Genomic DNA, 55531 nt, shown 5'->3' with positions numbered 1-55531 from the left:
AATATTTGATAAGACTTTCTTGAGCAATTGAGAATTTTTTATTATATTCAATAGTATTCCGGCATAGCTCAGTTGGTAGTAGCGCATGACTGTTAATCATGATGTCGTAGGTTCGAGTCCTACTGCCGGAGTAATATTATCTAGTACTTCTCGCGAAGTACTTTTTTTGTGCAAAATTTATGCTTTTCTATAGTGTATGCCGGCTTACTTTTTAACTCTTTTATGTTAACATTAATATATAAATAGAAAACACAGAGGAATCAATGAAAAAATTATTATTAATAGATGGAAGTTCCATTGCTTTTAGAGCTTTTTTTGCTTTATATACTCAAATTGATAAATTTAAAGCTCCTAATGGACTGCATAATAATGCTATATACGGTTTTCATACTATGCTTTCAAACGTAATTGCTGCTGAAAATCCTTCTCATATCTTAATTGCTTTTGATGCTGGAAAAACGACTTTTAGAACAAAGATGTATCCTGAATATAAAGGTGGTCGTGCAAAAACTCCTGATGAGTTTAGAGAGCAGTTTCCATTCATTAGAGAGATGATTGATGCATTAGGTATTAAACATTATGAGTTAGACGATTATGAAGCTGACGATATAATTGGTACTCTTGCTCATCAAGCAGATCTTTCTGATTTTGATGCAATCACTGTTGTAAGTGGTGATCGAGATTTAACTCAATTAACTACTCAAAAGATTACTGTAGAAATTACTATAAAAGGTGTTGGTGAGCTTGAAACTTATACACCTGATTACATGATGGAAAAACTTGGCTTAACAACTGATCAATTTATTGACTTAAAAGCATTGATGGGTGATAAATCTGATAATATTCCAGGTGTAACTAAAATTGGTGAGAAGACAGGTATAAAACTTCTTCTAGAGTATGGAAGTCTTGAAGGTATTTATGACAATATTGATAGCATGAAAAAGTCTAAAATGAAAGAAAATCTTATCAATGACAAGGATCAAGCTTTCCTATCGAAAGAACTTGCTACGATTGATAAACATTCTCCTATTACAATTACTCTTGATGATACTGTTTATAATGGTCCAGATTTTGATAAACTTATTAAATTTTATGATACTATGGGATTCAAAAAATTTAAGGATGAGCTATCTGGTGATAATATTCCACAAGTTGAAAAGTCAGAAATTGCTTATACATTGATATCAAACCAAGATGAATTGAATGATTTGGATTTTTCAAGTGATCAGTTCTTATACTTAGAAATTTTAGGCGAAAGCTATCACAAGTCTGATATTATCGGTTTTGCTTGGGGTAATAAAGATAACTTTTATGTGTCTAAGAATCTTTTACTTCTTTCAGATGAAAGATTCAAAATTCCACAAAATACTTATGATTTTAAGAAAAATAAGGTTCTTTTCCATCGTCAAGGTGTAGATTATCCGTTAGTTGAATTTGATAGCATGCTTGCTAAGTATCTTATTAGTACGACTGAGGACAATAAGATTGCAACAATAGCTGACTTCTACGAACTGGAGCCGATTGCTAGTGATGACGAAGTATATGGTAAGGGGGCTAAGATTGCTGTACCAGAAGATGACGAGTTATTTGACCATCTAGCTCGTAAAGTGAGAGTTCTTGCTGAATCAAAAGGACTTATGGAAGAAGATTTGAATAACTATTCTCAAAAAGAACTGCTATCTGATATGGAAATGCCTTTATCTGACGTCTTGGCGAAAATGGAAATTCGCGGTATAAAAGTAAACCGTGATACCCTTAATCAAATTGGCCAAGAAAATGAAAAGTCGATTGAAAAGTTAACTTCAGAAATCTATGAGATGGCTGGTGAAGAGTTTAATATTAATTCTCCTAAGCAACTCGGTGTAATTCTTTTTGAAAAAATGGGACTTCCTGTCATTAAGAAAACGAAAACTGGCTACTCTACTGCTGTTGATGTGTTAGAAATTCTTGCGCCACAAGCTCCAATTGTAGATAAGATTTTAAAATATAGACAGCTTACTAAGATTCAATCTACCTATGTACAAGGATTAAGTAATGAGATTGCTCCAGATGATAAAATTCATACAAGATATGTTCAGGACTTAACTCAAACTGGTCGTTTAAGTAGTGTTGAACCTAATCTTCAAAATATTCCAGTTCGTCTTGAAGAAGGTAGAAAAATACGTAAAGCTTTTGTTCCAGAATGGGATGATAGCGTACTTTTATCAAGTGATTATTCTCAAATTGAGTTACGTGTTTTGGCACATATTTCTGGCGATGAACACTTGATTGCTGCTTTTGAGAATGGTGATGATATTCATACTTCAACGGCTCAACGTGTGTTTGATATTGAAAACCCTGATGATGTAACTGCTAATGATAGAAGAAATGCTAAGGCAGTAAACTTTGGTGTGGTCTATGGTATTTCCGATTTTGGATTATCAAATAATTTAGGTATTTCAAGAGCTGAAGCTAAGAAGTATATTGATACTTATTTTGAACGCTATCCGGGTATTAAAAATTATATGGAAGAAATAGTACGATTTGCTAAGGATAAAGGTTATGTTGAAACTCTTTATCACAGACGTCGTAAACTTCCTGATATCAATGCCCGTAATTTTAATGTTCGCCAATTTGCTGAGAGGACAGCTATCAATTCGCCAATTCAAGGAAGTGCGGCAGATATTTTAAAAGTTGCCATGATTAATTTAGATAAGAAATTAACTGAAGGAAACTTCAAATCTAAGATGCTACTTCAGGTACATGATGAAATTGTTTTAGAAGTTCCCAATTCAGAACTAGAAGAAGTTGGGAAATTAGTTAAAGATACAATGGAAAGTGCTATTGAATTGAAAGTTCCACTAATTGCAGATGAAAATAGTGGTAAAACATGGTATGAAGCTAAGTAATATGCTTAGCTTTTTTCTCTTATAGTCACTTAAAAATAGATTAATACATCGTTGCGATTTATACTAATTAAGCTTGCTTATTAAAGTATAATCGACATCGGAGCAAGGCGTAGTGACTCATCTCAATGAACGCTAGTTATATCATCAATTCGTCGCCACTAGAACTAATTGCTTCAGTAATTTAAGTTCTATGGACATCGTAGCGAAGCGAAGGGTCTTGTCTTGCGACTTACACTAATAAGTTTGCTTATTTAAGTGTAATCAACAGCGTAGTAAAACGAAGGTATTTCTATTTTAATCAACTATAGAACTTTGTGAGTTTAAACGCTTACAAAATGTGATAAAATATACTTATACAAAGGAGGACGAATAATGAATTATGAATTTAAAAACCCATCAGATGAAGTGATTTATTCTTATCTAGAAAAAGCTAAAAATATTGCGGTAGTAGGGCTTAGTGATGACGAAACTAAGACAAGTAATAGGGTAGCTAAGGTGCTACAAGATTTTGGTTACAAAATTATTCCTGTTAATCCTAGTCTTGCTGGACAAGAAGTTCTTGGTGAAAAAGCATATGCGAGTATCAAGGATATTCCAGTTCATATTGATATAGTAGATGTATTTCGTAGAAGTGAATTTTTACCACAAGTTGCTGAGGAATTTATTGAAACAGATGCTGATGTTTTCTGGGCTCAACTTGGATTACAAAATGAAGAGGCAGAAGAAATTTTACGCTCTAATGGTAAAAATGAAATTGTAATGAACAGATGTATAAAGATAGAATTAGCAAATTCAGGACTTGTACGTAAATAATAAACAAATCTTTTGGCAAATTCTTTTTCACTTGCTAGAATGGATACAACGTAATATTAATAAGTGAAGGAGAGAAGACTGCTTGCAGTCTTTTAACAATTATATGTATCAAGTAGTAAAATTAGTTGGAGATACCGAACCCTGGTGGTTTTTTGAGGATTGGAAAAAAGATATCATAACTTTAGAAGAATTTGATAACTTTTATGAAGCTTTAAAAATATATAAGAAGAATATAGAGCAGGCGGTTGACTCTTATGAAATGTATCAAAGTAGATCAGATTTTCTAGCAACATTTTGGAATACTCAAGAACAAATTTGGTGTGAAGAATGTGGTGAAGATTTACAACAGTACCATTCTTTAACCTTGCTAGAGGACTGGCATCCAGTAACTAGTTATGAGAAAAGAAATCCATACTCTAAAACAAGTGGTTGTACACCATTCAAGATGTGTTCTAGAAAATTAAAAAATGAATAACAAAAAAATCGTTTCTTTTAAATAAAGAAGCGATTTTTGTTATATTTTAGTCTATTTTTCGTATTAAAATCTACAAAGGAGAAACACATGGTACTGGAAAAAGCAAAAATAATAATTCAATTAGCTATAGAAAGAAGCGTTCATGATATATATTTCTTACCTAAAGAAAATTCCTATGAGATTAGATATAGATCATCCAAAGAAAACATACTGCATGAAAAACTTTCTATTGAAGAATCAATAACATTAATTTCACACTTTAAGTTTATCTCAGGTATGAATGTAGGCGAAAAGAGACGGTCACAACTAGGATCCTGTAATTATAGTATTGGTTCAATAAAGAGAAGATTACGTCTTTCAACTGTTGGTGATGTTTTTGGACTAGAAAGTTTGGTAATTCGTATTCTTTATAGTGAGGAAGATGATTCCCAGTTTTGGTTTAATGGGCAAGAAGAAGTTGCGAAGATTATAAATGGACGTGGTCTTTATCTCTTCTCAGGTCCTGTAGGGAGTGGTAAGACGACTCTAATGTACCTTTTGGCTAGGTTGAAATTTGAAGGTAAGCAAGTTATCACCATTGAAGACCCAGTTGAAATTATTCAAAAAAATTTTTTACAACTCCAATTGAATAGAACGATAGGGAATGACTATGATAGTTTGATAAAACTATCTCTCAGACATATGCCTGATTTGGTTATTGTTGGAGAAATTAGAGATGAACAAACAGCTCGAGCGGTAATACGTGCTAGTTTGACTGGCTATACAGTTTTTTCAACAATTCATGCAAAGAGTGTTAAAGGTGCCTATGAAAGACTTTTAGAACTAGGAATAAGTAAATCAGAAATTGAAAATTCCGTATCAGCAGTTATTTATCAACGTCTTTTAGTTGGTAAAGGCCTAATTGACTTTTCTATAGGTAATGTACAAAATCACAGAGGGGAGAAATGGAATGAACAACTTGAAAAATTATTTGCAGATGGACATATCTCTCATGATGAGAAAGAATCCGAAAAAATTATCACTTAAAAAACAAGTGAAGCTTATTCAACTCATGAATAATTTATTCTCAAGTGGATTCACATTAACCGAAATTGTTAATTTCCTGTCAAAAAGCGGACTAGTGGAACAAGGATTTACACAAGTAATGTATAAAGACTTGACGGAAGGAAAAAATTTGTCAGAAATATTGGATCATTTAGGTTTTTCTAAAAATGTTGTAACTCAGGTGTCCCTTGCTGATTATCATGGAAATATTGAGCAATCATTAAATTTGATAGAAATAAATTTGAGAAAGATACTTGATGTTAGAAAGAAAATAATTCAAGTTGCTACATATCCAGTAATTCTTATTTTTTTCTTAATAGCTATTATGGTGGGACTTAACAAGTATTTATTTGAACAAAATGACTCTGAGAATTATGCAAGTTTTTTCGTAAGGAATTTACCACAAATATTTTTTATTGGATCTGTATTTATTAGTATTTTAATAATATGCATATTGATATATTTCAAGAGAAAAAAATCAATTAATAACTATCAACTAATAATGAATGTCCCTTTTATTTCTTCAGTTGTGCAAACATATTTGACCGCATATTATGCGCGTGAATGGGGAAATTTAATTGGACAAGGAATTGAAATGAACTGTATTGTAAGTTTAATGCAGGGGCAAAAAAATAAACTTTTTTCTGAACTTGGATTTGAATTTTCAGAGCAAATGAAGAAAGGTCAGGAGTTTAGCAAACAAGTTGAATCATATTCTTTTTTTAAGAGAGAATTAGCACTTATAATCGAATATGGAGAGATGAAATCGAAACTTGGTAAGGAGCTAGAAATTTATTCAGATGAGTGCTGGAATGAATTTTTTATAAAAATAGATAGGTATCTTCAACTTATACAACCTGCAATTTTTCTTTTTGTAGCACTTATGATAATTATGATTTATGCGGCTATGTTGCTGCCAATTTACCAAAATATGGAGGGATTTATATGAGAAAAATCTTACGAAAACGTCTACCAGCCTTTACTTTAATTGAAATGTTAATAGTACTTCTTATAATCAGTGTTTTGATTTTATTATTTGTACCAAATTTATCGAAACAAAAAGAAAAAATAAATGAAACCGGTCAAGGAGCAGTAGTAAAAGTTGTGGAGAGCCAAGCGGAGCTATTTGAGCTAAATAATGGAAAATCAGCTAGTTTAAAGGAACTACTAGCGGATAATAGTATCACACAGGAACAGTATAAGACTTATAAGGAATACTATGAAAAAAATTCAAATAAGACAGCTAAGATTCCGAATTAGTGCCTTTACATTATTAGAAAGTGTGATGAGTTTATTCGTAATATCCTTTATTTTTATGATGTTTACAATATCATTTACAAATACAATAAATATTATAAAGGGAGAGCTATTTATTTTGAGATTCGAGCGTATTTATAGAGATACCCAATTTCAAAGTATGGTAAGAAAACAGTCCAATAATTTAGAGATTGTAAATAAAAAACTTTTGTATCTTGGAAAGGAAGTTGAAATTCCTAATCAAGTAGAATTTCTTAATTCATACAAGATACGCTTTTCTGAAGATGGGGGAAATTCAAGTTTACAAAAAATTGAAATTTATCTTCCATACACGGAAAAGAAGATGAATTATCAGTTGTATGTAGGGAGTGGTAAGTATAGAAAAAGTATTAGTTAAGGGATATATATTATTAGAAAGTTTATTTGCATTATTAATTTTATCTATGCTTACTACGATTATTCTATTCGAAGTGGATAGAAGCCGTAGACAGCATACGGAATTATTGCGTCAAGCAGAAGTCTTAAATGTGGCGAAAATGGCTTACGACTCTGAAATAAATGATTTACAGATAAATGGCGTATCTGTAAAGATTGTAAAAAGCGAAACTACAATAAAAATTTATGACAATCAAAAGGAGGTATTAAAGCTTGAATTTAAATAGAATCAAAGCTTTTACTTTGATTGAGTGTTTAGTCGCTCTTTTTGTAATATCTGGAAGTTTAATGGTTGTACAAGGTTTAACAAAACTGTTAAGTGAAGATGTGAGGTATATAAATACAGATAAAACACTTGATTGGCAACTTTTTTGTGGCATGCTTAGAAGAGAATTAGATGGAAGTGAATTAATAAAAGTTGAAAATAATTACTTATATGTGAAGAAAAATAATGACCTTAGATTTGGTCAATCAGTGGGAAGCCCAGATTTTCGTAAGACACATTCAAGTGGTAGAGGATACCAACCAATGCTTTTCGATATAAAGTCAGCAGAAATTAAAGAACTCGATAAATTAGTTAAATTTAAAATTACTTTTGATAATGAACAAAGCTTTGATATGCTCTATAAATTTCAAGAAGGGATTGAGTAATGAAAGTTAGAGCAGGTATATTAATACATGTTTTATTTTTGGCAATAATTTTTACATTCATTTTAGAATTTTATATCACGGTGACTATAGATGATAGAAAAAATATCGAATCTCAAACAAATCAAATTAAGGCAGAAATGATTACTGATTTAGCTAAAAATAAAATTAAAACAACTGGGGAGAAAAAAGGGCAGTTAGAATTCGATAGTGGAATTTGCTATTTTGAAACTGAAGATGAGCACTATAATTTTAAGATTCAATTTAATAAAGAAAAAGCTCAGTCTTATTCTTTTAAGGTCGCAAAATAAATTTGATTTTGCTATACTTTAGATTATGGAAATAACAGAAAAAGCACCCGCGAAAATTAATTTAGGGTTAGATATAATTGGGAAAAGACATGATGGCTTTCATGAACTTGATATGATTATGGCAAGTGTAGATCTAGCTGATCGTATAACTATTAAGGAGCTTGATAACGATAAGATAGTTATCAAGTCAAATAGTATATCAGTTCCGCAAAATAGTAAAAATCATGCTTATAAAGCTGCTCAAGTAATTAAACGCGAATTTAATATTAAAAAAGGAGTAGAAATTTTTATTCATAAGATTACACCTGTTGCAGCTGGTTTAGCAGGGGGATCAAGCGATGCTGCTGCTACACTTCGTGCTTTGAATACTTTATGGAATCTACAACTTTCCAAAGAAGAGCTTGCTGAGCTAGGTGAAGAAGTGGGGAGCGATGTCCCATACTGTGTTTATGGTGGAGTGGCGCGTGTTGGTGGACGTGGTGAAATCGTACAGCCATTACCTAACAATTTAAGCTATTGGGTAGTGCTAGTTAAGCCAGAATTTGGAGTGTCAACACCTGCAGTGTTTAAAAAAGTTAAGCTAGATTCAATTAAACATGCGAATATTGATATTTTAGAAGAAGCTGTCATCAACCAAAACATGGATATAATAAATAAGAACCTATCGAATTCATTGGAGCCTATAACAATAAATATGCACCCAGAAATATTAAAGATAAAGGAAGTTCTTTCTGAAGCTGGTGCCGATGGTGTTTTAATGAGTGGAAGTGGACCTACAGTATTTGCAATTTTTGATAAGAAAAGTAGAGCTGAAAGAGCAGTAAATAGTATAAAGGGATTTTGTAAAGAAGTATATTTGGTAAGAAATTTATGATTACACTTGTAAACGATAAATATATTTGTTATAATTCAAACATACATTAATAAAGAAAGTATAGGATATAACAAACATATGAAAAAAATAGTAAGTGTTTTTGCAATTTTAATCGTTGCAGTAGGTTTAGTAGCCTGTAGTAAACCAAAAACAAGTGATAAGATTCAAATAAGCACAACTTTTTATCCCATGTATGAATTTACTAAAGAAGTAGCAGGAGATCATGCTGACGTGTCTTACCTAGTACCTGCGGGTCAAGAAGTTCATGATTATGAACCAAGTGCGCGTGATATGGCAAAAATCACTGACAGTGACGTCTTAGTTTATAATAATGATAATTTAGAAAAATGGTTCAGCGATGCTAAAAAGAACATCAAAGATAAAACATTAATTATTGAAGCAAGTAAAGATATAAAAATGTTAGATTTTGATCAAGAAGCCGGACATGATCATGGGGAAGATTCCGATAGTGATCACAGTCATGAAGAAGGCTCAGTTGATCCTCATACATGGCTTTCATTGAAGAATGCGCAGATTGAAGTTCAAACTATTGCTGATGCTCTTTCAAAAAAATATCCAGATTTTAAAGATGATTTTCAAGAAAATACCCAAGCATATCTAGAGAAACTTGATAATTTGGAGAAAGAATATGCAACTAGTTTAGATTCTGCTAGTAACAAGAAATTTGTGACCCAACATGCTGCATTTGGATATTTAGCTAACGATTATGGATTGACACAAATTGCAATTGCAGGTCTTACTCCTGATGCTGAACCATCAAGTGCTACTCTTGCAAAACTCAAAAAAATAATGCAAGAAAACAATCTTAATATTGTTTACTTTGAAGAAAATGCTGATGATAAGATTGCTAAAACTTTAGCTAATGAGGTTGGTGCAGAAACCCTTGTTCTTAATACTGTTGAAGGTATAACAAAGGATGAGCAGAAAAATGGAGCAACTTACATTTCAATAATGGAAGCAAATCTAGAGAATTTAAAGAAGAGCGTAAAGTAAATGCGATATATTGATGTAAAAGATTTGTCTTTTTACTATGATGATGAGCCAGTATTAGAAAATATAAGTTATTATGTTGATGACAAAGAGTTTGTAACATTGACAGGAGAAAATGGGGCTGCTAAGTCTACTTTATTAAAAGCAACCCTTGGAATATTACATCCTCAAAAAGGAACTGTAGAAATATCAAAACTTAATAATAAAGGAAAGAGATTAAGAATTTCATACCTACCACAACAAGTAGCAAGTTTTAATGCGGGATTTCCTAGTACAGTTTATGAATTTGTATCTAGTGGGCGTTTCCCAAGAAATGGGTGGTTTAAGAAACTAACTACCCATGACTATGAACATGTTGAAAAATCTTTGAAGTCAGTGGGAATGTGGGGATTTAAAGATAAGAAAATTGGGGAACTATCTGGAGGACAAAAGCAAAGAATAGTCATTGCTAGAATGTTTGCTTCTGATCCTGATTTATTTATTCTTGATGAGCCTACAACTGGGATGGATGACGTAAGTAGACGTGATTTTTATGAGTTAATGCACCATAGTGTCCATCATCATGGAAAATCAGTTTTAATGATCACACATGATGCTGAGGATGTTAAAGAATTTGCTGATAGAAATATTCATTTAGTACGAAATCAAGATTCACCTTGGCGTTGTTTTAGCGTCCATAATGAAAGTCATGACGATTGGAGGAGTGAATGATGGAGATACTTCAATATGACTTTATGGTACGTGCCCTTCTAGCAATTGTTGCAATGTCACTTTTTGCCCCATTACTTGGTGTATTTCTGATTTTAAGAAGACAAAGTTTAATGAGTGATACACTAAGTCATGTTTCATTGGCTGGTGTTGCTTTTGGACTATTACTTGGCATCTCTCCAACTATTGCAACTCTAATAGTTGTAGTTTTAGCTGCAATATTACTCGAATATCTAAGAACCGTTTATAGTGATTTTCTCGAAGTAGCAACAGCTATATTGATGAGTTTGGGGTTATCAGTTGCTCTGATTGTTACAAGTAAATCAGGTGGTGCAAATTCGGTAAATATAGATCAATACCTTTTTGGTTCAATTGTTACAATTTCAAATACTCAAGTTATATTACTTTTTGTTATGGCTGCAGTTATTTTGGTTTTATTTCTACTTTTTATTAGACCAATGTACGTTTTAACTTTTGATGAAGATGTAGCCTTTGTTGATGGACTACCAGTGAGATTCATGTCAGTTGCATTTAATATAGTTACAGGTATTGCAATTGCCTTGATGATTCCAGTTGCTGGTGCCTTACTTGTGAGTGCTATCATGGTAATGCCAGCTAGTATTGCGCTTCGTTTAGCTAGATCATTTAAGACAGTTATGTTAATTAGTGTAGTTCTTGGATTTATTGGTATGGTTAGTGGATTACTTATATCCTACTACGCATCAACACCAGCCAGCGCAAGTATTACAATAGTATTTGTCTTTATGTTTATATTGATGTTTGTCTATAAGAGACTAACAATTAAAAATAAATAAACTAAAAATCCTCAGTTAACTTCTTGAAAAAGTTGTTCTGAGGATTTTTAGTTAAGTAAATTTTAAGAAAAAATTTGTAAAGTATCATCAAATGTCTTACTAGGAGCAAAAACTTGTATTTTTTGCTCAGTGAGAGGGTGGTTAAAAGAAAGTTCTTTTGCATGGAGCATAAGTCTATTAGCTTTTAACTTACCATATACTTTATCACCAATAAGGGGATGTGACTCGTAAGCAAGATGAACACGAATTTGATGTGTCCTTCCTGTCTCCAGTTTACACTCTACAAGAGAAACTTGAGAAAAGTTTTTAATAATTTTCACATTAGTTATTGCTTTTTTACCAGATGAACTTACAATCTGTTTCTTTTTATCATGACGGTCTCGTCCTATAGGCTTATTGACAGTGAAGATTGTTTTGTTAAAATTACCTTGAGAAAGTGCTTGGTAAGTACGATGTATTTGTCGTTTTTCAAGCATTTGGCTGAGAATCGGTAGAATAAACTGGTTTTTAGCAAAAAGGATTGCTCCACTTGTTTCTTGATCTAGACGATGGACAACATAAGCAGGATGATTAAGATATGCTGAAACGTGGTTCAAAAGAGCAATTTCGTTTGGATTATTAGGATGAGTTTTCATACCTTCCGGTTTATTAACGATTATGATATGTTCATCTTCGAAAAGGATGTCTACAAATTCTTTTTGACCATATGTTATTTTTGTTTGCGGAAAATCCTCAAGGTCAAATTTTATTGTGACAACATCTCCTTCCATAACCTTGTCGTTCCAATTGACATTTTGGTTATTTACAAGTATATTTTTTTTAGTCCTTAGAAAATGACGTTGTTTACGAGGAACAAGCCATTTTTCTTCTAGCAAGTTATTTATTGTTATATTTTGAAATTTTTGTGGTATTGTAATCTTATATTCCATAATAAATATTTTATCATAATATTGCATTAATTATTAATAAATAAAAAACAAGTGGAGGTTAAACACTTGAGCGAAAAATATAGTCGAACAAATAGAAATGAAAAATCAAAGAAAGGAAGAAGTAAATTTTCTCCATTTGCTGATGAAAAAGAAATAGATAAAGGAAATCAACAAACTACTAAAGAAGATACAGTTGAAGTTTTATCTGATAAACCAATAAAAAAAACAGTTGATAATGATAAGGAAAAAAAATCAAAACACCCCAAGTGGAATAAGTTTAGAAATTGGTGGAAACGTCATAACTTAACTAAAGCATTATTATTATTAGTTTTAACATTTATTTTGGTTATTGGAGGCTATCTTTTTTATCTTGCAAAAACAGCAAATGTTTCAGACTTACAAGAGTCTTTGAGGACCACTACCACAATTATGGATAAAGATGGTGATGCAGCAGGTACAATGTACGGTCAGAAAGGGACGTATGTTGATATCGACAAAATATCGCCTAACGTCATTAATGCTGTTGTTGCAACAGAGGATAGGACATTTTATGAAAATAGGGGTGTTAATATTAAGCGTACCTTACTTGCCGTAGCTACTTTTGGTAGATTTGGAGGTGGTTCTACAATAACGCAACAATTAGCAAAGAATGCATATCTGTCTCAAAATAGAACAATTGATAGGAAGGCCAAAGAGATATTTTTGGCTATGGAGATAACTAAGAAATACAAAAAAGATGACATCATGGCTATGTACCTTAATAATTCATATTTTGGTAATGGAATTTGGGGCATCGAAGATGCATCACATAAATATTTTGGGAAGAATGCAAGTGATTTAACAATTGATGAAGCTGCTACATTAGCTGGTATATTAAAATGGCCTGAAGTTTATAATCCTTTATATAAAGATGGTACTTATGCAACAAATAGGCGTAATACTGTTTTACAAAATATGGTTAATGCTGGATTACTAGGACAGGCTGATGCTGATCAATATTCTTCAATTGATATTCAAAGTGTATTAGCTGATAATTATGTTGGAAAAGATGATGATTATAAGTATCCTTCATATTTTGATGCGGTTATTCAAGAAGCAATAAGTAAATATGGACTAACAGAAAATGAAATATTAAATAATGGATATAAAATATATACAGGATTAGATCAAAATTATCAATATGGTCTTCAACAAACTTATGCAACTTCAGGGTTATTCCCGGTTGCTGCTGATGGAACTGTTGCTCAGAGTGCCAGTGTTGCCTTGGATCCTAGTAGTGGAGCAGTTGCTGCCTTAGTTGGGAAGGTTCCTACCTCAGCTGATAATTCTTTTCGAGGTTTTAACTTTGCAACACAATCCCAAAGGAGTCCAGGGTCAACAATTAAACCATTAGTTGTTTATAGTCCAGCTGTTGAGGCGGGATGGTCAATTAACGAGATGCTTGATGACCAACCACATGATTATAATGGTTATAAACCTGAAAACTATTCAAAAACTTATCAAGGTCAGGTTCCAATGTATCAAGCACTTGCAGATAGTTTGAATCTTCCTGCTATCTATACAGTCGATAAGCTTGGTGTTAAGACGGCTGTAGCTAAAGGAAAATCTTTTGGTCTTAATTTATCAGAGAAAAATGAAGAGTTACAGGTGGCTCTTGGTGGAGGAGTTGTAACAAATCCATGGCAAATGGCACAAGCTTATGGTACATTTGCTAATAATGGAATTATGAATGAAGCACATTTAATTACTAAAATTGAAAATTCAAGTGGACAAGTAATTAAGACATATCAACAAAATCAAAAACGAGTAATTGACAAAAACACAAATGATAAGATGACAAGTATGATGCTTGGAACATATACTAATGGTACAGGTATATATGCTGCTCCTAGTGGTTATACATTAGCTGGGAAAACGGGTACAACTGAGACTCCTGATAATACAGGTAATACTAATGACCAATGGGTTATTGGCTATACACCGGATATAGTTATGGCATTGTGGTTAGGATTTGAAAAAACAGATGAAACACATTTCCTACAAGGATCTAGTACCGATCAAGCATCCACAATATTTAGAACAGCAGCAAGCTATATTCTTCCTTATACCAAAGGTACACAATTCTCAGTAGAAAATGCTTATGCAATGAATGGGCAGGATCCTATAATAAATCAAACAGAGAAACCTAACACAGAGGCTCAGGATAATATACTTAAAGATGCTCAGGAAAAGGCTAAAGATATTTCTGGCAAAGTTAAGGATAAAGTTAAAGAATCTGGCATAGGAGATAAATTAAAAGATTTCTGGGATGATTTACGTTCAAGATTTTAGTAATTGTCAATTATGTTATAATATGATAAAATAAACTTTCGATAGGAGTAAACATGTTAAAAAAAGCATCTCTTGCGTGCACAGTATGTGGATCACGCAATTATTCAATAAATGTAAGTAGTAATGCTAAAGAAAAACGTTTAGTTGTAAACAAATTCTGTAAGCATTGTAAAAAACACACAGAACATAAAGAAACGAGGTAAGAGCTACTAGCTCATAAGAAAGTATGAATTTTATCAAAAGTGTCTTCGATTTAATGAAAAAAGTTACTTGGCCAACTAAAAAAGAAGCAGCAATTGATTTCGCGGGAGTTATCGAATATTCTGCTTTCTTCTTAGTTATCATTTATGTATTTGATACTTTAATCAAAACAGGTATCACATCGATCTTAAGTTTATTTGCAAAATAGTATAGCTAATTTAAACTTTTATGATATAATAAAAAAAACAAAGCCTTTAGGGGCTTTTTTAAGTTGAAAATTTGTTTTCTTGATGGTTAGACGAATAGAAAACTAGTGTAATTGACTAATTAAAAGGAGAAAAAATGGATAATTTAACAAGTTTCGATCAAGGTTGGTTTGTAATTCAAACTTATTCAGGATATGAAAATAAGGTAAAAGAAACTTTACTTGAGCGTGCACAAACTTATAATATGACTGATAATATTCTTCGAATTGAAATTCCAACAGAAACAGTAACTCAAGAAGTTAATGGAAAAGTTAAAGAAACTGAAGAAAATATGTTTCCAGGTTATGTTTTAGTTGAGATGAATATGACTGATGAAGCATGGTTTGTTGTCCGTAATACACCTAACGTTACTGGTTTCGTAGGAAGCCATGGTAATCGTAGTAAACCAACACCTTTGTTTGAAGAAGAAATTCGACATATTCTTAATGGTATGGGCAAAACATTACGTACTCAAGAACTTGACCTTAATATTGGTGATCCAGTTAAAATTATTGACGGAGCATTTGCTAACATGGTCGGAAATGTTGTTGAAGTTGTTGATAATCGTAAGCTTAAAGTTTCAATCGAAATGTTTGGTCGTGAAACTATTGTTGACCTTGACATAGATCAAATTGATGAAATTGGTGAATAATCTAAAATTAGAGAGCTTGCTCTCTCTTTTTTTTGAAGAAAAAATTTTTGTATTATAGTCACTTAAAAATAGATTAATACATCGTGGCGATTTATATTAATAAGCTTGCTTATTTAAGTGTAATCGACAGCGTAGTAAAACGAAGATATTTCTATTTTAATCAATTATATTTTTCTAAAATATTTTCTGTAAATTTTGAAAATATTCAACTTAAGGATTATTTTTGTTATAATAGTAAAAACAAATTCAAGGAGAATCAGATGTCAATAATATATCAAAGTACAAGAGATAAGAACAATAAAGTAACATCAAGTCAAGCAATACTTCAAGGTCTTGCAGTTGATGGGGGTCTATATGTTCCTACAGTTATTCCGAATATTGACTTAGATTTTGATTTCTTAAAAAATGCAAGTTATCAAGAGGTAGCAAAAGTTATTTTGTCGGCTTTTCTCGATGATTTTACAGAAGAAGAACTTTCTTATTGTATTGATAATGCTTATGACAAAAAATTTGATGATTCTTTAATTGCTCCTTTAGTAAAGGTAGGAGAACACTACAATTTAGAATTATTCCATGGAAACACAATAGCTTTTAAGGATATGGCCTTATCGATCTTACCTTATTTACTTACAACTTCTGCTAAAAAAGAAGGGGTTGAAAATGAAATTGTAATCCTTACTGCTACAAGTGGAGATACTGGGAAGGCTGCAATGGCTGGTTTCGCAGATGTTCCTAATACTCAAATTATTGTTTTTTATCCAAAAGATGGCGTAAGTGAGATTCAAAAACAGCAGATGGTTACTCAAACGGGTGATAACACACATGTTGTTGCTATAGATGGTAATTTTGATGATGCTCAGACTCAAGTTAAGAAGATGTTCAATGATACCGACCTTAGGGAGAAGATGCTAGCTAACAATAAGCAGTTTTCAAGTGCTAACTCAATGAATATCGGTCGACTAGTACCACAAATCGTTTATTATGTTTATGCTTATGCCCAGCTCCTGAAAAATGGTGCAATAACGGAAGGTCAGAAAGTTAATTTTAGCGTTCCAACAGGTAATTTTGGAAATATTTTAGCGGCCTACTATGCTAAACAGATCGGTTTACCAATTAATAAATTAATCTGTGCTTCAAATGAAAACAATGTTCTAACAGACTTTTTTAATACAGGAGCCTATGATAAAAACCGTGATTTCTTTGTTACATCAAGCCCGTCAATGGATATTTTAGTTTCTAGTAATCTGGAAAGATTAGTTTTCCATGCAACAGATAATAATGATGTTGAAACACGTGACTTGATGGATAAACTAGTTCAAAGTGGCAAGTATGAAATATCTGATGAGATGAATAATAACTTGGAAGATTTTATTGCAGGTTTTGCCAGTCAAAAACAAACAAGCGATGAAATAGCTACTATCTCTAATAAATTCTCTTATGTGGAAGACCCGCATACTGCAGTGGCAAATGCAGTTTATGATGTTTATAAGGAAGGGTCAGATGATAAGACAATCACAGTTATTGTTTCAACTGCGAGTCCATATAAATTTCCACGTGTAGTAGTTGAAGCCTTAACTGGTAAAACAAGTGAGCTAGATGACTTTGCTTTAGTAGATGAACTTGAGAAATTATCAGGAGTTAAACAACCCGCAGCAGTTAAAGATTTGAAGACAGCACCTATTCTTCATAAAACAGTAGTTGATGTCGATCAAATGCAAGACGAAGTTGAAAAATATTTGAAATTAAAATAAAGAATCGAGGGAGTTAGTTTTCCCTCGATTTTTTGGCATTTTTATTAATGTATGATTCAAATAATACATCTATAAGAAAGATAAATAGTACTATCATATGGAGATTTAAACTATTATTTGTATCAATAAGAGTTGTGAACCAGAGCATTATTATACTCACGTTAGCAACAAAATATTTTTTAGAGATAGTTTGTAGTGCTAACTTGTAGTTTCTCTCATCAGTCAACTCAATCCTTTTTTTGTGGAGGACATTTTCATCTTTCATCTCGCTATATTCGTTATAAAGCATGTAGAGGTGGTAGCTAATAAAAATAAGTGAAAGTGTAGTTGCGAGAACGGGGCTATTTTTAAAGACAATACTTCATAAAAGAAAAACAATAAAAGTAACCATAAGAGTTAAGGTTAAAATCTTCAAAGGAAAAATCTTTTTTCGATAAAGCTTTTCGAATTTATCATCTGTTGAATAGTCATCCAAATCAAATAAATACCATAATAAATTACTTGCATCCCAAAACATATAAGGCCCCTTTCTGATAAAAAGCAAACTTTCTTCTATATAAATGATTAGCTATTAATTTTAAAAATCTTTTTCTTCTGTAAAAGGTAAAGAAATATAAATACCGTTGATAAGGGATAAAATAATTACTGACATCAATAGTAGATCTATATTATTTGTTAATATACCTAAGCCTGTGATAATTATAAGTCCCAAATAATTAATAACTTCTAATTTAGTGAATGCAATTCTCACAATTTGTAAATTTCTCTCGTCTAAAAGTTCAATTCGAGCTTTCTTTAAATTTCGAGAATTACTGTAGTATTTAATATCACGTGCTGTACCCTTAACGGCGAATATGATACAAATGCTGCAGACTAAAATACTGATTAAAATAGAATGAAATAATAAATTTACAGATACTGTTAAAATGATTGTAAGAACCATATATTCAATAATATTTATAAATAAAATTTTTTTGAAAAATAATTCTTTAACATCTGAATCACTTTTAAGTTTGTTAAGATCAAATAAATACCAAATCATAAATTTTCCTCCTCCAGGTCAAAAATGAAAATGTCTTCTATGGTTTTATCAAAGTATTGAGCAATTTTATGTGCTAATACTAATGATGCTTTATATTTTCCAGATTCAAGTGAAATAATTGTTTGTCTAGATACCTCTAAGATATCAGCCAGAGCTGTTTGTGATATACATTCAGCTTCTCTCAGTTCTCTAAGTCTAGTTTTCATCTGCAATGTCTTTCTATTAAGTATACTTTACACTTGAAGTATAAAATATAAAAACTTCATTGTCAAGCTAGCTTTACATATCAAAGAAATAAAAAATATTTTTCAATTTATAGGGAAAAAGACTTGCAAAGACAAAAACATTTTGTTAGTATAGTCAAGTACTGCGTAAAGCGCAGACTATGGCATTGAAGCAAGAGGTTGCGACACACCCGGGAGCATTGCCAAGCCCGAAATGTTGGTTTTCTTGTGGAGCTAGCCTATTCAAGACAATAGACGAGAGGAGAAAAAATGGCAAACAAAAAAATTCGCATTCGTTTGAAAGCTTACGAACATCGTATCCTTGATCAAGCGGCTGAAAAGATCGTAGAAACTACAAAACGTACAGGTGCTAAAGTAAGTGGACCAATTCCATTACCAACTGACCGTAGCCTATACACAATCATCCGTGCGACTCATAAATACAAAGATAGCCGTGAACAATTCGAAATGCGCACACACAAACGCTTAATCGATATCATCGAACCAACTCAAAAAACAGTTGATGCATTGATGAAACTTGATTTACCAAGCGGTGTAAACATCGAAATTAAATTATAAGAAAGGGAACTCTAATGACAAAAGGAATCTTAGGGAAAAAAGTGGGAATGACCCAAATCTTCACTGAGTCTGGAGAATTAATTCCAGTAACTGTCATCGAAGCAACTCCAAACGTTGTTCTTCAAGTTAAAACTGTTGAAACTGACGGTTATGAAGCAACACAAGTTGGTTTTGATGATAAACGTGAAGTTTTGAGTAACAAACCTGCCAAAGGTCATGTTGCTAAAGCAAATACGGCTCCTAAGCGCTTCATTCGTGAATTTAAAGGTATTGAAGGCTTAGAAGTTGGTTCAGAAATTACTGTCGATACATTCGCAGCTGGAGATATCGTTGATGTCACAGGTACGACTAAAGGTAAAGGTTTCCAAGGGGTTATTAAACGCCACGGACAATCACGCGGGCCAATGGCTCACGGTTCTCGTTACCACCGTCGTCCAGGGTCAATGGGTCCTGTAGCGCCTAACCGCGTGTTCAAAAATAAACACTTGGCAGGTCGTATGGGTGGTAACCGTGTAACAATTCAAAATCTTGAAGTTGCACAAGTAGTTCCAGAAAAGAATGTTATTCTTATTAAAGGTAATGTTCCTGGATCTAAAAAATCGCTCATCACAATCAAAACTGCAGTAAAATCTGCGAAATAATAGAGAAGGGAGAAACTTACCAAAATGGCTAACGTAGCATTATTTAAACAAGATGGTAGCAAAGCTGGCGAAGTTACTCTGAATGACGCAGTATTTGGTATTGAACCAAATGAAACTGTAGTTTTCGATGTAATCCTAAGCCAACGTGCTAGCAAACGCCAAGGTACACATGCTGTTAAAAATCGTTCAGCAGTATCTGGTGGTGGTCGTAAACCATGGCGTCAAAAGGGTACTGGACGCGCTCGTCAAGGGTCAATCCGTAGCCCACAATGGCGTGGTGGTGGAGTAGTCTTCGGACCAAACCCACGTAGCTATGCATACAAACTTCCACAAAAAGTTCGTCAATTAGCACTTAAATCTGTTTACTCAGAAAAAGTTGCTGAAGACAAACTTGTTGCTGTTGATGCATTAAACTTTGACGCACCAAAAACTAGCGAATTTACAAAAGTTCTTTCAGCACTAGCAATCGACAAGAAAGTTCTTGTTATTGTAGAAAACGAAGGAAATGAATTTGCTGAACTATCTGCTCGTAACATTTCAAACGTACAAGTAACAACTGCTAACTCAGCAAGTGTACTTGATATCGTTAACAATGATAAATTATTGGTTACTCAAGCAGCTCTATCTCAAATCGAGGAGGTCCTTGCATAATGAACCTTTATGATGTAATCAAAAAACCAATCATCACTGAAGCATCTATGCTTGCAATGGATGAAAAGAAATATACTTTTGAAGTTGACTCACGTGCTCACAAATTAGTTATCAAACAAGCTGTTGAAGCTGCCTTTGATGGAGTAAAAGTTGCTTCTGTAAACACAATTAACGTTAAACCAAAAGCAAAACGTGTTGGACGTTATTCTGGATATACAAACAAGTATAAAAAAGCAATCATCACACTAACAGAAGATTCTAAGAACATCGAAATCTTCGGTGAATAATTAAAGGAGGAAAAACGTGGGAATTAAAGTTTATAAACCTACCACTAATGGTCGTCGTAATATGACTGGTAGCGACTTTGCAGAAATCACTACAAGTACTCCTGAAAAGAGCTTGTTAGTTTCTCTAAAAAGCAAAGCAGGTCGTAACAACAACGGTCGTATCACTGTTCGTCACCAAGGTGGTGGACACAAACGTAAATACCGTTTAGTTGACTTCAAACGTACTAAAGATGGCGTTGTTGCTAAAGTATCACAAATCGAATATGATCCAAACCGTTCAGCTAATATTGCATTAATTACATACTCTGACGGTATCAAATCTTACATTCTTGCACCTAAAGGTCTAGAAGTTGGAATGACAGTTGTTTCAGGTCCTGATGCAGATATTAAAGTTGGTAATACATTACCACTTGCTAATATCCCAGTTGGTACATTGATTCACAACATCGAACTTAAACCTGGTAAAGGTGGACAACTTATCCGTTCTGCTGGAACAAGTGCTCAAGTACTTGGTAATGAAGGTAAATACGTATTAGTTCGTCTTAACTCTGGTGAAGTTCGTATGATTCTTTCAACTTGCCGTGCAACTATTGGTGTAGTTGGGAATGAGCAACACAGCCTTATCAACATTGGTAAAGCTGGACGTAACCGTTGGAAGGGTATCCGCCCAACTGTACGTGGATCTGTAATGAACCCGAACGATCACCCACACGGTGGTGGTGAAGGTAAACAACCAGTTGGTCGTAAAGCTCCAGTATCACCTTGGGGACAACCAGCAATCGGACTTAAAACACGTAGCAAAAAAGCTAAATCTAATAAGCTTATTGTTCGTCGTCGCGGTCAAAAATAAATCTTCAAAGTTGAAATTTTACAAGGAGTTGATTGCTTAGCAATCAACTATCTTGTTGAAATATATCAATCCGCCAACCCTGCCATAGTAGCAGTCGTGGTTAATATTTAAAGGAGAAATTAAATAAAATGGGACGCAGTCTTAAAAAAGGACCTTTCGTCGATGAGCATTTAATGAAAAAAGTTGAAGCTCAAGCAAATGACGAAAAGAAAAAAGTAATTAAAACTTGGTCACGTCGTTCAACGATTTTCCCAAGTTTCATCGGATACACTATCGCTGTTTATGATGGACGTAAACATGTACCAGTTTACATTCAAGAAGACATGGTAGGTCACAAGCTTGGTGAATTTGCACCAACTCGTACTTACAAAGGTCACGCAGCAGACGATAAGAAAACAAGACGTTAATAGGAGGAGAATGAAATGGCAGAAAATACTTCAGCTAAAGCTACTGCACGTACAGTACGCGTTTCGCCTCGTAAATCACGTTTGGTTATCGATTTGATCCGTGGAAAAAACATTGCAGAAGCAATTACAATTTTAAAATTTACACCAAATAAAGCAGCAGGAATTATTGAAAAAGTATTGAACTCAGCAGTTGCAAACGCTGAAAACAATCTTGGTCTTGAAAAAGCTGATTTGTATGTAAGCGAAGCATTCGTAAACGAAGGACCAACGATGAAACGTTTCCGTCCACGTGCGAAAGGTAGTGCTTCACCAATCAACAAACGTACAAGCCACATTACAGTGGTTGTAAAAGAAAAATAAGGAGGTAAAATCGTGGGTCAAAAAGTAAATCCAATCGGTATGCGTATCGGAGTTATCCGCGACTGGGATGCCAAGTGGTATGCTGAAAAAGAATACGCGGATTACCTTCATGAAGATCTTGCAATCCGTAATCTTATTCAAACTCGTTTAGCAGATGCTTCAGTATCAACTATTGAAACTGAACGTGCTGTGAATAAAGTAATCGTTACTATTCACACTGCTAAACCAGGTATGGTAATCGGTAAAAGTGGAGCAAACGTTGATGCACTTCGTGCAGATTTAAATGCTCTTACTGGAAAACAAGTTCATATCAACATTGTTGAAATCAAGAAACCTGATCTTGATGCTCATCTAGTTGGTGAAGGAATTGCACGTCAATTAGAAGCACGTGTAGCATTCCGTCGTGCACAAAAACAAGCTATCCAACGTACAATGCGTGCTGGAGCTCGAGGAATTAAAACTCAAGTATCTGGTCGTTTGAACGGTGCTGATATCGCTCGTGCTGAAGGTTATTCAGAAGGAACTGTTCCTTTACATACACTTCGCTCAGATATCGACTATGCTTGGGAAGAAGCTGATACAACTTACGGTAAACTAGGTGTTAAAGTCTGGATTGACCGTGGAGAAATTCTTCCAACAAGAAAATCAGTGAAAGGAGATAAATAGTTCATGTTAGTACCTAAACGTGTAAAACACCGTCGTGAGTTCCGTGGGAAAATGCGCGGTGAAGCTAAAGGTGGTAAAGAAGTATCATTCGGTGAATACGGTCTTCAAGCGACAACAAGTCATTGGATTACTAACCGCCAAATCGAAGCTGCCCGTATCGCAATGACTCGTTACATGAAGCGTGGTGGGAAAGTTTGGATTAAAATCTTCCCTCACAAATCATACACAAGTAAAGCCATTGGGGTTCGTATGGGTAAAGGTAAAGGGGCTCCAGAAGGCTGGGTTGCACCAGTTAAACGCGGTAAAGTAATGTTCGAAATCGCAGGAGTTTCTGAAGAGGTTGCTCGTGAAGCTCTACGCCTTGCTTCTCATAAATTGCCAGTAAAAACTAAGATTGTAAAACGTACGGAGGATTCAAATGAAGCTTAATGAAGTAAAAACACTTTTGACTGAACTTCGTGGACTTTCTGCAGATGAGCTTGCAACTCGTGAGCAAGAACTTAAGAAAGAATTATTCGAACTACGTTTTCAAGCTGCAGCTGGTCAACTTGAAAATACAGCGAAAATTGACGAAGTTAAAAAATCAATCGCACGTGTAAAAACTGTTGCACGTGAATCAAAATAATAGATAGGGGAGGAAGATCATGTCTGAACGTAACCAACGTAAAGTTTATCAAGGTCGTGTGGTATCTGACAAAATGGATAAAACAATAACTGTTGTTGTCGAAACTAAACGTAACCACCCTGTCTATGGTAAACGTATTAACTATTCTAAAAAATACAAAGCTCATGACGAAAACAATCAAGCGAAAACAGGCGACATCGTTCGCATTATGGAAACTCGTCCATTGTCAAAAGACAAACGTTTCCGCTTAGTTGAAATCGTTGAAGAAGCTGTAATTATCTAAATCTGAAAGGAGAACAAAACAGTGATTCAAGCAGAAACTCGTTTGAAAGTTGCTGATAACAGCGGTGCTCGTGAAATCCTTACTATCAAGGTTCTTGGTGGTTCAGGACGTAAAACAGCAAACATCGGTGATGTTATCGTTGCAACTGTAAAAGCTGCAACTCCTGGAGGAGTTGTGAAAAAAGGTGAAGTTGTTAAAGCAGTAATCGTACGTACTAAAACAGGCGCTCGTCGTGCTGATGGTTCATACATTAAATTTGATGAAAATGCTGCTGTTATCATCCGTGATGACAAAACACCTCGTGGAACTCGTATCTTTGGCCCAGTTGCCCGCGAATTGCGTGAAGGAAACTTCATGAAGATCGTTTCACTTGCACCAGAAGTTCTATAATAATAGAATAATCGCATAGTCCCCTCCTCTAATTTGAGTGAGGGTGTCCATTGGACGTAAGAAAATAAAGGAGAAACCTAATAATGTTTGTAAAAACAGGCGATAATGTTAAGGTCATTGCTGGTAAAGACAAAGGCAAGACAGGTAAAGTTATCAAAGCTTTACCAAAAGTAAATAAAGTTGTTGTTGAAGGTGTTGCTATTATGAAAAAACATCAAAAACCAAACAACGAAAATCCAAACGGTGCTATTCTTGAATTAGAAGCACCAATCAACGCATCAAATGTTCAAGTACTTGATAAAAATGGTGTTGCTGGTCGTGTTGGATACAAAGTTGAAGGCGACAAAAAAGTTCGTTACAACAAAAAATCTGGCGAAATCCTAGATTAATCACGTAAGAGAGGAGGAAAAAAATGGCTAATCGTTTAAAAGAAAAATATAGTGCTGAAGTAATTCCAGCTTTAACTGAAAAATTTAACTATACATCTGTTATGGCAGTGCCTAAAGTTGAGAAAATCGTTCTTAACATGGGTGTTGGTGATGCAGTAAATAACTCTAAGAACCTTGATAAAGCAGTTGAAGAACTTGCTATTATTTCAGGACAAAAACCACTTATCACAAAAGCTAAGAAATCAATCGCTGGTTTCCGTTTACGTGAAGGTATGCCAATCGGTGCGAAAGTAACTCTTCGTGGCGAACGCATGTATGAATTCTTAGATAAATTAGTAACTGTCTCTCTTCCACGTGTACGTGACTTCCACGGTGTGTCAAATAAATCATTTGATGGACGTGGTAACTACACACTAGGGGTGAAAGAACAACTAATTTTCCCAGAAATCAATTTTGACAATGTAGATAAAGTTCGTGGACTAGACGTAGTAATTGTTACTACTGCTAACACTGACGAAGAAGGACGCGAATTGCTTGCCCAAATGGGTATGCCGTTTGCTAAATAATATAGGAGGCAAAAGACGTGGCAAAAAAATCAATGATTGCTAAAAACAAACGTCCAGCAAAATTCTCAACACAAGAATATACACGTTGTGAACGTTGTGGACGTCCACATTCAGTTTACCGCAAATTTAAATTGTGCCGTATTTGCTTCCGTGAACTTGCTTATAAAGGGCAACTTCCGGGCGTTAAAAAAGCTTCATGGTAAATTGAAGCGGCATACGCCACTTCAATTTAACTATTGCTTATAAGCAAGATTAATTTGCAAGTGGGATAATGACGTTTTAGACAATAAAACAACCCAAACTACAAATAATGAGGAGAAAACCACAATGGTAATGACAGATCCAATCGCAGACTTTCTAACACGCATTCGTAATGCTAACATGGTTAAGCATGATGTTGTTGAAGTTCCTGCATCAAAAATTAAACGTGAAATTGCTTCGATTTTACTTGAAGAAGGATTCATCAAAGATTTTGAATCTATTGAAGATGACAAACAAGGAATCATCCGTGTTTATCTTAAATACGCTCAAGATGGTGAACGCAAAGGTCAACGCGTAATCACAGGACTTAAACGTATTTCTAAACCAGGTTTACGTGTATACGTTAAATCTGCAGATGTGCCAAAAGTTCTTAACGGACTTGGTATCGCAATCGTTTCTACTTCTGAAGGTGTTGTAACTGATAAAGTTGCTCGCGCTAAAAACATTGGTGGAGAAGTATTAGCATACGTTTGGTAGAATAAAGGTGGTTGTAGTTTAAAACTACTCTCGCCCCCGTGAAAACCCATTATTTCAATGGGAAAATTTAACAGGAGGAAAATATGAGCCGTATTGGTAATAAAGTAGTAGTACTACCTGCTGGCGTTACTGTTGACGCTAAAGATGGTCTTATTACTGTTAAAGGTCCTAAAGGAGAACTTACTCGTGAGTTCCCTACAGCGATCGAAATGAAAATTGAAGGACAAGAAGTAACATTTGTACGTCCTAACGATTCAAAAGAAATGAAAACTATTCATGGTACTACTCGTGCCAACTTTAATAACATGGTTATTGGGGTATCTGAAGGTTTCAAAAAAGAACTTGAGATGCGTGGGGTTGGTTACCGTGCACAATTACAAGGAAATAAACTTGTATTGAGCGTTGGTAAATCTCATCCTGACGAAGTTGTTGCTCCAGAAGGAATTACTTTTGAAGTTCCAACTCCAACTACAATTAACGTAACTGGAAGCAACAAAGAAGTTGTTGGTGAAGTTGCGGCTTACATTCGTAGCAAACGTTCACCAGAACCTTATAAAGGTAAAGGGATTCGTTATGTTGGAGAATTCGTTCGTCTTAAAGAAGGTAAAACTGGTAAATAATTTTAGTAAAATAGTTATTAGATTTTTCAGCAATTTATATTCTATTGAGTCTATAAACTGCTGAGCATCTTACTATTTTTATTAAATTGTTAACAAGTAAGATAGGCAAAAACTTATCATATTAAAGAAATAGAAGAGGTAGAATTGTGATTTCTAAACCAGACAAAAATAAAACGCGTCAAAAACGCCATCGTCGTGTACGCGGTAAAATCTCTGGTACTGCAGAGCGCCCACGTTTGAACGTATTCCGTTCTAATACAAACATCTACGCGCAAGTAATTGATGACGTAGCAGGTGTAACGCTCGCAAGTGCCTCATCACTAAATGAGACTGGAACTAAATCAGAACAAGCTCAAAAAGTTGGTGAATTAGTAGCAAAAGCAGCAACTGCCAAAGGTATTACTGAAGTTGTCTTCGACCGTGGTGGTTACCTATATCATGGACGTGTGCAAATCCTTGCAGAATCTGCACGTGAAAATGGACTTAAATTCTAAAGAAAGGGGTAATCATAATAATGGCTAGAGATACAGAAGTAAATGAATTCGAAGAACGCGTTGTTGGAATTAACCGCGTAACTAAAGTTGTTAAAGGTGGACGTCGTCTTCGCTTTGCTGCATTAGTAGTTGTTGGTGACCGTAATGGTCGTGTTGGATTTGGTACTGGTAAAGCTCAAGAAGTTCCAGAAGCAATCCGTAAAGCAGTTGAAGCAGCTAAGAAAAATCTTATCGAAGTTCCAATGGTTGGCACTACAGTACCTCATGAAGTTATTGGTCAATTTGGTGGAGGACGTATCCTTATCAAACCAGCCGTAGAAGGATCTGGAGTAGCAGCTGGTGGAGCTGTTCGTGCCGTACTTGAGCTTGCTGGAGTTGCTGACGTTACAAGCAAATCATTAGGTTCAAATACTCCAATTAACGTTGTTCGTGCAACTGTTGATGGACTAAAACAACTTAAACGCGCTGAAGAAGTTGCTGCATTACGTGGCAAATCTGTAGAAGATTTGGCATAAGGAGGATAAAATGGCTCAATTAAAAATTACTTTAACTAAGTCTCCAATCGGTCGTCTTCCTGTTCAACGCAAAACAGTGACTGCATTAGGACTTAACAAGTTACAATCTAGTGTTGTTAAAAATGACACACCTGCTATCCGTGGAATGGTTAACTCAATTTCACATTTAGTAACTGTAGAAGAAATTTAATTAATTCTACAAAATATATAATATAAGCGAGCTAGACTTTCGCCGACTCCGGCGGAAGTTTTGGCGCATAGTAAAGAATTAGGAGAAAATATATAATGAAACTTCATGAATTAGCACCATCGGCTGGTAGCCGTAAAGTTCGTAACCGCGTAGGTCGTGGTACTTCATCTGGTAATGGTAAAACATCTGGACGTGGACAAAAAGGTCAAAAAGCTCGTAGTGGTGGTGGCGTTCGTCTAGGTTTTGAAGGTGGGCAAACTCCATTATTCCGTCGTATGCCAAAACGTGGATTCTCAAACGTAAACCGTAAAGATTATGCTGTTGTGAATCTAGAAACTTTAAATCGTTTTGAAGACGGAGCAGAAGTAAATGCTGATACTTTAGTTGCTGCAAAAATTGTTAAGGATGTTAAATCTGGAATTAAAGTTCTTGCAAATGGAGAACTTACAGCAAAAAATCTTAAAGTAACTGCTACAAAAGCTTCAGCAAGTGCAGTAGCTGCAATCGAAAACAACGGTGGAACTGTTACACTACCAAAAGCTGACTAGTAAGGAGGCGTTATGTTTTTCAAGACATTGAAAGACGCTTTCAAGGTAAAGGATATTAGAAATAGAATTCTATTTACCATTTTTATACTTTTCGTTTTTCGTTTAGGAACGCATATCACTGTTCCTGGTATAAATGTTAACAGCTTAAACCAATTAGCTGATTTACCATTTATTAATATGATTAACTTAGTGAGTGGTAATGCGATGCAGAATTTCTCTGTCTTTGCAATGGGTGTGTCGCCGTATATCACTGCGTCAATCATTGTGCAACTTCTTCAAATGGATATACTTCCAGTTTTTGTTGAATGGAGTAAGCAAGGTGAGGTTGGACGTCGAAAACTTAATCAAACTACTCGTTATATAACTTTAGTTTTAGCAATGGCTCAGTCAATTGCTATTACTGCAGGATTTAATGCTATGAGCTCTACTGGTATTGTTAATACACCAAACGTTAATACATATCTTATGATTGGTATGATTCTGACAACAGGATCTATGATCGTAGTGTGGCTAGGTGAACAAATTACTGATAAGGGATTTGGGAATGGTGTATCAATGATAATCTTTGCAGGTATCATATCATCAATTCCACAAGCAGTTAAAACAGTATATGATGAAAAATTTGTTAATATTCGTCCTGAGCAATTGCCTAGTTCAATTGTATTTGTAATTGTATTATTAATAGCAATGGCTATAATTATCGCTTTTACTACATACTTTACGCAAGCAATTTTAAAGATTCCAATTCAATATACTAAGCTAGTTCAAGGTGCACCAACAAGTTCATACTTGCCGCTTCGCCTTAATCCTGCTGGTGTAATCCCTGTAATCTTTGCAAGCTCAATTACTGCTCTTCCAGCCACTCTTTTACAACTTTTAAAAGCGACTAAAGGAAATGTTGGTTGGATTGAGAACTTACAACATGCATTAGACTATAATACTTGGACAGGTATGTTGGTATATGCGATATTGATTGTTCTCTTTACATTCTTTTATTCATTTGTACAGGTTAATCCTGAAAAAATGGCGGAGAATTTACAGAAACAAGGATCATATATTCCAAGTGTGCGTCCTGGTAAAGGAACTGAAAAATATATTTCTTCAATTCTTATAAGACTTGCTACTGTAGGTTCAATTTTCTTAGGTCTTATTTCAGTTATTCCAATTGTTGCAACAAATCTTTGGTCTCTACCAAAAATGGTTGCACTTGGAGGGACAAGCCTATTAATTGTAATTACAACAAGTATTGAAGGTATTAAACAACTTGAAGGTTATCTTCTTAAAAGAAAATACACTGGATTTTTGGATAATCCTATTGAAGAATAATTCAACATTGAGGCGATTCTCTTCGCCTCTCTTGTTTTGAATTATAAATTGAGATATAATCGTTATGTTTGAATTTATAACTTAAAACATTTAATAATATTTAAGGAGAAAAAAATGAATCTTTTGATCATGGGTTTACCTGGTGCAGGTAAAGGGACTCAAGCAGAAACTATTGTTGAAACTTATGGTGTAAAACATATTTCAACTGGTGATATGTTTAGAGCTGCTATGAAGAATGAAACACCTATGGGGCAACTTGCTAAACAATATATTGATCAAGGACAACTTGTTCCTGATGATGTTACAAACGGTATTGTAAAAGAAAGACTTGCTGAAAGTGATATTAAAGAATCTGGTTTCTTATTAGATGGATATCCACGTACAATTGAACAAGCATATGCTTTAGATGAAATGCTAAAGGAACTAGGAATTGAACTTGATGCTGTTATTGACATTGAAGTAAATCCTGATATTCTTGTTGATCGTTTAAGTGGTCGTTATATTTGCCGCACATGTGGGGCAACTTATCACAAAATTTTTAACCCAACAAAAGTTGAAGGAACTTGTGATAAATGTGGTGGACATGATTTCTATCAAAGAGAAGATGATAAGCCAGAAACAGTTAAGAATCGTTTAGATATTAATATCGAGCAAGGACAACCAATCCTAGAACATTATTCAAATCTTGGACTAGTCAAAGAAGTAGACGGAGAACAAGATATTGAAAAAGTATCTGAGGACATTATTAATATTCTTTCATAATGGATAGTCTAAAGGGCTTGCAGAATCAAATATTATATGTTAAAATAATCTAGTCCGACTTTTAGATATTATTATCGTAGCGGGAAATTTAAAGGAGGTGCTTTTGCGTGGCAAAAGATGATGTAATTGAAATCGAAGGTAAAGTAATAGATACTATGCCGAATGCGATGTTTACAGTTGAGCTTGAAAACGGTCATCAAGTTTTAGCGACTATTTCAGGTAAAATGCGTAAAAATTATATTCGTATTTTGACTGGTGACCGTGTTACCGTTGAACTTAGTCCTTACGACTTATCTCGTGGGCGTATTACATACCGCTTTAAATAAGCCCAAAGGGGGTTTACCCCTATAAAATAATAGGAGGTATTATAATGAAAGTAAGACCATCAGTAAAACCAATTTGCGAATACTGTAAAGTTATTCGTCGTAATGGTCGTGTTATGGTAATTTGCTCTGTAAATCCAAAACACAAACAACGTCAAGGTTAGAAAGGAGAAAAAACTAAATGGCTCGTATCGCTGGAGTTGATATTCCCAATGACAAACAAGTAGTGATTTCACTTACTTATGTATACGGAATCGGTCTACCAACATCTAAGAAAGTTCTTGCTGCTGCTGGAGTTCCTGAAGATGTTCGTGTTAAAGACTTAACAACTGATCAAGAAGATGCAATTCGTCGTGAAGTAGATGCACTTAAAGTCGAAGGAGACCTTCGTCGTGAAGTAAATCTAAACATTAAACGTTTGATGGAAATCGGTTCATACCGTGGGATTCGTCACCGTCGTGGATTGCCTGTTCGTGGTCAAAATACTAAGAACAACGCTCGTACGCGTAAAGGACCTGCGAAATCTATCGCTGGTAAGAAAAAATAATAATTAGTTAGAAAGGAGATAAACATTGGCTAAACCTACACGTAAACGTCGTGTGAAAAAGAATATTGAATCTGGGATTGCTCACATTCATGCTACTTTTAACAACACAATCGTTATGATTACAGATGTTCATGGTAACGCTATTGCTTGGTCATCAGCTGGTGCTTTAGGATTTAAAGGTTCAAGAAAATCTACACCGTTTGCTGCTCAAATGGCAAGTGAAGCTGCTGCGAAATCTGCTCAAGAACATGGTTTGAAAACTGTTGCTGTTACTGTAAAAGGACCTGGATCAGGACGCGAATCAGCTATCCGTGCATTGCAAGCTGCTGGTCTACAAGTTACTGCTATCAGTGATGTGACTCCAGTACCTCACAATGGTGCACGTCCTCCAAAACGTCGTCGTGTATAATTTTCGTAAGTGCTGAATTACACACTTTTATAATTTAGGAGATATACACATGATTGAGTTTGAAAAACCAAAAATTACAAAATTTGATGAAGAAAAAACATACGGCAAATTTGTCGTAGAACCTCTTGAACGTGGTTATGGTACAACTCTTGGTAATTCATTACGTCGTATCTTGTTGTCTTCTCTTCCAGGTGCAGCTGTAACTGGTATTCAAATTGATGGAGTACTCCATGAATTTGCTACTATTCCAGGTGTGCGTGAAGACGTGACTCAAGTTATCTTGAATATCAAAGGTCTTGCGATTAAATCATACGTTGAGGGTGAAAAAAATATTGAATTAGATATTACTGGACCTGCTGTTGTTACTGCTGGTGACATCTTGACAGATAGTGATATTGAAATTACAAACAAAGATCATTACCTATTTACCATTGCTGAAGGACATAGTCTGAAAGCTAAAATGACTGTAAATACAGGTCGTGGTTATGTACCTGCTGATGAAAATAAAGTGGATGATGCACCAATTGGTTTACTAGCTGTTGACTCAATTTACACACCAGTAAATAAAGTTAACTATCAAGTTGAACCTGCTCGAGTTGGTGGACAAGACGGTTTTGATAAACTTACACTTGAAATTGTAACAAATGGTACAATTGATCCAGAAGAGGCGTTAAGTCTTTCTGCTAAAATTTTAACTGATCATTTAAGTCTTTTTGTAAATCTTTCTGAAGTTGCACAAAGTGCTGACATCATGGTTGAAAAAGACGAAGTTTCTCCAGAGAAGACTTTGGACAAACCTATTGAAGAACTTGATTTATCAGTTCGTTCTTATAACTGTTTGAAACGTGCAGGTATCAATACTGTTCAGGATTTAACAGACAAGACAGAAGCTGAAATGATGAAAGTTCGCAACTTAGGTCGTAAGTCAATGGAAGAAGTTAAATTCAAAATTGCTGATCTTGGTTTAAAATTTAAAAACGAAAAATAAAATTTAAGAAGGGAGAAATAATGAGTTACCGTAAACTTGGACGTAAAAGCGCACAACGTAAAGCAATGCTACGTGATTTGACAACAGATCTAATTATGAATGAATACATTGTTACTACTGAAGCTCGCGCAAAAGAAATCCGTAAATCAGTTGAAAAAATGATTACTCTTGGTAAACGTGGAGATTTACATGCACGTCGTCAAGCAGCTGCATTTGTTCGTAATGAAGTATCTTTAAAAGACTTTAACGAAGAAACAGAAACATTCCCAACTGCATTACAAAAATTATTTGATGATATCGCACCTCGCTACGAAGGACGTAACGGTGGATACACACGTATTCTTAAAACTGAACCACGTCGTGGAGATGGCGCACCAATGGCTATCATTGAATTAGTATAAAAAATAAATAGAAGTGCTTTCTTCATCACTTTTTGTTGAGTGTTATGATGGTGGTATAGGTGAAGAGAATATATCTTTTCTAACGAAAGTTGGCCTGTACTTAGTCTAGCTCTGGCTTTCCGGGGTAGGTTACCTACTCCGGAGCACTCATCATAAAGTGTTATTTTTTATTTTAAAAGCAATATTTATACGCACGCAATGTGCTTTTTTTTTGCATTTTTTTATTAAATTTAGTCATTAATATTTTTTATTAGCTCTTTCATTTTTTTTATTACAATTTTCAGAAAAAATATTGTATAGTAAAGGAACTAGAATTTTAGAGGGGCACTTCATCATGAAAACAATAGCTAAAGAGCTTTTAGAAAAAGCATATTTTGAAAAACTAAAGGAAACTCCAATCCTTTATACGGGAGTTGAATTAGAATTTCCAATAATTAATTTAGATGGAAGTGCGACAAATCATCAGTTACTTATTAACTTACTAGATAAATTTACCGATGAGGAAGGTTTTACAATTACTCATACAGACTTTGATGGTAATACTATTGAAATTATTTCAGAGGATAATGAGGATACAATCCTTTTTGAATGTGGATATAATACATTAGAGATTGCATTTGCACGTACTCAAGATATAAATGAAATTGCGAAACGATTTAAGAAGTATTTTTCTGTGATTCAACCATATTTGCTTGAGAATAATCATAGTCTTACAGGTTTAGGTGTTAATCCTTTTTGGAATAAAAATGATAATACACCTATAAATTCTTCTCGTTATCGCATGCTTCGAGAATATCTTTTGATGGCAAAGAATATGGATAGTGAATTTAGATTACATAGTCATTATGAGTATCCAACTTATATACAAGGTAGTCAGGTTCAATTTGATGTTTCAAAAGAACAATTGACTCAAACTATTAATTTGTTTAATAAAATAGAGCCAGCTAAGGCATGGCTATTTGCAAACTCATATATGTGGGACGAGATTTGGAATACTGGTATAAGTAGAGATATTCTTTGGGAGGATTCAATGCACGGTATTCTTAATGAAAATGTCGGAGTATATGATCATGAATTTATAGATGCAGATGAAGTGTTAGAGAGTCTTGCTGACACAGCAATTTTTACTGTTGAAAGAGGATCTGAAACTTATTATTTTCAACCATTAACAGTTTCCGAATATTTTAATCGAGAAGAAATTAAAGCTTTTGATATCGAAGGAAGAGAAGCAATACTTGTACCAGATATAAATGATTTAAAACTTCATCGTTCTTACAAATATCAAAGTTTAACAAAACGTGGAACTTTGGAGTTTAGGAGTATTTGTACTCAACCGCTAAATGCAACTTTTTCTACTGCCGCTTTTCATTTAGGGTTACTTGAAAATTTATCAAGTTTAGATACTTTATTAAATCAATACTTCTTTTTTGAAAAATATGGTTCTGATATTAAAAAATTAAGGAGGAAGTTTGCTTTCTTTAATCTTTCAGAGGAAGAAAAAAACGATGTTATCAAGTTTTCTAATGATTTATTAAATATTTCAAAGGAAGGACTTGAGAAAAGAGGTTATGGGGAAGAAAAATATTTACAGGACTTAGTGAGAAGGACTCAAGAAAAAGAAAATCCAGCTGAGTATGGTGTAAGACTGTTAAAAGAAGGAAAAAGTTTAGTTGACATTTCCAAAGAGTTTGCGAATATTGACGCATTAAAATAATTGTTCTATAGTTAAATGAAATATAAGAATTTTACCCTTATGAATATTATTTAATTTTTAAATGAGATTAAATCATAATTTGCATATTATTATATTGCATAAAATATTTCTAAAGAAGTAAATAAGCTATCTTTAAGTAATATATATTATATTATTAACTATATTTCTTAGTTAGGATGTTTCAATTTAATGGATGAGAAAAAAAATATAAATAAAAAATGGATTTGGCTAATAGTTTTAATCTTACTAGTAATAATTTTATTGATCAGTTCAAGTATGACATATAGCCAGCAGAGCTTAGTACCCGACCTTGATAAGCTATTTCCAAACCAACCGTTTAAGGATGTACTAAGTAAAATTTCATTTAATTATGCTGGTGAGAATATATCTATTGCTAATTATGGATATGCCAAGTTTATTGAATTTTTTATTCGTAAACTAGCTCATTTTGTCACGTTTGGAGTACTATCTCTTGCAATCTATAAATCACTTTATGCTTTTCTTTCAAAAAAAAGGACGAGACAGAATGAAAATAATTTTTATAACAAGATTTTAGCAATTTCATTGGTTATTATAATAATCTTGGCTTCATTAGATGAATTTCATCAAATGTTAACTGGTGGAAGAACACCAACAATTGAAGATGTAATTTTAGACTCTGTAGGTGGGTTAACTTTTCTATTAATTAATCGTTTTATTCAGTATCGAAAACAACAAAATAAATAATTAAGTAAGGGTAAAATAGTTACTCTTCTTTTTTATTTTCTTTTTGGAGGAATTAAGAATTTAAATAAAATTAATTAAAATTTTCTGACTATTCAATTGATTTTTAATTTTTAGATGTTATAATGTTACTAACGTTTTTGAAAGTGAAGGAGAATTTATGCGTAGTGATACTATAAAAAAAGGAATAGAACAAGCACCAGCTAGATCGCTTTTGTATGCAACTGGTCAAGTAAAATCAGCAAGGGATATGAATAAGCCATTTATTGCTATCTGTAACTCTTATATTGACATTGTCCCAGGCCATGTTCATTTAAGGGAATTAGCTGATATTGCCAAGGAAGCGATTAGAGAAGCAGGCGGGATTCCTTTTGAGTTCAATACAATTGGTGTTGATGATGGTATTGCTATGGGGCATATTGGAATGCGTTATAGTCTTCCAAGCCGTGAATTAATCGCAGATAGTGCTGAGACAGTAATTAATGCTCATTGGTTTGATGGTGTATTCTTTATTCCAAACTGCGACAAGATTACTCCGGGTATGATTATGGCATCAATGCGCACAAATGTTCCAAGCATATTTTGTTCGGGTGGCCCGATGAAGGCAGGCGTAGATGTACGAGGACATCAAACAACTCTTTCATCTCTCTTTGAAGCTGTTGGTAGTTACAAAGAGGGAATAATGAATGAAGAAGAGCTCAAGTTCATGGAGCAAAATGCTTGTCCAACTTGTGGATCATGTGCTGGTATGTTTACAGCAAACTCTATGAACTGTCTAATGGAGGTTTTAGGACTTGCCTTACCAGGAAATGGAACAGCACTTGCTGTTGGTCAAGAACGGAGAGATTTAATTAGAGAAGCTGCTTTCAAACTAATGGATCTTGTCAAAAATGATGTAAGACCGAGAGATATTGTAACTAAAGATGCTATTGATGATGCCTTTGCACTGGATATGGCTATGGGTGGAAGTACAAACACAGTACTACATACTTTGGCTATCGCTAATGAAGCAGGAATCGACTATGACTTGAGTTCGGTAAATGATATCGCAAAACGTGTACCTTATCTTTCGAAAATTGCTCCAAGTTCGGAGTATTCTATGCATGATGTTCACGAAGCTGGTGGTGTTTCAGCAATTATAAAAGAACTAGTCGATATAGACGCCATCCACTCAGACCGTATAACGGTTACCGGTAAAACGCTGAGAGAAAACGTAGCTGATGCTTCAATAAAAAATACAAAGGTAATTCATCCAGTAGACGATGCTTATTCAAAAGTAGGTGGTTTATCGATTTTATATGGAAATATTGCACCTAAAGGTGCGGTAATTAAGGTAGGAGGAGTAGATCCTTCTGTTAGAAAATTTGTTGGGAAAGCTATTTGTTTTAGCTCACATGATGAAGCTGTAGAAGCAATTGACAATAAAATTGTTGATAAAGGTCATGTGGTGGTAATTCGTTACGAAGGACCAAAAGGCGGACCAGGAATGCCTGAAATGCTTGCACCGACAAGTTCAATTGTAGGTCGTGGTTTGGGTAAAGATGTAGCCTTAATTACAGATGGTCGTTTTTCAGGAGCAACACGTGGTATTGCAATTGGTCATATAAGCCCAGAAGCTGCTAGCGGTGGACCAATTGCCTTAATTGAAGATGGCGATGAAATTGTAATTGATCTTGATGAAAGAACTTTGAATGTTAGCCTAACACAGGAGCAACTTGAATTTAGAAAAAATCATGTTCCAGTCTTTGAGCCTAAGGTTAAAAGTGGTTGGTTAGCTAGGTATACAGCTCTTGCTACAAGTGCAGATACAGGCGGTATCTTACTTTCACCAGCAGAATTGCAACGACTTATCCAAGAAGAAATCGAAAAGAGATAATTGAGTAAAAAGGAAAGAGAGCAAAGTTTCCCTTTCCTTTCTTATAATATTTTTTTATAAAACTTTACTAATACTAGTAATTAATGAATTAGAAATTCCAAAAATTAGTAAAAATATAGAAAAAATGAAAGGACTAATGAATGAATAAAATAAAGCTTGAACAACCTAAATCAGGTTCACGACTTGTTTTGGATACCTTAAAAGATTTGGGTGTAGATACAATTTTTGGATATCCTGGTGGTGCAGTATTACCCTTTTATGATGCTCTCTACTCTTTTGATGGATTAAGACATATTCTTGCTCGTCATGAACAAGGTGCGGTACATGAGGCAGAAGGATATGCAAAATCAACTGGTAGACCAGGAGTTGTTGTTGTAACTAGCGGACCTGGTGCGACAAATGTTGTTACAGGTATCGCAGATGCTTATATGGATTCTGTACCTTTAATTATCCTTTCGGGTCAAGTGGCAGTGCCTGGTATTGGAAGAGATGCTTTCCAAGAAGTTGATTTCCTTGATATTACCTTACCAATTACAAAATATAACTATCAAGTAAGAGACGCATCAGATATTCCACGTATTCTAACTGAAGCTTATTACCTTGCCAATACTGGACGTAAGGGTCCAGTTGTGGTCGATTTTCCTAAAAATATTTCGTCTGATATTGTAGAAGAAATTAATAATCCATTATTAAATCTTCCAAACTATGAATATACTAAGTATCCTAATGCTGATAAATTAATAGAAATTTTTCAAGGATTAAAGAATGCAAAAAAACCACTAATTTTAGTTGGTGGTGGTGTTCAGTATGCTAATGCTCAGGAGGAATTTCTTAAATTTGTAGAAGCTAATAAAATACCAGTAACTGCAACTCTTTTGGGCCAAGGAATTATGAATGTTGCCCATCCACTGTATTTAGGTATGGCAGGGATGCATGGTACATATGCAGCTAATCAAGCTTTAATGGAAACTGATTTTCTTTTAAACATTGGTAGTAGATTTGACGATCGAGTAGTAAGCAATACAAAGTCTTTTGCTCCAAATGCTACTATCGCTCATATTGATATTGATGAAGTTGAAATTAATAAGATAGTTAATACTGATATTGGGCTTGTTAGTGATGCCAAAAGAGCTTTAGATGCTTTGGATGAGCTAGGCGAAATTGGTGGTTCTTATGATGAATGGATTGAAAAGGTCCAATCAGATAAGAAACGTGCTCCTTATTATTATAAAAAGCATAAAAATTATATTAGTCCACAAGAAGTTGTAGAACTTATTGGTGAATATACTAATGGAGATGCAATTGTTGTTACAGATGTTGGTCAGCATCAAATGTGGGCTGCACAATATTATCCATTTAAAAATAGTAAACAGCTAATTACAAGTGGTGGATTAGGTACTATGGGATTTGGTATTCCCGCAGCTATTGGTGCTAAAATTGCTAACCCGGAAAAAGAGGTTGTTCTTTTCGTTGGTGATGGTGGTTTCCAAATGACTAACCAAGAACTTGCTCTTTTGAATCTTCATTATATTCCAGTAAAGATTGTTCTCATTAATAACGGTTCATTAGGAATGGTTAGACAATGGCAAACTAGTTTCCATGATGAGAATCTAAGTCACAGTGTTTTAGGTAATAATGATCCAAACTTCCAAAAGCTAGCTGAGGCTTACGGAATCAAACATTATAAACTAACAGATCCATCGACTTTGTCCGAAGATTTATTAGCTATCAAGGAAAATGTTCCCATGTTGATTGAAGTTATTGTAAGTCCGACAGAGAAGGTCTTGCCAATGATTCCACCAGGACAGGCAAATGATAAAATGATAGGGGTGAAATTTAATGACGATTGATACTGAGTTTCCAGTCCATAAATTGAAGGCGCTACTTTCTAATAAGGCAGGAGTATTGGGACGCGTTATGACCGTACTTACTCGTATGCAAGTTAACGTTTTAAGTGTACACGCAGACGTTACTGAGAATCCTGATATTTCGGAAATTATTTTTACTTTCACAGAAAACAATAAGGGTGAAACTGAATTGGTGAGTAAACAACTTCGAAGACAAGTTGATGTTTTAGATGTTGAGAATTTGACAGAATATTAAAAAAATCATGAAATTGTTGCTAAATTATGATATTATAAGTCCTATATTATTTTATTGAGGAGCAATTTTTTATGAATAGCAATAAATTAACTAAAAAAGATTATTTTTTTATAGGCTCAATGTTGTTTGGCCTATTTTTTGGTGCAGGTAATCTAATATTCCCTGTCCATATGGGACAAGCAGCAGGTGGCAATGTCTTGATGGCCAATTTAGGCTTCCTAGTGACGGCTATTGGATTGCCATTTTTAGGTGTTATTGCAATGGGTCTTACTCGTTCAAATGGTTTATTTGATATGGCTAAGCGTGTCAATAAAGCTTATGCCTATATTTTTACTATAGTATTGTATTTAGTAATTGGTCCATTCTTTGCTTTACCTCGTCTTGCTACAACATCTTATCAGATTGGGATAGCGCCATTTGTTCCTGAACAAAATACCAAATTGGTTTTAGCAATATTCAGTATAGTTTTCTTTGTAGTAGCTTGGGTAGTATCTAGAAAACCTGGTAAAATATTGGATTATGTCGGTAAGTTCTTGAACCCTATATTTTTACTTCTTTTAGGAGTGCTAATTGTTTTAGCTTTCCTTAACCCAATGGGTTCAGTATCAGGTTCTGCAATACAAGAAGCTTATGTTAATAATGCTTTTCTAACAGGTTTTACTGATGGATATAATACTCTTGATGCACTAGCATCACTAGCCTTCGGTATTATCGTTATCAATGCAATTCGTTCAAAGGGGGTTGAAGAACCTTCTGAGATTGCAAAGGATACCGTTAAGTCTGGTGTTATAACGCTTCTTTTGATGGGATTAATTTATACTTGTCTTTCTTACATGGGTGCCATGAGCCTTGGAAAATTTGAAATTAGCGAGAACGGTGGGATTGCTCTTGCTCAAATTGCTAAGTATTATTTGGGAACTGGTGGGTCAATCCTTCTTGCGCTTATCGTAATCGTAGCATGTTTAAAAACAGCAATCGGCCTAATTACTGCTTTTTCAGAAACATTTGCTGAGCTATTCCCTAGCGTTTCTTATAATGTATTTGCAGTATTTGCAAGTATCCTACCATGTATTTTTGCTAATTTTGGATTGAATAATATTATTTCTTATTCGCTACCAGTATTATTCTTTATTTATCCACTAGCAATAACATTAATTCTATTGTCGCTTGCAGGTCCTTTGTTTAATCACGACAAGCGAGTTTATCAAATGACTACTCTATTAACAGTAGTTGCATCATTCTTTGACGCTATAAATGCAAGTCCAGAGTGGATTAAAAAAACTGATTTTGCGCAAAATATGATTGAATTTGCTAAAAATAATCTCCCTTTTTACAAGCTTGGTATGGGTTGGGTTACTCCAGCACTTGTAGGGTTAGTAATTGGATACGTTTGGTACATTCTTTCTAGAAAAAAAGAAAATTAGTTTATCCTTTACAAATTTCCTTAAAGTGGTATTCTATTGCCAGAATATAAGAGGGATAAAATGAAGGAAGATAAGAAAGAAATTGAAAATCAAGAAGTAGATGAATTTTTAGAAAGAATACATGCTGCTTATGAAACAGAAAATCTACTACCAGAAATTCGCCAGATTTTTGAAAACGCATATTTGGAGTTGGGTAAAAAAAGAAATTTAGATAATTTATCATATAGACTTTTTTCTGACCTTAGAATTTATGCTGTAAAAAATCAATTACCAGGAGAAGCTGGAAAACTTTTTCTATCTATAAGTAACGATTCAGATACTTTGAAAAATATTGGTAATTCTGCTAAAGGATATTCAACAATATTTGGAGTAAATGGAAATCATTAACATAAAAGATGAACGATAAGTATTAAATAAAACTTGTCGTTCGTTTTTTTATTAAATATATAAAGAAAATATATCAGGTTTATGATATAATGTTAAAAAATTCAAAGGAGAAATTAAAATATGCGTGGAATTTTAACAGTAATCGGAAAAGATAAGGTAGGGATTGTTGCAGCTGTAAGTAACAAGCTTTCCCAATTGGATATTAATATTGAAGATATCAGTCAAACAATCATGGATGACTATTTTACAATGATTATGTCTTTGACATTGCCACAGGATTCAGATTTTAGTCAATTAAGGACAGAGTTTGATAGCCTTAGTGAAGAACTGGCAGTGAAGATTACTATTCAAAATGCAGAAATCTTTGATGCCATGCATAAGCTATAATAAGGAGAAATCATGGAATCAAATCAAATACTTGAAACAATTAGAATGGTTGATGAGGAGAATCTAGACATTCGTACTATTACAATGGGGATTTCATTGTTGGACTGTATGGATGCTGATGTTGATAAGGCTTGTCAAAAAATTTATGATAAAATCACAACTAAAGCGCGTGATTTAGTCAGCGTTGGGGAAGCAATTGAAGCTGAGTACGGTATTCCAATCATTAATAAGAGAATTTCAGTAACTCCCATTGCCATTGTGGCGTCTGCAGCTAAAGCAAGTTCAGAAGAATGTGTTAAATACGCCCAAACTCTTGATCGTGCTGCACAAGAAGTCGGTGTAAACTTTATTGGTGGATATTCTGCTCTAGTTGAAAAAGGATATCAAGGAAGTGATATTGAACTTATTAAATCAATTCCACAAGCTCTAGCTAAAACAAATTTTGTCTGTTCTTCAGTAAATATCGGCTCTACTAAAGCGGGTATAAATATGGATGCAGTCAAATTGATGGGTGAAACTATTAAGGAGACAGCTGCAGCATCAGATATGGGATGTGCTAAACTTGTTGTATTCGCTAATGCAGTTGAAGATAATCCTTTTATGGCAGGAGCATTCCATGGAGTAGGAGAAGCTGACTGTGAAATAAATGTTGGTGTTTCAGGTCCAGGTGTTGTTTACAAGGCTCTTGAAAAAGTTAAAGGTCAATCATTTGATGTGGTTGCTGAAACAGTTAAGAAAACAGCATTTAAGATTACACGTATGGGACAAATGGTTGGACGAATTGCTTCGGAACGATTAGGTGTACCTTTCGGAATTGTTGACTTATCCCTTGCTCCAACTCCGGCAGTAGGAGATAGTGTTGCACAAATTCTTGAAGAAATGGGTCTTGAATCAGTTGGAACGCATGGAACAACTGCAGCTCTTGCTCTCCTTAACGATGCAGTTAAAAAAGGTGGAGTAATGGCATGTAATCATGTTGGTGGATTATCGGGTGCTTTTATTCCAGTTTCAGAAGATGCAGGTATGATTAAAGCTGTAGAAACTGGTCATTTAAATCTTGAAAAGCTTGAAGCTATGACTGCAATTTGTTCAGTTGGACTAGATATGATTGCTTTTCCAGGTGATACACCAGCTTCTACTATTGCTGCTATGATTGCAGATGAAGCAGCAATTGGGGTAATTAACCATAAGACTACAGCCGTCCGTATTATTCCAGCCAAGGGCACTAAAGTTGGAGATATGGTAGAGTTTGGTGGACTTCTTGGAACAGCTCCAGTCATGAAGGTTAATGATGCAAAGTCAATAGATTTTATTGAACGTGGTGGTCGAATTCCAGCACCTATTCATTCATTTAAAAATTAATTATTACGATAGCATATGCTATCGTTTTTTTATAGAAAATATCTAACTTCATCTTCAAAGATTACATGGCTTAAATCAATAATTATAAACTGTAAGTAACTGAAAAGTGTGTTTTAAAAAGTAGTAAACGCTTTATTCAGAAAATTATAGAATATTTTTAAAAAACTTTACAATTACCCTTGATAAATTGTCAGAAAAATTGTAACATTATATAAAATTCAAAAAGGAGAATTTATAAATGCCAGTAACTATGTATTATGAAAACGATGTTAAAGAAAATGCTCTTGAAGGTAAAAAAATTGCAGTAATTGGATACGGAAGCCAAGGTCATGCCCATGCCCAAAACTTACGCGACAGTGGTCAAGATGTGGTTATTGGTATCAGACCAGGTAAGTCATTTGATAAAGCTAAAGAAGATGGATTTGATGTATATCCAGTAGCTGATGCAGTAGCTCAAGCTGATGTTGTAATGATTTTAGCACCAGATGAGATTCAAGGTGAACTTTATAAAAATGAAATTGAACCTAACTTAAAGGACGGAGTAGCAATTGGATTTGGTCATGGATTTAATATTCATTTTGGATTTATCCAACCACCAGAAACTGCTGATGTATTTATGTTAGCACCTAAGGGACCAGGACATCTTGTACGTCGTACATTTGAAGATGGCTTTGGTGTTCCTGCTTTATTTGCTGTTTATCAAGATGCTACAGGTACAGCCCGTGATATTGCAATGGACTGGGGACGTGGTGTAGGTGCTGCACGTGTTGGTATGCTTGAAACATCTTTCAAGGAAGAAACAGAAGAAGATTTATTTGGTGAACAGGCAGTTCTATGTGGTGGTGTAACAGCCCTAATTGAAGCAGGTTTTGAAGTTCTTACAGAGGCAGGTTATGCTCCTGAACTTGCATACTTTGAAGTATTGCATGAAATGAAACTTATCGTAGATCTATTCTATGAAGGTGGATTCAAGAAGATGCGTCAATCAATTTCAAATACAGCAGAATTTGGAGATTATACAGCTGGTCCACGTTTAATTACTGAACAAGTAAAAGATAACATGCGTGAAGTTCTTAAAGATATTCAATCAGGTAAATTTGCTCAAGAATTTATGGATGACCATAAAGCAGGTAATCCTAAGATGAAAGAATATCGCGAACGTGCAAAAAATCTAGAAATTGAAAAAGTAGGTGCAGAATTACGAGCTGCAATGCCATTTACTCAATCAGGTGATGAAGCTGCCTTCAAGATTTACGAATAATAATTAGAAAGAACACATGGAATTTACAGTAGATAGAATTTTAAGAGCCCAAGAGATACTAAAGGATGTTGTTTCTAGGACACCTCTTATAAAAGATCCATCCCTGTCTGAAAAATATCAAGCAAACATTTATCTTAAACAAGAAAATGTTCAGCTTGTACGCTCCTTTAAATTAAGAGGAGCGTTTTATGCTATTTCAAACCTACCAGCTGATAAATTAGCTAAGGGAGTTGTAGCAGCCAGTGCAGGGAACCATGCTCAAGGCGTTGCTTATACTTGTCATCAATTAAAAGCTCCAGCAACAATCTTTATGCCAACAACCACTCCACAACAAAAAATTACTCAAGTTAAATTTTTTGGGGGAGAACATGTGACTATAGCTCTTGTCGGTGATACATTTGATGAATCAGCTAAAGCAGCTAAAGAATTTTCACAAGAACATGATATGACTTTTGTAGATCCCTTTGATGATTATGATGTTATTGCAGGGCAAGGAACAGTAGCTTATGAAATATTTGAAGATGCTAATAAAGAAAATGTAGCTATTGACTTTCTCCTATCAGCAGTTGGTGGTGGAGGATTGATTTCAGGTGTATCAACCTATGCAAAATCAGTTAGCCCTGAGACTAAAGTTATTGGTGTAGAAGCTGCAGGTGCACCTAGTATGCAAGCTGCTTTTGATAATGATCATCCAGTCAGGTTAGAAAAAATTGATAAATTTGCTGATGGAATTGCAGTTCAACAAGTCGGTCAAAAAACCTATGAAATAGCTAGAAATAATGTAGATGAGCTAGTAACAGTTGATGAAGGATTGATTGCTGGCACTATAATCGATCTTTATTCTAAGCAAGGTATAGTTGTAGAACCCGCAGGTGCTGCAACTGTTGCAGCCTTGGATATAATCGCTGATCAAATTAAAGGTAAAAATGTAGTTTGTATCATCAGTGGAGGTAATAATGATATAAATCGCATGCCGGAAATCGAAGAGAGAAGCTTAGTTTATCAAGGACTGAAACATTACTTCATCATTAATTTCCCTCAAAGGCCAGGAGCATTACGTGAGTTCGTAAGTGATGTTCTGGGAGCCGGAGATGATATTACACGCTTTGAATACATGAAGAAAGCAAATCGCGGTCAAGGACCAGCACTAGTTGGTGTCCTTCTAAGTGATAAGGAAGATTATGAAGCTCTTATATCACGAATGACTCAGTTTGATCCAACATTTATTGACTTAGAATCAAACAATAGTTTATATAGTCTCTTAGTATAGAAAAAGATAACGCGCGTGATTGCGTGTTTTTCTTTATTTACCAATAAATTTTTCAAAAGTGCTATAATTGCAATAAATAATAAAGGAGAAATCATGAAAATTTACGATCAACATTTACATTCAAACTTTTCTTTCGATTCAGAAGAAAATATCGAAAACTATTTTATAAGTAATGAAAATAATATTGTCACAACAGAGCACATGGATGTGGCAAATCCTGTAACTGGTAAAAATGATTTCCCAGATTATCCTAGCTATGATAAAAAAATCAGGGAATTAAATGAAAAATATAATAATCGTGCTTATAAGGGAATAGAAATTGGCTTTTTCCCAGAGAAGGAAGAAGAAACACTTAAATACCTTGATGGTAAGACATATGCCTTAAAACTATTGTCGGTTCACCACAATGGAAAATTTGATTTTATGGACGATATTGTGACTACTTTGTCAATCGATCAAGTGCTTGATGATTATTTTAATCGAATGATTCAGGCATTAGAGAGTGATGTTTCAGCAAACGTACTCGCCCACTTCGACTATGCTTTGCGTAAGTTAGATGTCACTCCAGAACAATTAGATTCTTATGCAAAAAAATATTTAGATAAAATAATTCACCTTACAGTGGGTAAAGAGATGTCGCTGGAATTAAATGCTAAAAGTATGTACCTTTATGGTAACGAGAAACTATACTCGTATATGGTTGAAAAGTATATTGGTTTAGGTGGCAGACTATTCACATTGGGGTCTGATGCTCATAGTCTTGATCAGTATGGTAATAAATTTGATAAAATGAGAGAATTTTTATTGAAGTATAAGATAAGTGAAGTTGCTGAATATACTAACGATTTAAAAATGCGACCTCTAAGATAAGAGACGAAAAAAATGAATTATATTAAAGATATTGAGAGTCCAGTAGGAACGTTAACTCTAGCCAGTGATGGTCAATCTTTGACGGGACTTTGGATAAAAAATCAAAAATATTATGGGCTGGGTATAGATGAGCCATCTAAAAGTATTGACCTTCCTGTCTTTGCTGAGACAAAAAGGTGGTTAGATTTATACTTTTCAGGAACCAATCCTGACTTTTGTCCACCACTAAATCCTAAAGGTACAGAATTTCGTCAAGAGATATGGAAACTTTTGACTCAAATTCCTTATGGTCAAACAGTGACTTATGGTCAACTATCACAAATGATGAAAGAAAATGGACTAAAGTCCTCACCTCAGGCTGTAGGTGGAGCAGTAGGACATAATCCGATATCAATTATAATTCCATGTCATCGTGTATTAGGTTCTGACGGAACACTGACAGGCTATGCTGGTGGTCTTGAGAATAAAATGAAGTTTTTGGAGTTAGAAAATATTAAATATGAAAAATGAAATAAAAAATATATATGCCTTTGAAACAAAGGAAGAATATCATCAGGTGGAAAAGACAATTTCTAATTTAAAAAATCAGATTGTTAACTATCAAAAAATTTTAGAAGATAAATAATTTTTTATTGGAGCCACCTAAAGCAATAGTTTGGACAAGCTCTTTTGCAGCGAAAAATTTTTTTTCTAATACCTGGATAATGGCTTACACTAGGCAAGATTCAATATTTATATCAGTGAATAAAGTTGATTGGTTAGAAGTTTTTCATGAACAGTTGGATGGAAATAATATAACGGAAATTGATGATTATTACACAAATAATATCGATCTTCAATTACGAGAATTAGTATGTCATGAATTAACACATCATATTGACTTATTCCCTGGTGATTTTGATGACTATGAACTTTTTGAAATGTGGTTTGAAGAAGGAATGGCCTTCTACTTGCCAAGAAAATATTTATTATCTGATGAGGAGTTTAAAGATATTTATCATGTAGAAAAAAAGTTGTTCCAAGTTTTAAATTCAAAATATGGGAATCATTCTATCTTAGAATTCGGAAAAGGTGAGATAGAAAAAAGCATACCTTCAATGATGTTTGATTATTGGAGAATTTTCCTTATAGTTAATTATTTGATAGAAAATAAATTTGTTGATGATATGGATTTCTTTGAACAATATAATAAATTTTTTCCTAAGAGAAGAGAAGTTAGTTTTGAAGAGTATTTCGGAGTGAATTTTACAGAAATTTTTAAGGAGATTGAGTATGATAATTGAAACTGAAAGAATGGTTCTTCGACCGTGGAATGATAGTGATGCAGAGAGTTTATTTGAGTATGCTTCTGATCCGAGAATAGGACCATCAGCTGGTTGGCCAGTACATGAAAGTGTAGAATACAGTCTTGAAAGTATTAGAAAATACTTGAGTGATGATTACACTTTTGCCATTACCTTGAAAGGTATTGACAAGGCTATTGGCTGCGTAAATCTGAAATTTGGTGAAGACTTGAAGTCATTTGCAGATGAAAATGATACGGAAATAGGTTGTTGGATAGGAGCTCCTTTTTGGGGGCAAAGTTTGGTTCCTGAAGCAATCAATGCCTTGCTTGCCGTAGCTTTCAATGAACTGAAGAAAGATAATGTCTGGTATGGATACTTTATTGAAAATGACAAATCAAAGAGAGTACAAGAAAAACTTGGATTCAAATTTAGTCATATTGAAAACAATGCTTATGCTAAACTTCTAGATAAACATATAGAAGAAGCTTTCTCAAAAATTAGTCGTGAAGATTGGTTAAATAGATAAAATAAAAAAATAACTATGAGATAGATTAAATCTCACAGTTATTTTTTGACTGCCGCAAATAGGAATCGAACCTACGACCTTCACCTTACCATGGTGCTGCTCTACCGACTGAGCTATTGCGGCTTATGTTTTTATTATAGCAAATGTTGTTTCACTTGAAAATATGCCGTGTATAAGTTTTTTTATATCATATTTGTGAAGTTGAGCACTAAGAATATTGATATTTCAATAAAAAAGTATTACAATATAACAATAGATATTAGGAAATTTTTTATTTTTAAATGTAGATGTCAGAATTTTAAGATAAATTTTGGCTAGAAAGAGAAATAAATTTATGATGTATTTAATAGCCTTAGTTCCAGCTTTTGCTTGGGGTTTAATTGGACTTGCTCTAGCTAAGACCAAAGCTAAACCAGAGGAAGCGACTCTTGGATCGATGACAGGGTTCCTAATCTTTTCCACCGTCATTACTATATTCAGTGCAACTTTTATGTCACCAGCTTTATTTGTAGTAGGATTCGCTAGCGGATTTCTGTTGTCACTTGCAAACATTGGACAATTTGCTGCCATGACAGAATTAGGGGTATCAAAAACTGTACCTTTAGTTGCTGCCCTTCAATTAATATTAAATTCTTTATTAGGTGCCTTCCTTTTCCATGAGTGGACACAACCTATGCAATGGATACTAGGTATTGTCTCTATTATTTTAGTAATTGCAGGAGCATCTTTGACAAGTTACCAAGAAGGTTCTGATAAAACAAAATCTAAAATTTCAACTAAAGGAATAGTAAGTGTTTTAGTAGCAGGAGTTTTTGGAGGACTATATTCAGTGCTACCAAAAGCTTATCAATATTTTAATCATATTGAGGGCAATAGAGAATTTACAAATAGTTTATTATTACCTCAAGCAATTGGTGGTATGGTAGGCGCCTTGATTATCTATGCAGTAGTAAGCAAAAGTAATCCACTTACTGGTTTTAAGAAAATTCCAGTATGGAAATCTACTTCAATTGGATTTTTATGGGCAATTGGTAATATGTGTTTGATGATTGCGTCTACGAGTGATCTAGGACTTGCAACAGCCTTTACCTTCTCACAATTAAATCTAGTAATTGGAGGATTTAGCGGAATTTACCTACTACATGAACACAAAACTAAAAAGGAGTTTAAATATTTCTTAGTTGGTATTATTTTAGTAGTCATTGGTGCTATAATTACCGCTTTAATATAAAAAGTGTTCTAAGAACTGCCTTTAAATTTATACAATTTGAAAAATTAAATGACTGTTCCAGTTTGTAATTGGAACAGTTTTATAATTTTATAGCCTTTAGCACTATAAGATTGAAAGATAAATTAATGAGAGATTATACACTTTTGTCCGTAAATACTAATAACTTTTAGCTTGCCTTAAGTTTGCAAAGATATACTAATTTCATTCCTAAAAAATAGTCTTAAATTTGCTGTAAAAACTTTTTCATAAATTAAACTCCTAAGTCTAGCTTTGACAAGTTAGACTTTTTTCGTATTAATTACAATTAAAGAATGAAGCTAGATTTATATACTAATATACAAAAAACGAACAATTAGGTTGATAAAAGTAAAAATTTATCGGATATTATAGATTTTTAAGAAAAAGATGATATAATTATCTCTGTTGAATGTCATAATGCTAATAAAAGAGCAATATGAATAACGAATGTACATATTTTAAAATAAAATCTTAGTTATCACTTATTTATACTTGGAATTGGCCAAGCGTCTCTACCGAACACCGTAATGTTCGACAATGAGTGAAAGTCGTCTTATCATTTTCGAATGGGCTAGCACACTTTCACATAAGTGGCTAGTTTTTATTTTGAAGAAAGATAGGAGAATAAGGAATAATGCAATTACTTGAAGAAAGAATTAAAGCTGATGGACGTGTTTTAGGAGATAGCGTTCTTAAAGTCGATAATTTTTTAACTCACCAAGTTGACTACAAGCTAATGAAGGAAATTGGAAAACAATTTGCTGAAACTTTTGCAGATGCAGGTATTACAAAGGTCGTTACTATTGAAGCAAGTGGTATCGCACCAGCAGTATATGTAGCAGAAGCTCTAGATGTTCCTATGATTTTTGCTAAAAAATCAAAAAATATCACTATGAATGAAGAGTTGCTTACTGCTGAAGTTTACTCATTTACAAAACAAATCACAAGTACAGTGTCAATTTCCCGTAAATTCTTGAGTCCTGATGATAAAGTTCTAATCATTGACGATTTCCTTGCTAATGGTCAAGCAGCTCTTGGTTTAATTAAAATAATTAAAGAAGTTGGAGCTGATATTGAGGGAGTTGGTATCGTAATTGAAAAATCTTTCCAAGATGGAAGAAAATCTCTTGAAGATGCTGGTTATAAAGTAGTATCCCTTGCTAGAGTTGCTAAGTTCGAAGATGGTCAAGTTGTCTTTGCACAAGCAGATGCATAAGGAGGGGTAAATAAAATGGAATTTAATGAAAATAAAAATGGTCAAGCAGCTGTACTAGGTTTACAACATTTACTTGCCATGTATTCTGGAAGTATTTTAGTTCCTATTCTTATTGCCGGTGCTTTAAATTATAGCCCTCAACAATTAACATATCTAATTTCAACTGATATCTTCATGTGTGGAGTTGCAACTTTCCTTCAATTACAACTTAACAAATATTTTGGTATCGGTTTACCAGTAGTTTTAGGTGTAGCATTTCAGTCAGTAGCACCACTTTCAATTATTGGTGCAAAGCATGGAGCTGGAGCAATGTTTGGCTCAGTAATTGCATCAGGTATCTTTGTGGTATTAATCGCAGGGGTCTTTTCGAAAATTAGAAGTCTCTTTCCACCAATCGTTACAGGAAGCGTAATTACAACTATTGGTTTAACACTTATTCCAGTAGCTGTAGGTAACATGGGAGGAAATTCTGACGCACCAACGATGCAAAGTGTAATCCTTGCCTTTACAACAATATTTATCATTTTAGCAATTAATTATTTCTTCAAAGGATTCATCCGTTCAATCGCTATTCTTATTGGTTTAGTAGTTGGAACAATAATTGGAGGATTCTTCGGAGTAGTTGACACTAGCGCATTAGCCAGTGCGCCATGGGTTCACGTACCAACTCCATTTTATTTTGGTAAACCAGTTTTTGAATTATCAAGTATCGTAATGATGTGTATCATCGCTTTAGTTTCTCTAGTTGAGTCAACAGGTGTATACTTTGCCCTTGCTGATATTACTGGTGAAGAGTTGACGGAAACACGCTTAAGAAATGGTTACCGTGCAGAAGGTCTAGCCGTTATCTTAGGTGGTATCTTCAATACTTTCCCTTATACAGGCTTCTCACAAAACGTAGGACTTGTTCAACTTTCAGGTATCAGATCTCGTAAACCGATTTACTACACAGCAGCCTTTCTTGTAATTCTTGGTTTGCTTCCTAAGTTCGGTGCCCTTGCTCAGATGATTCCAGAACCAGTTCTCGGTGGAGGAATGCTCGTAATGTTTGGTATGGTAGCACTCCAAGGTATCCGTATGCTTACACAGATTGACTTCAAAAATAATGAACACAATTTATTAATCGCGGCAGTTTCGGTTGCTAGTGGAGTTGGGTTTAATGGAACAAACCTTTTCCAATCTTTCCCACAAAATGCTCAAATGTTCCTAACAAACGGAATTGTAATTGCGGCAGTTGTTTCTATCGTACTTAACCTTATTTTTAATTCAGGTAAGAAAGATAAATAAAATAATATTTAATTAAGCAGATAAAGAAATTTATCTGTTTTTTACTTGCCTGACTAAGGCAAGAAAGTCTTCAAAGTTTCTTAATTTTCTTCTATCTGAAACACTATTCAACTTACAAACCTATAACTTTTTATAGCTAATAACTATAAGTGTGGATGTGTTTATAGCCTATAATAATGATATAATGTTGCATAAAAAGAAAAGGGAGTCTTTTATGGTAAAGGATATAGAAACAATTTTGGCCCATACGGGTGTAAACTCAGATAAAGAGACTGGGGCATTGACCGCACCCTTGCATTTTTCAACCACTTATCAGCACCCAGAGTTTGGTCAGTCAACAGGCTTTGACTATACTAGGACTAAAAATCCAACAAGAGCAATACTAGAAGAAACCTTGGCATTAATTGAATCTGGAAATTATGCACTTGCTACCTCAAGTGGAATGAGTGCAATCGTTCTTGCTTTTGAGATTTTTCCAGTTGGAGCAAAAGTAGTATCAAGCCGTGATTTATACGGTGGTAGTTACAGGTGGTTCCAGCAAAAAGAAGATGAGGGAAGATTTAATTTTTACTATGTAAATAATCAAGCGGAGTTTGAAGACGCTATTGATGATGATACTGATATAGTCTATATTGAAAGCCCAACAAATCCACTAATGGTCGAAGTAGATATTGAAAAACTAGTAAAAATTGCTCACTCTCATGGAGCAAAAGTAATTGTCGATAATACTTTCTATACCCCCATTTATCAGAAGCCTTTAGAACTAGGAGCAGATATTGTTGTCCATTCAGCTACAAAATATCTTTCGGGCCATAATGACGTTTTGGCAGGAGCTGTGATTGTCAAAGAAGAAGAACTATATCAAAAATTGATTTTTAATCTTAATACGACTGGAGCAGTGCTATCCCCATTTGATAGCTATTTGTTAATGCGAGGAATGAAAACCTTAGCCCTACGTATGGAGAGATCAACTGAAAACGCACAAAAAATAGTTGAATTTTTAAGGACCAAAGAAGAGGTTGAAGAAGTCATCTATCCAGGTAAGGGTGGTATGATTAGTTTCAAAATTCATGATGCTAAAAAAATCCCTCATATTTTAAATAATCTTAAAGTTATTACTTTTGCTGAGAGTCTTGGTGGTGTAGAAAGTTTAATTACCTATCCAACAAGCCAGACACATGCTGATATTCCAGTAGAAATTAGAGAATCTTACGGGCTAACAGATAACTTGCTCCGCTTATCGATTGGTATTGAATCAGCAAAAGATTTAATTGATGATTTAGATAAAGTGCTAGATTAACTAATGAATAGAAGAAAGGTAACATATGTATAATTTTACTGATAAGCCAAATAGATTAAATACCCATAGTATAAAGTGGGTGGAAACAGAAGCTAATCCCGAGCTATTGCCTTTGTGGATTGCTGATATGGATTTTAAAGTATTACCAGAAATAAAAGAAGCTATTAAAAGTTTTGCAGACTATGATGTTTATGGATATTCTTACGCACCTGATAGTTTATATCAAGCTATAATAAACTGGGAGGAAAAAGAGCATGGATATAAAATTTCTAAGGATGATATTACTTTCATAGATGGAGTTGTTCCAGGTATTTCAATAGCAATTCAAGCATGTACAGAAGTTGGAGACGCTATTATCATAAATAGTCCAGTTTACCATCCTTTTGCCAGAACGATTAAACTTAATGAAAGAAAATTAGTTGCAAATTCCCTTTTGGAGCATGACGGTCGATTTGAAATAGATTTTGAAAGTCTTGAACAAGATATAGTAAAAAATGACGTTAAACTTTATATTCTATGTAGTCCTCATAATCCTGGCGGACGCGTGTGGTCAAAAGAAGAATTAGTTAAGATTGGTCAACTATGTAAAAAGTATGGAGTAATTTTACTTGCTGATGAAATCCATCAAGATTTAGTTCTGTTTGGAAATACTCATCATTCTATAAATACCGTTAATCCTGATTTTTCTGATTTTACAGTTGTGCTAACTGCTGCTACAAAGACATTTAACATTGCCGGTACAAAAAATTCTTTTGCTATTATTGAAAATCAAGAATTAAGAGAGAGATTTAGAGCTATTCAGTTAAGAAATAATCAGTCAGAAATCTCTACAATTGGCTACATTGCGACAGAAGTTGCTTATAACAATGGTTTAGAATGGTTGAAGGAACTAAAAGTTGTCTTAGAAGATAATATTAATTATCTAATAGAATACTTTAAAGTGAACGCACCGAAATTGAAAGTTATGGAGCCACAAGGGACTTATCTTTTATGGCTGGATTTTACGGAGTATGGTTTAGATGATTCAGAACTTGACCGATTACTTAAGGAAGATGCAAAAGTTGAGCTTAATCAGGGTATAGATTTTGGTCCTGAAGGAATCGGACATGCTAGATTAAATGTTGCAACCCCATTAGAAATAATCAAGGAAGCAGGCAAACGTATAGCAGGTAGTCTCGCAAAGATTAATAACATCTAAGTTTATTTTTGAAATTTTTTTGCTATAATTAGCATAGAAATAATAGAGGAGACTTAAAATGGGAACTTTTCAAGTAATTGATCATCCACTTATTCAACACAAATTAACGATCATCCGTCAAACTAAGACTGGGACAAAAGAATTCCGCGAAATAGTAAACGAAATCGCTATGCTTATGGGATACGAAATCAGCAGAAATCTTCCGTTAGAAGACGTTGAAATCGAAACACCAATAACTAAGACAGTTCAAAAACAACTAGCTGGTAAAAAACTTGCTATTGTACCTATTCTTCGTGCCGGAATTGGAATGGTTGATGGTATTTTAAGCTTGATTCCTGCTGCTAAAGTTGGACACATCGGAATGTACCGTGATGAAGAAACACTTCAACCAGTAGAATACCTAGTGAAACTTCCTGAAGATATTGATCAACGTCAAATTTTTGTTGTCGACCCAATGCTTGCAACAGGTGGTTCAGCAATTCTTGCTATTGATAGTTTGAAAAAACGAGGAGCAACAAATATAAAATTTGTATGTTTAGTTTCAGCACCAGAAGGTGTGAAAGCTCTGCAAGAAGCACATCCAGATATTGATATTTATACTGCAGCTCTTGATGATCATTTGAATGAACATGGATATATTGTTCCTGGTCTTGGAGATGCTGGAGATCGTTTATTCGGTACAAAATAATACTATTTGTCAGTAAATATATTAGATTATATTAAAAAATAAAATTACAAGAATACGAACTATAAAAATATCGAGTTGAACAAATTCGATATATAGTTCGTATTTTATTTTAAAAATAATTCTATGTTTGAATTATAAAAAGTTAAAGCCGAACAAAGTTGTATTGAGAAGTAAAAAGATTGAAAATAAGATTGT

The 55531-nt window shown here is 34.1% G+C and carries 74 protein-coding genes, 2 tRNA genes and 1 riboswitch; of the genes, 71 read left to right on the top strand and 5 right to left on the bottom strand.

Going from position 1 to position 55531, the window contains the following annotated elements:
• Positions 1-57: 57 nt before the first annotated feature.
• The 15 genes from BG261_RS02255 (at position 58) to BG261_RS02185 (ending at position 11279) form a co-directional block, all read left to right on the top strand.
• Positions 58-131, top strand: a tRNA-Asn gene (locus tag BG261_RS02255).
• A 132-nt stretch (positions 132-263) separates the two neighbouring features.
• Positions 264-2888 carry a DNA polymerase I gene (gene polA, locus BG261_RS02250; protein WP_070791550.1) on the top strand — a complete coding sequence of 875 codons (2625 nt, stop codon included), beginning with the start codon at positions 264-266 and terminating at the stop codon, positions 2886-2888.
• A 372-nt stretch (positions 2889-3260) separates the two neighbouring features.
• On the top strand, positions 3261-3701 hold the full coding sequence (locus tag BG261_RS02245) for a CoA-binding protein (RefSeq protein ID WP_070791549.1): 441 nt from the start codon (positions 3261-3263) through the stop codon (positions 3699-3701).
• Between the two features lie 82 nt (positions 3702-3783).
• Positions 3784-4176 (top strand): DUF1033 family protein, encoded by a 393-nt coding sequence (locus tag BG261_RS02240; RefSeq protein ID WP_233278889.1) that lies wholly within the window; start codon positions 3784-3786, stop codon positions 4174-4176.
• An 87-nt stretch (positions 4177-4263) separates the two neighbouring features.
• On the top strand, positions 4264-5202 hold the full coding sequence (gene comGA / locus BG261_RS02235; RefSeq protein WP_070791547.1) for a competence type IV pilus ATPase ComGA: 939 nt from the start codon (positions 4264-4266) through the stop codon (positions 5200-5202).
• The gene (gene comGB, locus BG261_RS02230) at positions 5126-6169 is read left to right on the top strand and encodes a competence type IV pilus assembly protein ComGB (protein WP_083318245.1); all 1044 of its coding nucleotides are present in this window, start codon (positions 5126-5128) and stop codon (positions 6167-6169) included. The genes comGA and comGB overlap by 77 nt, the downstream gene beginning before the upstream one ends.
• Positions 6166-6480 carry a competence type IV pilus major pilin ComGC gene (comGC, locus tag BG261_RS02225; RefSeq protein WP_070787377.1) on the top strand — a complete coding sequence of 105 codons (315 nt, stop codon included), beginning with the start codon at positions 6166-6168 and terminating at the stop codon, positions 6478-6480. The genes comGB and comGC overlap by 4 nt, the downstream gene beginning before the upstream one ends.
• The gene (gene comGD / locus BG261_RS11380) at positions 6440-6874 is read left to right on the top strand and encodes a competence type IV pilus minor pilin ComGD (RefSeq protein ID WP_083318244.1); all 435 of its coding nucleotides are present in this window, start codon (positions 6440-6442) and stop codon (positions 6872-6874) included. Before comGC ends, comGD begins: the two co-directional genes overlap by 41 nt.
• 46 nt (positions 6875-6920) lie before the next feature.
• Positions 6921-7139 (top strand): competence system putative prepilin ComGE, encoded by a 219-nt coding sequence (gene comGE / locus BG261_RS02215; protein WP_233278888.1) that lies wholly within the window; start codon positions 6921-6923, stop codon positions 7137-7139.
• Complete coding sequence (gene comGF, locus BG261_RS02210; protein ID WP_070791544.1) at positions 7126-7563, top strand: competence type IV pilus minor pilin ComGF; 438 nt, start codon at positions 7126-7128, stop codon at positions 7561-7563. Before comGE ends, comGF begins: the two co-directional genes overlap by 14 nt.
• The gene (gene comGG, locus BG261_RS02205; protein WP_070791543.1) at positions 7563-7871 is read left to right on the top strand and encodes a competence type IV pilus minor pilin ComGG; all 309 of its coding nucleotides are present in this window, start codon (positions 7563-7565) and stop codon (positions 7869-7871) included. Before comGF ends, comGG begins: the two co-directional genes overlap by 1 nt.
• A gap of 25 nt (positions 7872-7896) precedes the next feature.
• Positions 7897-8745, top strand: a complete 849-nt coding sequence (gene ispE, locus BG261_RS02200) for a 4-(cytidine 5'-diphospho)-2-C-methyl-D-erythritol kinase (RefSeq protein WP_070791542.1) — start codon at positions 7897-7899, stop codon at positions 8743-8745.
• A gap of 78 nt (positions 8746-8823) precedes the next feature.
• Positions 8824-9759 carry a metal ABC transporter substrate-binding protein gene (locus BG261_RS02195; protein ID WP_070791541.1) on the top strand — a complete coding sequence of 312 codons (936 nt, stop codon included), beginning with the start codon at positions 8824-8826 and terminating at the stop codon, positions 9757-9759.
• Positions 9760-10467, top strand: coding sequence for a metal ABC transporter ATP-binding protein (locus BG261_RS02190; RefSeq protein ID WP_070791540.1), 708 nt, complete (start codon positions 9760-9762; stop codon positions 10465-10467). It abuts the gene before it with no gap.
• Positions 10464-11279 (top strand): metal ABC transporter permease, encoded by an 816-nt coding sequence (locus BG261_RS02185; protein WP_070791539.1) that lies wholly within the window; start codon positions 10464-10466, stop codon positions 11277-11279. Before BG261_RS02190 ends, BG261_RS02185 begins: the two co-directional genes overlap by 4 nt.
• Before the next feature lie 62 nt (positions 11280-11341).
• On the opposite strand, the gene BG261_RS02180 is transcribed toward BG261_RS02185, so the two are convergent.
• On the bottom strand, positions 11342-12208 hold the full coding sequence (locus BG261_RS02180) for an RluA family pseudouridine synthase (protein ID WP_070791538.1): 867 nt from the start codon (positions 12206-12208) through the stop codon (positions 11342-11344).
• A gap of 153 nt (positions 12209-12361) precedes the next feature.
• Between BG261_RS02180 and pbp2a the strand changes: the two genes are divergently transcribed.
• The 5 genes from pbp2a to thrC all read left to right on the top strand — a co-directional run bounded on the left by pbp2a (position 12362) and on the right by thrC (position 17388).
• Positions 12362-14539, top strand: coding sequence for a penicillin-binding protein PBP2A (pbp2a, locus tag BG261_RS02175; RefSeq protein WP_070791551.1), 2178 nt, complete (start codon positions 12362-12364; stop codon positions 14537-14539).
• A 53-nt stretch (positions 14540-14592) separates the two neighbouring features.
• Positions 14593-14742: a 50S ribosomal protein L33 gene (gene rpmG, locus BG261_RS11095; protein WP_070787386.1), complete on the top strand. Its 150-nt coding sequence runs from the start codon at positions 14593-14595 to the stop codon at positions 14740-14742.
• 23 nt (positions 14743-14765) lie between these two features.
• Complete coding sequence (secE, locus tag BG261_RS02170) at positions 14766-14948, top strand: preprotein translocase subunit SecE (protein ID WP_070787387.1); 183 nt, start codon at positions 14766-14768, stop codon at positions 14946-14948.
• A gap of 134 nt (positions 14949-15082) precedes the next feature.
• The gene (gene nusG / locus BG261_RS02165; RefSeq protein ID WP_070787388.1) at positions 15083-15637 is read left to right on the top strand and encodes a transcription termination/antitermination protein NusG; all 555 of its coding nucleotides are present in this window, start codon (positions 15083-15085) and stop codon (positions 15635-15637) included.
• 260 nt (positions 15638-15897) lie between these two features.
• Positions 15898-17388, top strand: a complete 1491-nt coding sequence (gene thrC / locus BG261_RS02160) for a threonine synthase (RefSeq protein WP_070791537.1) — start codon at positions 15898-15900, stop codon at positions 17386-17388.
• 361 nt (positions 17389-17749) lie between these two features.
• On the opposite strand, the gene BG261_RS11410 is transcribed toward thrC, so the two are convergent.
• From BG261_RS11410 to BG261_RS02145, 3 genes are read right to left on the bottom strand one after another with little or no spacing between them, the layout of a single operon-like run.
• Positions 17750-17905 (bottom strand): hypothetical protein, encoded by a 156-nt coding sequence (locus BG261_RS11410; protein ID WP_158007168.1) that lies wholly within the window; start codon positions 17903-17905, stop codon positions 17750-17752.
• 60 nt (positions 17906-17965) lie between these two features.
• Positions 17966-18430, bottom strand: coding sequence for a hypothetical protein (locus BG261_RS02150; protein WP_070791535.1), 465 nt, complete (start codon positions 18428-18430; stop codon positions 17966-17968).
• Entirely contained in the window at positions 18427-18636 is a 210-nt protein-coding gene (locus tag BG261_RS02145) for a helix-turn-helix transcriptional regulator (protein WP_070791534.1), read from the bottom strand. The genes BG261_RS02150 and BG261_RS02145 overlap by 4 nt, the downstream gene beginning before the upstream one ends.
• Before the next feature lie 288 nt (positions 18637-18924).
• Between BG261_RS02145 and rpsJ the strand changes: the two genes are divergently transcribed.
• The 45 genes from rpsJ to BG261_RS01925 all read left to right on the top strand — a co-directional run bounded on the left by rpsJ (position 18925) and on the right by BG261_RS01925 (position 48398).
• Positions 18925-19233, top strand: a complete 309-nt coding sequence (gene rpsJ, locus BG261_RS02140) for a 30S ribosomal protein S10 (protein ID WP_070787393.1) — start codon at positions 18925-18927, stop codon at positions 19231-19233.
• Between the two features lie 14 nt (positions 19234-19247).
• Complete coding sequence (gene rplC, locus BG261_RS02135; RefSeq protein WP_070787394.1) at positions 19248-19874, top strand: 50S ribosomal protein L3; 627 nt, start codon at positions 19248-19250, stop codon at positions 19872-19874.
• Between the two features lie 24 nt (positions 19875-19898).
• Entirely contained in the window at positions 19899-20525 is a 627-nt protein-coding gene (gene rplD / locus BG261_RS02130) for a 50S ribosomal protein L4 (RefSeq protein ID WP_070787395.1), read from the top strand.
• The gene (locus BG261_RS02125) at positions 20525-20812 is read left to right on the top strand and encodes a 50S ribosomal protein L23 (protein WP_070787396.1); all 288 of its coding nucleotides are present in this window, start codon (positions 20525-20527) and stop codon (positions 20810-20812) included. The genes rplD and BG261_RS02125 overlap by 1 nt, the downstream gene beginning before the upstream one ends.
• A 16-nt stretch (positions 20813-20828) precedes the next feature.
• Positions 20829-21662 (top strand): 50S ribosomal protein L2, encoded by an 834-nt coding sequence (gene rplB / locus BG261_RS02120; RefSeq protein WP_070787397.1) that lies wholly within the window; start codon positions 20829-20831, stop codon positions 21660-21662.
• A gap of 128 nt (positions 21663-21790) precedes the next feature.
• Positions 21791-22069, top strand: coding sequence for a 30S ribosomal protein S19 (gene rpsS, locus BG261_RS02115; protein ID WP_000533765.1), 279 nt, complete (start codon positions 21791-21793; stop codon positions 22067-22069).
• A 15-nt stretch (positions 22070-22084) separates the two neighbouring features.
• A complete protein-coding gene (gene rplV / locus BG261_RS02110; protein WP_070787398.1) occupies positions 22085-22429 on the top strand; it encodes a 50S ribosomal protein L22 in 345 nt (114 codons plus the stop codon).
• A gap of 12 nt (positions 22430-22441) precedes the next feature.
• Entirely contained in the window at positions 22442-23095 is a 654-nt protein-coding gene (rpsC, locus tag BG261_RS02105) for a 30S ribosomal protein S3 (RefSeq protein ID WP_070787399.1), read from the top strand.
• A gap of 3 nt (positions 23096-23098) precedes the next feature.
• The gene (gene rplP, locus BG261_RS02100) at positions 23099-23524 is read left to right on the top strand and encodes a 50S ribosomal protein L16 (protein ID WP_070787400.1); all 426 of its coding nucleotides are present in this window, start codon (positions 23099-23101) and stop codon (positions 23522-23524) included.
• Entirely contained in the window at positions 23514-23720 is a 207-nt protein-coding gene (rpmC, locus tag BG261_RS02095) for a 50S ribosomal protein L29 (protein WP_070791533.1), read from the top strand. Before rplP ends, rpmC begins: the two co-directional genes overlap by 11 nt.
• Positions 23721-23739: 19 nt before the next feature.
• Positions 23740-24003: a 30S ribosomal protein S17 gene (gene rpsQ, locus BG261_RS02090; protein ID WP_070787402.1), complete on the top strand. Its 264-nt coding sequence runs from the start codon at positions 23740-23742 to the stop codon at positions 24001-24003.
• A gap of 21 nt (positions 24004-24024) precedes the next feature.
• On the top strand, positions 24025-24393 hold the full coding sequence (gene rplN / locus BG261_RS02085; protein WP_070787403.1) for a 50S ribosomal protein L14: 369 nt from the start codon (positions 24025-24027) through the stop codon (positions 24391-24393).
• A gap of 83 nt (positions 24394-24476) precedes the next feature.
• On the top strand, positions 24477-24782 hold the full coding sequence (gene rplX, locus BG261_RS02080) for a 50S ribosomal protein L24 (protein ID WP_070787404.1): 306 nt from the start codon (positions 24477-24479) through the stop codon (positions 24780-24782).
• Positions 24783-24805: 23 nt separating this feature from the next.
• Positions 24806-25348, top strand: a complete 543-nt coding sequence (rplE, locus tag BG261_RS02075) for a 50S ribosomal protein L5 (RefSeq protein ID WP_070787405.1) — start codon at positions 24806-24808, stop codon at positions 25346-25348.
• Between the two features lie 17 nt (positions 25349-25365).
• A complete protein-coding gene (locus BG261_RS02070; protein ID WP_070787406.1) occupies positions 25366-25551 on the top strand; it encodes a type Z 30S ribosomal protein S14 in 186 nt (61 codons plus the stop codon).
• Positions 25552-25675: 124 nt separating this feature from the next.
• Positions 25676-26086 carry a 30S ribosomal protein S8 gene (gene rpsH / locus BG261_RS02065; protein WP_070787407.1) on the top strand — a complete coding sequence of 137 codons (411 nt, stop codon included), beginning with the start codon at positions 25676-25678 and terminating at the stop codon, positions 26084-26086.
• 83 nt (positions 26087-26169) lie between these two features.
• Positions 26170-26706, top strand: coding sequence for a 50S ribosomal protein L6 (rplF, locus tag BG261_RS02060; protein WP_070791532.1), 537 nt, complete (start codon positions 26170-26172; stop codon positions 26704-26706).
• A 146-nt stretch (positions 26707-26852) separates the two neighbouring features.
• Complete coding sequence (gene rplR, locus BG261_RS02055) at positions 26853-27200, top strand: 50S ribosomal protein L18 (RefSeq protein ID WP_070787409.1); 348 nt, start codon at positions 26853-26855, stop codon at positions 27198-27200.
• A 20-nt stretch (positions 27201-27220) separates the two neighbouring features.
• Positions 27221-27715, top strand: a complete 495-nt coding sequence (gene rpsE / locus BG261_RS02050; RefSeq protein WP_070787410.1) for a 30S ribosomal protein S5 — start codon at positions 27221-27223, stop codon at positions 27713-27715.
• Positions 27716-27725: 10 nt separating this feature from the next.
• Entirely contained in the window at positions 27726-27905 is a 180-nt protein-coding gene (gene rpmD, locus BG261_RS02045; RefSeq protein WP_070787411.1) for a 50S ribosomal protein L30, read from the top strand.
• Positions 27906-28000: 95 nt separating this feature from the next.
• Positions 28001-28453: a 50S ribosomal protein L15 gene (gene rplO, locus BG261_RS02040; protein ID WP_070791531.1), complete on the top strand. Its 453-nt coding sequence runs from the start codon at positions 28001-28003 to the stop codon at positions 28451-28453.
• A gap of 12 nt (positions 28454-28465) precedes the next feature.
• On the top strand, positions 28466-29779 hold the full coding sequence (gene secY / locus BG261_RS02035) for a preprotein translocase subunit SecY (protein WP_070791530.1): 1314 nt from the start codon (positions 28466-28468) through the stop codon (positions 29777-29779).
• Positions 29780-29893: 114 nt separating this feature from the next.
• Positions 29894-30541, top strand: a complete 648-nt coding sequence (locus BG261_RS02030; protein ID WP_070791529.1) for an adenylate kinase — start codon at positions 29894-29896, stop codon at positions 30539-30541.
• A 107-nt stretch (positions 30542-30648) separates the two neighbouring features.
• Complete coding sequence (infA, locus tag BG261_RS02025; protein WP_070787415.1) at positions 30649-30867, top strand: translation initiation factor IF-1; 219 nt, start codon at positions 30649-30651, stop codon at positions 30865-30867.
• A gap of 44 nt (positions 30868-30911) precedes the next feature.
• Complete coding sequence (gene rpmJ, locus BG261_RS02020) at positions 30912-31028, top strand: 50S ribosomal protein L36 (RefSeq protein ID WP_070787416.1); 117 nt, start codon at positions 30912-30914, stop codon at positions 31026-31028.
• Positions 31029-31045: 17 nt separating this feature from the next.
• Positions 31046-31411 (top strand): 30S ribosomal protein S13, encoded by a 366-nt coding sequence (gene rpsM / locus BG261_RS02015; protein WP_070791528.1) that lies wholly within the window; start codon positions 31046-31048, stop codon positions 31409-31411.
• A 25-nt stretch (positions 31412-31436) separates the two neighbouring features.
• The gene (rpsK, locus tag BG261_RS02010; RefSeq protein WP_070787418.1) at positions 31437-31820 is read left to right on the top strand and encodes a 30S ribosomal protein S11; all 384 of its coding nucleotides are present in this window, start codon (positions 31437-31439) and stop codon (positions 31818-31820) included.
• Positions 31821-31869: 49 nt separating this feature from the next.
• The gene (locus BG261_RS02005) at positions 31870-32808 is read left to right on the top strand and encodes a DNA-directed RNA polymerase subunit alpha (RefSeq protein WP_070787419.1); all 939 of its coding nucleotides are present in this window, start codon (positions 31870-31872) and stop codon (positions 32806-32808) included.
• Between the two features lie 20 nt (positions 32809-32828).
• Positions 32829-33209, top strand: coding sequence for a 50S ribosomal protein L17 (gene rplQ / locus BG261_RS02000; RefSeq protein ID WP_070787420.1), 381 nt, complete (start codon positions 32829-32831; stop codon positions 33207-33209).
• Positions 33210-33543: 334 nt separating this feature from the next.
• Positions 33544-34923: a glutamate--cysteine ligase family protein gene (locus BG261_RS01995; protein ID WP_070791527.1), complete on the top strand. Its 1380-nt coding sequence runs from the start codon at positions 33544-33546 to the stop codon at positions 34921-34923.
• Between the two features lie 189 nt (positions 34924-35112).
• On the top strand, positions 35113-35649 hold the full coding sequence (locus tag BG261_RS01990) for a VanZ family protein (protein ID WP_070791526.1): 537 nt from the start codon (positions 35113-35115) through the stop codon (positions 35647-35649).
• Positions 35650-35806: 157 nt separating this feature from the next.
• Positions 35807-37522: a dihydroxy-acid dehydratase gene (gene ilvD / locus BG261_RS01985; RefSeq protein WP_070791525.1), complete on the top strand. Its 1716-nt coding sequence runs from the start codon at positions 35807-35809 to the stop codon at positions 37520-37522.
• A 140-nt stretch (positions 37523-37662) separates the two neighbouring features.
• Positions 37663-39372 carry a biosynthetic-type acetolactate synthase large subunit gene (gene ilvB / locus BG261_RS01980; RefSeq protein ID WP_070791524.1) on the top strand — a complete coding sequence of 570 codons (1710 nt, stop codon included), beginning with the start codon at positions 37663-37665 and terminating at the stop codon, positions 39370-39372.
• Complete coding sequence (locus BG261_RS01975; RefSeq protein WP_070791523.1) at positions 39362-39625, top strand: ACT domain-containing protein; 264 nt, start codon at positions 39362-39364, stop codon at positions 39623-39625. Before ilvB ends, BG261_RS01975 begins: the two co-directional genes overlap by 11 nt.
• Positions 39626-39696: 71 nt before the next feature.
• Positions 39697-41049: a branched-chain amino acid transport system II carrier protein gene (brnQ, locus tag BG261_RS01970; RefSeq protein WP_070791522.1), complete on the top strand. Its 1353-nt coding sequence runs from the start codon at positions 39697-39699 to the stop codon at positions 41047-41049.
• A 60-nt stretch (positions 41050-41109) separates the two neighbouring features.
• Positions 41110-41436 (top strand): bacteriocin immunity family protein, encoded by a 327-nt coding sequence (locus tag BG261_RS01965; RefSeq protein WP_070791521.1) that lies wholly within the window; start codon positions 41110-41112, stop codon positions 41434-41436.
• A 120-nt stretch (positions 41437-41556) separates the two neighbouring features.
• Positions 41557-41823: an ACT domain-containing protein gene (locus BG261_RS01960; RefSeq protein ID WP_070791520.1), complete on the top strand. Its 267-nt coding sequence runs from the start codon at positions 41557-41559 to the stop codon at positions 41821-41823.
• 12 nt (positions 41824-41835) lie between these two features.
• Complete coding sequence (locus tag BG261_RS01955) at positions 41836-43185, top strand: PFL family protein (RefSeq protein WP_070791519.1); 1350 nt, start codon at positions 41836-41838, stop codon at positions 43183-43185.
• Between the two features lie 238 nt (positions 43186-43423).
• Positions 43424-44446, top strand: a complete 1023-nt coding sequence (ilvC, locus tag BG261_RS01950) for a ketol-acid reductoisomerase (protein ID WP_070791518.1) — start codon at positions 43424-43426, stop codon at positions 44444-44446.
• A gap of 16 nt (positions 44447-44462) precedes the next feature.
• Complete coding sequence (ilvA, locus tag BG261_RS01945) at positions 44463-45716, top strand: threonine ammonia-lyase IlvA (RefSeq protein WP_070791517.1); 1254 nt, start codon at positions 44463-44465, stop codon at positions 45714-45716.
• A gap of 93 nt (positions 45717-45809) precedes the next feature.
• Positions 45810-46586, top strand: coding sequence for a PHP domain-containing protein (locus BG261_RS01940; protein ID WP_070791516.1), 777 nt, complete (start codon positions 45810-45812; stop codon positions 46584-46586).
• Between the two features lie 12 nt (positions 46587-46598).
• Positions 46599-47096 (top strand): methylated-DNA--[protein]-cysteine S-methyltransferase, encoded by a 498-nt coding sequence (locus BG261_RS01935; RefSeq protein ID WP_070791515.1) that lies wholly within the window; start codon positions 46599-46601, stop codon positions 47094-47096.
• Positions 47086-47211 carry a hypothetical protein gene (locus BG261_RS11655; RefSeq protein ID WP_267887283.1) on the top strand — a complete coding sequence of 42 codons (126 nt, stop codon included), beginning with the start codon at positions 47086-47088 and terminating at the stop codon, positions 47209-47211. Before BG261_RS01935 ends, BG261_RS11655 begins: the two co-directional genes overlap by 11 nt.
• A gap of 7 nt (positions 47212-47218) precedes the next feature.
• Positions 47219-47869: a hypothetical protein gene (locus tag BG261_RS01930; RefSeq protein WP_070791514.1), complete on the top strand. Its 651-nt coding sequence runs from the start codon at positions 47219-47221 to the stop codon at positions 47867-47869.
• Positions 47859-48398, top strand: a complete 540-nt coding sequence (locus BG261_RS01925) for a GNAT family N-acetyltransferase (RefSeq protein WP_070791513.1) — start codon at positions 47859-47861, stop codon at positions 48396-48398. Before BG261_RS01930 ends, BG261_RS01925 begins: the two co-directional genes overlap by 11 nt.
• A gap of 50 nt (positions 48399-48448) precedes the next feature.
• Here the strand turns inward: BG261_RS01925 and BG261_RS01920 are convergent.
• A tRNA-Thr gene (locus BG261_RS01920) sits at positions 48449-48521 on the bottom strand.
• Positions 48522-48732: 211 nt separating this feature from the next.
• Between BG261_RS01920 and BG261_RS01915 the strand changes: the two genes are divergently transcribed.
• The 6 genes from BG261_RS01915 (at position 48733) to upp (ending at position 55336) form a co-directional block, all read left to right on the top strand.
• The gene (locus BG261_RS01915; RefSeq protein WP_070791512.1) at positions 48733-49629 is read left to right on the top strand and encodes a GRP family sugar transporter; all 897 of its coding nucleotides are present in this window, start codon (positions 48733-48735) and stop codon (positions 49627-49629) included.
• A 480-nt stretch (positions 49630-50109) separates the two neighbouring features.
• Positions 50110-50205: riboswitch (purine riboswitch) on the top strand.
• A gap of 76 nt (positions 50206-50281) precedes the next feature.
• On the top strand, positions 50282-50863 hold the full coding sequence (locus BG261_RS01910) for a xanthine phosphoribosyltransferase (protein ID WP_070791511.1): 582 nt from the start codon (positions 50282-50284) through the stop codon (positions 50861-50863).
• Positions 50864-50878: 15 nt separating this feature from the next.
• Complete coding sequence (locus BG261_RS01905) at positions 50879-52150, top strand: nucleobase:cation symporter-2 family protein (RefSeq protein ID WP_070791510.1); 1272 nt, start codon at positions 50879-50881, stop codon at positions 52148-52150.
• A gap of 214 nt (positions 52151-52364) precedes the next feature.
• On the top strand, positions 52365-53450 hold the full coding sequence (locus BG261_RS01900; protein ID WP_070791509.1) for a cystathionine gamma-synthase: 1086 nt from the start codon (positions 52365-52367) through the stop codon (positions 53448-53450).
• 25 nt (positions 53451-53475) lie between these two features.
• Positions 53476-54648, top strand: a complete 1173-nt coding sequence (locus BG261_RS01895; protein WP_070791508.1) for a MalY/PatB family protein — start codon at positions 53476-53478, stop codon at positions 54646-54648.
• Between the two features lie 58 nt (positions 54649-54706).
• The gene (upp, locus tag BG261_RS01890) at positions 54707-55336 is read left to right on the top strand and encodes a uracil phosphoribosyltransferase (RefSeq protein ID WP_070787441.1); all 630 of its coding nucleotides are present in this window, start codon (positions 54707-54709) and stop codon (positions 55334-55336) included.
• Positions 55337-55531 lie beyond the last annotated feature (195 nt).

It is taken from the genome of Floricoccus tropicus (genome assembly GCF_001832905.1).
GTDB lineage: Bacteria > Bacillota > Bacilli > Lactobacillales > Streptococcaceae > Floricoccus > Floricoccus tropicus.
The sequence above is the reverse complement of the archived record's forward strand: the minus strand, read 5'-3'. Positions and strand labels throughout refer to the sequence as shown.

Coding starts and splice junctions, on each gene's coding strand:
- polA (WP_070791550.1), top strand. CDS start 264: ATGAAAAAATTATTATTAATAGATGGAAGTTCCATTGCTTTTAGAGCT.
- BG261_RS02245 (WP_070791549.1), top strand. CDS start 3,261: ATGAATTATGAATTTAAAAACCCATCAGATGAAGTGATTTATTCTTAT.
- comGA (WP_070791547.1), top strand. CDS start 4,264: ATGGTACTGGAAAAAGCAAAAATAATAATTCAATTAGCTATAGAAAGA.
- comGB (WP_083318245.1), top strand. CDS start 5,126: ATGAACAACTTGAAAAATTATTTGCAGATGGACATATCTCTCATGATG.
- comGC (WP_070787377.1), top strand. CDS start 6,166: ATGAGAAAAATCTTACGAAAACGTCTACCAGCCTTTACTTTAATTGAA.
- comGD (WP_083318244.1), top strand. CDS start 6,440: ATGAAAAAAATTCAAATAAGACAGCTAAGATTCCGAATTAGTGCCTTT.
- comGE (WP_233278888.1), top strand. CDS start 6,921: ATGCTTACTACGATTATTCTATTCGAAGTGGATAGAAGCCGTAGACAG.
- comGG (WP_070791543.1), top strand. CDS start 7,563: ATGAAAGTTAGAGCAGGTATATTAATACATGTTTTATTTTTGGCAATA.
- ispE (WP_070791542.1), top strand. CDS start 7,897: ATGGAAATAACAGAAAAAGCACCCGCGAAAATTAATTTAGGGTTAGAT.
- BG261_RS02195 (WP_070791541.1), top strand. CDS start 8,824: ATGAAAAAAATAGTAAGTGTTTTTGCAATTTTAATCGTTGCAGTAGGT.
- BG261_RS02190 (WP_070791540.1), top strand. CDS start 9,760: ATGCGATATATTGATGTAAAAGATTTGTCTTTTTACTATGATGATGAG.
- BG261_RS02185 (WP_070791539.1), top strand. CDS start 10,464: ATGATGGAGATACTTCAATATGACTTTATGGTACGTGCCCTTCTAGCA.
- BG261_RS02180 (WP_070791538.1), bottom strand. CDS start 12,208: ATGGAATATAAGATTACAATACCACAAAAATTTCAAAATATAACAATA.
- rpmG (WP_070787386.1), top strand. CDS start 14,593: ATGTTAAAAAAAGCATCTCTTGCGTGCACAGTATGTGGATCACGCAAT.
- secE (WP_070787387.1), top strand. CDS start 14,766: ATGAATTTTATCAAAAGTGTCTTCGATTTAATGAAAAAAGTTACTTGG.
- nusG (WP_070787388.1), top strand. CDS start 15,083: ATGGATAATTTAACAAGTTTCGATCAAGGTTGGTTTGTAATTCAAACT.
- thrC (WP_070791537.1), top strand. CDS start 15,898: ATGTCAATAATATATCAAAGTACAAGAGATAAGAACAATAAAGTAACA.
- BG261_RS11410 (WP_158007168.1), bottom strand. CDS start 17,905: ATGTTTTGGGATGCAAGTAATTTATTATGGTATTTATTTGATTTGGAT.
- BG261_RS02150 (WP_070791535.1), bottom strand. CDS start 18,430: ATGATTTGGTATTTATTTGATCTTAACAAACTTAAAAGTGATTCAGAT.
- BG261_RS02145 (WP_070791534.1), bottom strand. CDS start 18,636: ATGAAAACTAGACTTAGAGAACTGAGAGAAGCTGAATGTATATCACAA.
- rpsJ (WP_070787393.1), top strand. CDS start 18,925: ATGGCAAACAAAAAAATTCGCATTCGTTTGAAAGCTTACGAACATCGT.
- rplC (WP_070787394.1), top strand. CDS start 19,248: ATGACAAAAGGAATCTTAGGGAAAAAAGTGGGAATGACCCAAATCTTC.
- rplD (WP_070787395.1), top strand. CDS start 19,899: ATGGCTAACGTAGCATTATTTAAACAAGATGGTAGCAAAGCTGGCGAA.
- BG261_RS02125 (WP_070787396.1), top strand. CDS start 20,525: ATGAACCTTTATGATGTAATCAAAAAACCAATCATCACTGAAGCATCT.
- rpsS (WP_000533765.1), top strand. CDS start 21,791: ATGGGACGCAGTCTTAAAAAAGGACCTTTCGTCGATGAGCATTTAATG.
- rplV (WP_070787398.1), top strand. CDS start 22,085: ATGGCAGAAAATACTTCAGCTAAAGCTACTGCACGTACAGTACGCGTT.
- rplP (WP_070787400.1), top strand. CDS start 23,099: ATGTTAGTACCTAAACGTGTAAAACACCGTCGTGAGTTCCGTGGGAAA.
- rpmC (WP_070791533.1), top strand. CDS start 23,514: ATGAAGCTTAATGAAGTAAAAACACTTTTGACTGAACTTCGTGGACTT.
- rpsQ (WP_070787402.1), top strand. CDS start 23,740: ATGTCTGAACGTAACCAACGTAAAGTTTATCAAGGTCGTGTGGTATCT.
- rplX (WP_070787404.1), top strand. CDS start 24,477: ATGTTTGTAAAAACAGGCGATAATGTTAAGGTCATTGCTGGTAAAGAC.
- rplE (WP_070787405.1), top strand. CDS start 24,806: ATGGCTAATCGTTTAAAAGAAAAATATAGTGCTGAAGTAATTCCAGCT.
- rpsH (WP_070787407.1), top strand. CDS start 25,676: ATGGTAATGACAGATCCAATCGCAGACTTTCTAACACGCATTCGTAAT.
- rplF (WP_070791532.1), top strand. CDS start 26,170: ATGAGCCGTATTGGTAATAAAGTAGTAGTACTACCTGCTGGCGTTACT.
- rpsE (WP_070787410.1), top strand. CDS start 27,221: ATGGCTAGAGATACAGAAGTAAATGAATTCGAAGAACGCGTTGTTGGA.
- rpmD (WP_070787411.1), top strand. CDS start 27,726: ATGGCTCAATTAAAAATTACTTTAACTAAGTCTCCAATCGGTCGTCTT.
- rplO (WP_070791531.1), top strand. CDS start 28,001: ATGAAACTTCATGAATTAGCACCATCGGCTGGTAGCCGTAAAGTTCGT.
- secY (WP_070791530.1), top strand. CDS start 28,466: ATGTTTTTCAAGACATTGAAAGACGCTTTCAAGGTAAAGGATATTAGA.
- BG261_RS02030 (WP_070791529.1), top strand. CDS start 29,894: ATGAATCTTTTGATCATGGGTTTACCTGGTGCAGGTAAAGGGACTCAA.
- rpmJ (WP_070787416.1), top strand. CDS start 30,912: ATGAAAGTAAGACCATCAGTAAAACCAATTTGCGAATACTGTAAAGTT.
- rpsM (WP_070791528.1), top strand. CDS start 31,046: ATGGCTCGTATCGCTGGAGTTGATATTCCCAATGACAAACAAGTAGTG.
- BG261_RS02005 (WP_070787419.1), top strand. CDS start 31,870: ATGATTGAGTTTGAAAAACCAAAAATTACAAAATTTGATGAAGAAAAA.
- rplQ (WP_070787420.1), top strand. CDS start 32,829: ATGAGTTACCGTAAACTTGGACGTAAAAGCGCACAACGTAAAGCAATG.
- BG261_RS01995 (WP_070791527.1), top strand. CDS start 33,544: ATGAAAACAATAGCTAAAGAGCTTTTAGAAAAAGCATATTTTGAAAAA.
- BG261_RS01990 (WP_070791526.1), top strand. CDS start 35,113: ATGGATGAGAAAAAAAATATAAATAAAAAATGGATTTGGCTAATAGTT.
- ilvD (WP_070791525.1), top strand. CDS start 35,807: ATGCGTAGTGATACTATAAAAAAAGGAATAGAACAAGCACCAGCTAGA.
- ilvB (WP_070791524.1), top strand. CDS start 37,663: ATGAATAAAATAAAGCTTGAACAACCTAAATCAGGTTCACGACTTGTT.
- BG261_RS01975 (WP_070791523.1), top strand. CDS start 39,362: ATGACGATTGATACTGAGTTTCCAGTCCATAAATTGAAGGCGCTACTT.
- brnQ (WP_070791522.1), top strand. CDS start 39,697: ATGAATAGCAATAAATTAACTAAAAAAGATTATTTTTTTATAGGCTCA.
- BG261_RS01965 (WP_070791521.1), top strand. CDS start 41,110: ATGAAGGAAGATAAGAAAGAAATTGAAAATCAAGAAGTAGATGAATTT.
- BG261_RS01960 (WP_070791520.1), top strand. CDS start 41,557: ATGCGTGGAATTTTAACAGTAATCGGAAAAGATAAGGTAGGGATTGTT.
- BG261_RS01955 (WP_070791519.1), top strand. CDS start 41,836: ATGGAATCAAATCAAATACTTGAAACAATTAGAATGGTTGATGAGGAG.
- ilvC (WP_070791518.1), top strand. CDS start 43,424: ATGCCAGTAACTATGTATTATGAAAACGATGTTAAAGAAAATGCTCTT.
- ilvA (WP_070791517.1), top strand. CDS start 44,463: ATGGAATTTACAGTAGATAGAATTTTAAGAGCCCAAGAGATACTAAAG.
- BG261_RS01940 (WP_070791516.1), top strand. CDS start 45,810: ATGAAAATTTACGATCAACATTTACATTCAAACTTTTCTTTCGATTCA.
- BG261_RS01935 (WP_070791515.1), top strand. CDS start 46,599: ATGAATTATATTAAAGATATTGAGAGTCCAGTAGGAACGTTAACTCTA.
- BG261_RS11655 (WP_267887283.1), top strand. CDS start 47,086: ATGAAAAATGAAATAAAAAATATATATGCCTTTGAAACAAAGGAAGAA.
- BG261_RS01925 (WP_070791513.1), top strand. CDS start 47,859: ATGATAATTGAAACTGAAAGAATGGTTCTTCGACCGTGGAATGATAGT.
- BG261_RS01915 (WP_070791512.1), top strand. CDS start 48,733: ATGATGTATTTAATAGCCTTAGTTCCAGCTTTTGCTTGGGGTTTAATT.
- BG261_RS01910 (WP_070791511.1), top strand. CDS start 50,282: ATGCAATTACTTGAAGAAAGAATTAAAGCTGATGGACGTGTTTTAGGA.
- BG261_RS01905 (WP_070791510.1), top strand. CDS start 50,879: ATGGAATTTAATGAAAATAAAAATGGTCAAGCAGCTGTACTAGGTTTA.
- BG261_RS01900 (WP_070791509.1), top strand. CDS start 52,365: ATGGTAAAGGATATAGAAACAATTTTGGCCCATACGGGTGTAAACTCA.
- BG261_RS01895 (WP_070791508.1), top strand. CDS start 53,476: ATGTATAATTTTACTGATAAGCCAAATAGATTAAATACCCATAGTATA.
- upp (WP_070787441.1), top strand. CDS start 54,707: ATGGGAACTTTTCAAGTAATTGATCATCCACTTATTCAACACAAATTA.